This window comes from Candidatus Cloacimonadota bacterium, assembly GCA_021734245.1.
Taxonomy (GTDB): Bacteria; Cloacimonadota; Cloacimonadia; order Cloacimonadales; family TCS61; genus B137-G9.
The window spans coordinates 1-57,671 of sequence record JAIPJH010000004.1 but is presented as its reverse complement, the minus strand read 5'-3'; the positions used below and the strand labels follow the sequence as shown (position 1 = coordinate 57,671).

Here is a 57,671-nt window from a genome sequence, read left to right as displayed (position 1 = left end):
GATAAATGAAGGAATTTCTCAGAGTGCTTTCACACCTTGCAAAGTGGATGTCGTAGTTAGAATGATCGCAATAGCCATCAAAGGTTTAGAGTATCCACTTTTTGTGCAAAAGTCGCAAGATCTGGAGCGGGACAGCAAACAGATGATGGAAATAATTTTTAAAGGAATTGAAGTGAGAAACTGAATTTTTTTTAATTAATATTCGACTAAAAAACAAAAATAGTCGAATATTTTAGGAGGAAATATGATTAGAATACCAGAATTAAAAATAGGAAATTTAGTTGCAAAACTTCCCATAATCCAAGGTGGAATGGGAGTTGGAATATCAATGGCGGGTTTAGCTTCAGCAGTAGCTAATGCCGGTGGAATAGGTGTAATTTCATCTGTAGGGTTGGGTTTACTTAACCATTCTACCCGAAAAACATATCAGGAAGATAACCAGATAGCCTTACGGCAGGAAATTCGTAAAGCCAGAAAACTATCAGATGGAATCATTGGATTGAATATCATGGTGGCAATATCGGATTTTGATGACATGGTAAGAGTTGCATTAGAAGAGAAGATAGATATTCTCTTTCTGGGAGCAGGATTACCCATAAAATTACCACAAGGAATTTCATTAGATACACTAAGAAATTCTGAGACCAAAGTTGCGCCGATCGTTTCATCTGCAAGAGCTGCAAAACTTATCTTTAAAAGCTGGGATAAACATTTTGGTTTTGTACCAGATGCAGTAGTTGTGGAAGGACCGCTGGCTGGTGGACATCTTGGTTTCAAACCGGAGCAATTAGATGATCCAGACTTTTCATTGGAAAAAATTACACCAGCTGTTTGTGATGAACTTAAAGTTTATGAAAGCAAATATCGAAAAACTATTCCCGTAATTGCAGGTGGAGGAATTTATGATGGAAATGATATTTTCAAATTTTTGCATCTTGGTGCCAGCGGAGTACAACTGGGAACGCGATTTGTAGCTACCGAAGAATGTGATGCTGATATCGAATTTAAAAATCAATACATCAAATGCAAAAAGGAAGATATTGTCATTATTCAAAGCCCTGTCGGCTTGCCGGGAAGAGCCATTTTAAATGACTTTTTGAATGACGTGAAAGCAGGAATAAAAAAACCTTTTCGCTGTCCCTGGAAATGCCTGAAAACCTGTGATTTCAAAACATCACTTTATTGCATAGCCAATGCTTTGATGAAAGCCAAGATCGGTGAATTGAAAAACGGTTTCAGCTTTGCCGGAGCCAATGCCTGGCGTGTTGAAAAAATTATTTCTGTTAAGGAATTAATGGATTCACTGGTTTATGAGTTTGAACAGGCAATTATGAAGAATCAATTTGTATTTGGTTTGTGAAGGAAATATCACAATTTTTTTTAACAACATTGTAATATGTAAATAAAAAGGGCGATGTAAAAATCGCCCAATTGAATTTGTAGACTTTCATTCATCCTTCATAAATCTGATCTTATACATACTTCTGTCAGAATTATCCAGCAGGAGTTGAGGTGTTTGATCCTGCCAGGAAAAACCGCCATCCGAAGAGTGCATAATGATCGAAGTTTCTCCCCATCCTCCTGGGCTGCCGGTAATCCACAGGTTGGTCTTGTCTATTACAGCCAATCCCACAACCCAGGTATTTGTGTTAGCATGGTATTCTGTCCAATGCATTCCACCATCATTTGTACTGAAGATTCCCCCATAGTCAGCAACCATGTAGGCTTCGGTTTCACTCAGCACGAAAAGATCGTTTGCATCACAATTTGAATTTGATTGAAAAATATCTTCCCAGGTGTTGCCATTATCACCAGAACGTAATACAAATTTTCCAAAGCCGCCAATTGCCCACACGCTGTTTCCAAAAGTCTTGATACCCAGAAAATGGCCGTTTTCTGTTCCCTGAACCTGAAGATCTTCCAATACATTTAAAACTTCCCAGTTTGCTCCGCCATCGGTTGTATGCAGCAGGCGCGGATAATTTAGATTACCGTCAATATGTTTATCCGTACCGATCCACAATTCATCGGTGCTAACAGCAGCAATACGCAGCAGAAGATCCTGTTGATAATCTGTTGGAACTTCGATTTTCGTCCACGTTTCTGCAATATCGCTGGAGTAATACAGACAACCCTGCTCACCTACGATCCAGATGTTGTTTTCATCAAGAGCAAAGATGCATTCGTACGAAACATTTTCCAGAGAATGATCACCCGATAATTCCCAGGTTTCTCCGGCATCTTCCGACTTTAGTACACTGTAAGTTCCATCAGATTTCAGACCACCAACAGCGATTAATGTATTTTGATCTATGATGCAGATATCCGAAAAATGCACTCCGTCAAAAAGCAGTGAATCCTGTTGCTGTTCCCAGGTGATACCGCCATCTTCTGTGTGAAGAATGATCCCGTCGCCTCCAATTTCACCTCCCACTGCCCAACCCAGCAGATCTGGAGTGACGTTATCCGGTGCGGTACAATCTTCACAACAACCTGCTAAAATCAGAAAAAAAACAATAGGAACAATCAAGATAAAAATGATTTTAATTTTTTGCATCTTTTCCCCCCTCTTTGATAATGATTCAACGTTTCTTGATTCTTAAAAAATACCATTTACTGTCAAATCAAAAAAAAACTACACGCATCCTGCGAAAAAGGATCTTTTTTAGTAATCAATCAAGGGAAATAATATTCTCATTTTTTCAGCCCATGGAATTCATGGGAGAAGCTATAGGAAGATAGTAGAGAGAAAAAAAGCGGACGGCTTGCAAACCGTCCGGCACAATTTATTCAAAAGTTCGTTTTTGTTAGTTTTGCCTGCCTTGGCGAAGCTTTTGCGAAGACAGGTTCGTTGCTAAACCTTACCACTCAAATTTCACATTTAATTGCCGCACTGCCAGCGTATCATCCACGCGTTTTACTGGTGTATTCTGCGGTGCATTTGTCAGCAGTTCAGGATTTTCCTCGCACTCTTTGGCGATCTCGATCATGGCAGCAACAAATTCATCCAGGGTTTCCTTGCTTTCGGTTTCGGTCGGTTCGATCATCATAGCTTCGTGCACGATAAGCGGAAAGTAGATGGTTGGTGCATGGAAACCTTTATCCAGAATGCGTTTGGCAATATCTAAAGTTTTGATTCCATATTTCTGTTTCTGCCATTCTCCGCTGGCTACAAATTCATGCATACAGTAAATATCTTTGTGTGGTATATTGTAAAAATTTTCCAGGTTTTTCATAAGATAGTTCGCATTGATGACCGCATTTTCAGCAATATCACGCAATCCTTTATTTCCTACCATTTTGATGTAGATATAAGCTCGCACGTTCACCAGAAAGTTACCAAAGAAGGAATGAACTTTACCAAAGGTAGATTCTTCATGACCAAAATCCAGAAAATATTTATCATCTATTCTCCCGATTAGCGGAGCTGGAAGAAATTTAGCTAAATCTTCACGAACACCAATAGGACCAGAACCAGGACCGCCTCCACCATGAGGAGTTGCGAAAGTTTTGTGCAGATTGTAATGCATGATATCAAAACCGATCTGACCTGGTTTTACAATTCCTAAAATAGCGTTGAAATTAGCGCCATCCATGTAAATCAGACCATCTACAGCATGAATGATCTCAGCGATTTCCTCTACCTGTTTTTCGAAAAGTCCCAGAGTGTTGGGATTGGTCAGCATAAATCCGGCTGTGTTTTCGTCCACGTGTGCTATTAGATCTTCAATATCAACCATGCCATCTGCATTGGATTTTATTTCTACAACTTCATAACCTGTCAAAGTTACACTGGCGGGATTTGTTCCGTGAGCTGAATCCGGCAGGATGATCTTATTCTTATGAGAATTTCCTTTAGATTCATGATAGGCTTTCATCACTTTAAGTCCGGTAAATTCACCATGAGCTCCAGCAACCGGCTGCAAAGTAACTTGGTTGAAACCAGAAATTTCTGCCAGCATTTCCTGCAGATCAAAAAGAATTTCCAATGCACCCTGAACTGTATCTTCATCCTGCAAAGGATGCAGATTATTCAAGCCTGTATTTCGAGCTAAAGTTTCATTTATTTTGGGATTGTATTTCATGGTACAGGAACCCAGCGGATAGAATCCTTTTTCGATGCAGTGATTCATGTGGGCCAGTTCCAAGAAGTGACGCATCACATCAAGTTCGCTAACTTCAGGTAATTTTACTTCGCTTTTTCTCTGATATTTTTCAGGAATACAGCTCTCAGGTTTTATATTTACATCATTAGCTGGAAGTGTGTAACCTTTACGTCCGGGGCTGGTTCGTTCAAAAATCGTTTTAGCCATCATTCACCTCCTGCAGAGATTTCACAAGTTCATCTAAATCGCATTTCCTCTTCTTTTCAGTAACTGCTATTAACAGTAAGTTTTCATGTCCGAAAGTTTCAAGATCGATTCCTGGGAAAATATTTTTAGATTTTAATTTGGAAATAATTTCAGCAGCCGGAAGCGGTGTTTTTACAGCAAATTCTTTGAAAAATGGTGCATCAAAAGCCATTTCAAAACCATCAATTTCAGCAATTGCTTCAGCTAAATAATGAGCTTTAGTAGTACTTTGAATTGCCACTTCTTTCAATCCTTCTTTTCCCATCAAAGTCATGTAAGCTGTAGCTGCCAGATTGCACAGAGCTTGATTGGAACAGATATTGGAAGTTGCTTTTGCTCGACGGATATGCTGTTCACGGGCTTGCAAAGTAAGAGCATAACTTCGTTTGCCATCAGCATCCAGGGTAGCACCAACAATTCTGCCTGGCATAACACGGCTCAGTTTCAAATTAGTTGCCAGAAATCCAAATAATGGACCACCATAATTCTGAGCATTTCCCAAAGCCTGTCCTTCTCCAACCACGATGTCTGCTCTGTATTCTGCAGGAGCATTCATTACAGCCAATGAAATTGGATCTACTGCTGTGATGAAAAGTGCTTTCTTAGCAGAATGAGTTATCTCTTCCACCGCAAAAGCATTTTCGATATTTCCGAAGAAATTCGGAGTTTGCAGAAGTACACAACCTGTTTTATCATCAACAGCTTTCTTTAATTCTTCAAGATCGACAAGTCCATTTTTAGTTGAAATAAAAATTAATTCCACACCGATACCTTCGGTATAAGTTTTAATAACTTCTTTGTACCAGGGATGGATCGTTCCAGCAATAACAGCTTTGAAAAGTCTTGTTTTACGAGCTGCCATAAGTATCGCTTCCGCAGCTGCAGAAGCTCCGTCGTACATACCGGCGTTGGAAATTTCCATTCCGGTAAGATCGCATATCATGGTTTGATATTCATAAATATATTGCAATGTTCCCTGGCTTACTTCAGCCTGATAAGGTGTGTAAGCGCTATGAAATTCAGGTTTTAAAATAACATGATCGACAGCAGCAGGAATGAAATGATCGTAAACTCCACCACCCAGAAATGAATTAGCCTGAAAGGTAGAAACATTTTTTGCTGCTAGTTTTGCTATCTTCGAAGTAATCTCCATTTCGGAGTAGGCAGGTTCCAGACAGCACTCTTTGTCTTGCAGGAATTTGCGGGGAATATTCACCAGCAGATCATCGAATTTTTCCACTCCGATGGTTGCCAGCATTTCCTTGCGTTCCTTGTCTGTATTGGAAATAAAAGGCATCTTTTAACTCCTTAATTTATTATTTTTTAAATACAAATTTTGAATGTGAGTTTTTCTGTCAAATTAAAAGCTGTTAACAATATTTATGATGCTTTCTATACTAAAAAAAGCTCCTGAAAGTTAGCAGGAGCTTTATAAAAAAATCAATAATGAATTTATTGAACTGGAATATCCCTGAAAGTAATCGAGAAATAATTCTGAATATCAGGAATTTCCAAGAGCAGGTCCAGTCTTTTTACCATTTCGGGTTTAGTTTTCACACCAGAAAATTTAACTGTATATTGCGTTGCAACATCTTGCACCAGCATCACATCGCGAATTCCATTCCAACCTTTTGAGTGAGTTCCCAAAAATTGTTCTCGGCTTTTAAATTCTCTGCCTTGATCATCGATGATCCTGATATAATATTGATCTTTTCTATCTAGTAGAGATATGTTCTTATCCATATCCAAGTTTGTAACATCCAAGATTACAGATACAATTCCGTTTGTATAAAAGCATTCTTTCAAAACAAATTGAATACCATGTTCTACAACTGGAGGTTTTATGCCGGAAAGTTGAGGTTCAGATATACTATTATCGTTAGTTTCAAAAGTTTGTTGAATACTTTCTCCTAATAAGAGTTTGATGGTATCATCTTTCTGAACATTTACAGAAGCAACAGCAAAAACAGAACCGGATTCGGTAGAAATTAATCTGGCATTAATTTTTACGTTCTTACCCAGATCGCTGATAGATCCGCTGATGATTGCATCGACACCTAAAATCTGACCTAAACTTATTGCGGTTTCCTGATCGATGTAGCCTGTCATTCCAAGTTTCTGTTCTTCCAGAACTTTTTGCAGAAGGTTTCTTTCTACTACATCAAATCTGCCGGTTGTAAAAATCCGAGTTATCAATTCTTCGGCAATGAATCTGCCAAGTTGTGTTACATTCCCTTCCAAGTCAGCGAATTCGATAACAGCAATTTTACTGACATTTGACTGATTGAAACTGGCAATGATCTGTGACGTGAGATTGTTAAGTTGCTTATCGAGCGTGGGCACATTTTCCTTCCTTACTTCTTTGGGCTTATAATCGGGACCGCAGGAAACTATAAAAAGTACTAAACTTAATAACAAAATAAATTTAAAAATCTTCATCAATTCCTCCCAGAATTTTGAACTAATTTTTCATAAAACAAATAAGATAAAATCATTATTTCAGGCAAGTATTTTACACAAGAAAAATAAAATTATTGTAACAATTATCAATTATTCCGTTTTTGATTGTAAATAATATTGATGTCGTAAAAAGGAAAAATTATGATTAAAAATTATTTTAAAATTGCCTTTCGCAATATTTGGAAAAACAAAACTTATTCAGCCATAAACATCATTGGTTTTGCTATTGGATTGGCGAGTTGTTTACTAATTTTATTATTTGTGAATAATGAAATCAGCTTCGAAAAAATGCACAAGAATGGTGATAATATCTACCGGATAGCTGTAAATTTGTCTCACGGCGACAACAAAATCCCCTTTGCTTCTGTAATGCCGCCCCTGGCTCCAGCTCTGGAAGAAGAATTTCCCGAAGTAATTGATGCAGTACGAATTCGGCAGATGCAGCCGGATTACCAATTTGAATATGATAACAGAGAATTGGGTGAGATGGATGTTGTGTTTACAGAATCTTCTTTTTTCGATATTTTCAGTTTTGAACTTATTTCTGGTGATAAGCAGGATGTATTGACCGAACCATTTTCGATAGTAATATCACAACAAACAGCTGAAAAATATTTTGGAAATGAATTTATTGTGGGCAAAACACTTTCCGACGAAAATGGCAACATATTCACTATTACAGGAATTATGGAAAAACCGGCAACCAATACTCAAATGGATTTTGATGTTCTGGCTTCTTATTCCAGTTTGAAAGCAATGGGGATGTATAGTGAACAATGGGGACAGTTCGGAACAGATCATGTATATATTCTGGCAGATGAAAATCTTATTCCGGAAGAATTTGAAGCTAAACTTCCCGACCTGGTATTGAAAAAAACAAATTCAGCAATGGCTTCTATGATAATTCTGATGGTGCAGCCTTTCAAAGAAATTTATTTTTATTCTCATATCAATAATGAGTTCAGTCCCAGTGGAGATATCGATCAGGTGTACCTGTTTTCGGCAATTGCGTTTCTCATAATGCTGATTGCCTGCCTTAATTTCATGAATCTTTCTACTGCTCGTTCTGCCCATCGCTCCAAGGAAGTGGGAATGCGAAAAGTTTTCGGATCCAATAAATCTCAATTGATCCGTCAATTTTTGAGTGAATCAATTTTAATAACTCTGATTTCGGTAGTTTTGGGATTGATCATTTTTTCGTTCCTGTACCCGGAGTTAAATAATTTTATCGGACGGGAATTGAGCGTGAATTATCTGAAAAATCCTTTAACTATTTTGGTCATTTTGGTTTTGGCTGTCATTGTGGGAATTCTGGCTGGTTTGTATCCCGCATTTTTCCTTTCACGTTTCAAGCCGATCTCTGCAATCCAAGCCAGAAGCGGAAAAGCAAAAACTTTATTTCGTAAGATCATGGTGATCACTCAATTTACAATTGCGATCTCCTTGATAATTATTACAATAACGGTTTTTAAACAGATAAGTTATGTGAAGAACGTTGATCTGGGATTTGACAAAGAAAATAAATTGATCATTCCCACCCCAGATTCTGGACAAAATACAGAAATATTAAAAGAAGAAGTACTGAAAATTCCTGGAGTGGAAATGGCAACAAGCTGTTTTGCTCCTCCGGGCTCGGGTGGAGCTTTGGTGATGAACGCTGTAACAGATGATGGAGATGATGAAACACCACCGGAAGGAATGATGATAAATGCGCTAACTTGCGATTATGATTATATTCCGCTCTTCGATCTGGAATTGGTGGAAGGCAGAAATTTTGATCCTGATATTGCTTCCGATAAAAATATGGCTGTGATCATCAATGAAGCTGCTGTAAAAGAGTTTGGTTTGCAAAATCCGATTGGAGCAGAATTTGATCTGCCGATCGGTGGAGGATCTCAAACAATGAACGTGAATGAAGAACTTCCCAGACCCGAAGTTATCGGAGTTCTGAAAGATTTTCATTATCGCTCTCTAAGAGAAGAGATCAGTCCGGTAGCACTATTTATGGAAAACACATATTTTCAGAATGTAATTATTAAATATTCCGATAATACTGATCTTCCTGAACTAATTGGAAAAGTGAAAACCGAATATCAGAAGCTTTTTCCGAATGAAGAGTTTGATTACAGCTTTGTGGATGAAGAGTATAATCAATTATATAATGCTGAAGAAAAAATGGGAAAGCTGTTTTTCTTCTTTTCGATCTTGATAATTTTCGTTGCCTGTCTGGGAATATTCGGGCTGGCTTCTTTTTTGAGTGAACAGAGAAATCGTGAGATCGGTATAAGAAAAGTTCTGGGCTCCACAACTACCGGTGTTGTAAAACTGCTGACGACAGATTTCGTGAAATGGGTTTTAGTTGCGAATCTTATCGCAATTCCAATTGCCTGGTATGCCATGGATAAATGGCTGCAGAATTTTGCTTATCGAACTGTTATGAGTGTATGGATTTTTATCTTGTCAGGCGTTATCATATTACTTATTGCACTTTTCACGATAAGTACGCAAACCATAAAAGCAGCTAACCTGAATCCGGTAGAAACATTGAAATACGAATAATTTTGGAGAGAATTTTGGACTGCATCAATTTTTTGATGCAAAGCGACATTGTCGCTTCCAAAAAGCAGAGTCGTTCCGACTCTAAAAGGAAATAATTCCTTTACTCCAAAAAATAGCGAATGATCGCTGTACTCCAAAACACCCTTGGACTGCATCAATCCTTTGATGCAAAGCGACGCAGTCGCTTGAAAAGAACAGAGTCGTTCCGACTCTAAAAGGAAATAATTCTTTTACTCCAGAATCTTATCATACCACACGATAATATCTTTTAAAGCATATATTAGTGAATTTACGGTATCACTAGTAGCAAGTGTTTTTTCTTTTTTTTTGTAATTTTTATGATCACCATAATCACTTGCTATCTCCTGAATATCATATAGAAAATTCTTTATAATAGCATTAGAATTAAATTGAAAATTATTTATTCTCGTATCTTTATCGAAATTACATATCCAACTTATAACTCCTCTCATAACAATCTGATTCTTATTCTTGGGATTCCAGCAAAAATCAGGAGCATTTTTCAACCTGGCAATTTCCGGAAGAATATTATCGGAAAGGATATTTCTTATTGTAGTAAGATTTTTTCTTATGGTATTTTGATTTGAATCATCTTTATGAGTTAAAAGGTCAAGGAAGTTTTCCGAAACGTCAGAATCGATTTTTTCCAATATACGCACATATCTAATATTATCTTTCAAAACCTGAAGTTTTTCATCATTTTCAATTCGCATCTTTAGTTTATGCATTTCCAGATTATCAGATTTATCAATGATGTTACTTGCTTTAAATAATCCAAAATCAAAATGCTCTTTTAATCTATCTGCATTTCGCAGATCATCGCGGGAATTAGCTGTAAGAAAGTAAAAATTATTAATTACATCAAATTTAGCTGAGATAAGTAGTTCAAGAAAATAATCTCCCTCACGTTCAAAGAATTTATCATAAAACTCATTTTTGTAGCTTGTTCCGATTTTTTGTATATCTTCCAACTCATACTCTACTTCAGATAAGTTTCTATCAATTATGAAAATTGTATATTCATTTTGGAATTCTACTATTTTCTTTAAACTATCAGTAAAGCAATATTCAATATCTACAACTCCACACGATTCAACTATTCTCTTAATTTCCTGAGGTTCAGCACCGTAACCACTCTCATCATTTTCTAGTTTTTCTAACTGCTTTACTCTTTTAGGTCCAAGATATTTCTCGAATAACCTGATAATTTTGGGAACATTCTTTGTCAGTTCATCTTCCACATAAAGTATTTTCAACTTATACCTCCCACAAATTTTGGAACTTCACTTCTACCGAATATATTTCATTTTCAGTTCTAATATCAGGTTTTGTTTGCAGCAATTTAGAAAAATTGTTAATTATCTCATGTCCAAGACCACTAGATTTCACTTTAGTTTTAGGTTGGAATTTATTGCTTACTTGAATGGAAACATATTCATTATCAGCCGAAAACTCAATTTTGATAAAACGTTCATCCTGGGGAACGAAGGAAGAATATTTAACAGCATTGAAAACCATTTCCTGGATCATAATTAGGAATTTAAGAGAAGATCCCTTATCATTACCTATTACAAAATCCTGTGCCGAATCCAGATCAATTTCTGCTTTCAGCATATATGTGTTCATAAAATCCATTATTTTTTGAATTTCTGTTGTTTGAGAAACATCGTTCCATTTGGTTTTTGCTACCAGAAATTCAGCTTTGTTGGGAAAATAATTTCTCATAAATTTTTCAAAATATTTACCGTCGAACATCGAGCTAATGGAATATTTAAGGGACTCTATAAACATTTGTTTTAGAGAAGTAGAATTATTGTATTCTGCATTTTTTATGTCGTATTGGAAGTCTTCTATTGAACCTTTGAAACTAAGGTTCATTGCATTTACTAAACCGCGAACCAGATTGGCTCCTCTTATTGCATTATCTATTGCAACTGGTTGAAGTTTATTTTGGCTTTTCATATTTTCCAAAGGATCTATAATCGTACCGATCATGTTTTTGACCGTATGAGATAGATTTGCCAAAATACGATTGCGTTCTTCAACCCGTGCTTTAGTAATTTCATCTTTTTTTTCGACAGCTGAATTAATAAAAATCACATTTCTAGTATAGACAAATAATGAACTATACAATTTATGTATCAAATCAACATATTTTTTAAGTTCGTTATTGTTATCTGATATTTTATTCAATTTGAAGAATATTTTATGAAATATTTTAAAAGTAAAATAATCTTTTTTTATTGATGTATCATATTTTTCATACTTGAGATCATGAAAACTAGGACCAGATGTTATACCCGTTTTTGCAAATTCACTATATGATAAATCGATAGAATCAAAATAATTATACATAGAATAGTATCTTTGTGGGGTAAAATTAAATAAATAATTACATATTTTTGTAAATAATTTATGATTTTCAATATCAAAATTATTATCGTACAATCTAATTATAATAAGCAAAAGCGATTTTAGGTCATTTTTTATAGATTTTTCAACACTGTTTCTGTTTATTCCTTCTATCATAGCATGATATAATTTTCTAATATAATCTGATAAATTGAATATATCCTTTTGTAAAGTTAACGTGGTTTGGTTAGATATAAATGCTTCTAGTATTTTTAGTTCAAAATCGAAATCTAAATTTTGATCTAATAGAAAATCCACAATTTTTTTTCTATTCTTTAAATCTAATCTAATTAATCTGGGATTCAGATATTTCTTACAAATTAAATTGATTACTTCATTTTTAAGATTTTTAGTTTTTATTTTTTTAAAGATTTTAATTGGTTCATTTACATTTTGAATAATTGAAAAAAATAATAATAAAGACATTGATTCGCTACTCGGATATTTGGAAGCAAATTTATTAAGAGCTTCATATATATTTTTTCTTTTGGTATTTTCAATTGAAGTGTCAAAAAAATTCGAATATTCTAATAACATATCAATTATATTCATATCCTCAGTTTGATCATTAGTAATATGAAGAGATTGCTCTAAAATATCAGCAGTTAACTCAACATCATATTTAACAATAAGATCCAAGAAATTTCGCTCATAGAATATGTCTAATGGGGTTCCGTCAAAAACAAATTCATTGAACCAAATCACTAATTCTTTTTTAAACTGAGGATAGAATCTATTATCACGGTTTTCCATGAAGTATATGAATATCTTTTCAATTGGTTCATTATAATCAACATTAAAATTGTCGTTTAAATATTTAAAAATATCAAACAATAATTCAAGATCATCATTTGAAATGATGTAAGAAATTAGTTCTATAAAAATATTATCGTCATAGGTGAATAATAAATCTTTATAGTCTTCCTCATTTTTGTATAATACCCGAAAAAAATCATTGAATAAATCAACTTCATTTGTTTTGATAAGGGATATTAATTTTTCTGAAATCCTTGCTTCAACCTTTGTTTTGATTGGTTTAATGATTCTGTTTCTTTTGGCTTGTTCTTCGTCCAAAGGTATAAAATCAGAACCTGATGTATATAAAAATAAACTTCTGTTTAATACACTGCAAGGAACAAAATCATTATTTTTAAGTAAATCATCAGTTATTTCTACTAAAATGTCTTCATAACTTTCTTGAAATACTAACTCATTGCAATTCTTGTTGATTATAGCATTTAGAATTTGTTTTTTTCTATCCATGCAACCTCTCAAAACATAATAAAATACAAACAATTAATGTCATACAACCAGTTGTTGATTTCTTATCAGGAAATATTATTTTGTTAATTGGATCGTTTCTATCTATTTTCATATTTCACCCAATTTTTCCAAAATCGCAATAAATTTATCAATATTTCCCTCAACGAGGTTTATATCGATTCTTGCTTGTGATCTTTCCGGTAATGTATCAATATGATAACCAAACCTTTTTAGAAAATTACATAATTCGTTAATTGCAGGCTGTTTATACGAAGGTAAATATTTCTCTAATTTTTCTTTAGAAGGGAATATGATTCTTGGTCTACCACCGGATCGTGCCATAATGGATAAGCTATTCCTAATTTTTGATTCTCGTGAATAAATTCTAAGAGAGAATCCGAATTCTTTCTTTGTTTCAAGCAGAAATTCACCAGGTCTCATAGTTCTTCCCACATCTTCGTGAATCTCCAAATGATCCATCAGATTTTGAATAAGAAAAGAATTTCTCATTTCATCTGATATTGTAGTTGATTTATATCTCTCACGTCCATATGAAAGAACGTTTTCATAAATCAAGGTTTCATAAACAGCAAAATTCTTATTGAATTGTTTGGATTTAATTTTTTCTTTTACTTCGTTTAATTTATCATAAATTTCTAAAAGACTCAGATGTCCTTCATGTTCTTTTTTTCCACAAACTGAAAAGACCGGGACATTTAGCATACTTCTAAAATTTTGTAATTGACCAATATCTTCTCTTCCGATCTCAACTTCTATATAAGCTATTGGTTTATCTTCTTTGTTATTTACTGCAAAATCAGGTCTGATTCCACCTTTTAAATTAGTCGAAGGGAAAATAACAGAATCTTGTGGAAGATCAAACTGTTCTAAAAACCAGGATCTGAAATCATCAATTAGGAATAAACTGAAAAGTGATAAATTGATTCTATTTTCAGGTTTTGAAATATCTTCATTAGCAAAAACAGTAGTATCTAATATGATTTTTTGTTTGTAAATTTCTTGGGGAGAATTTTGACTGGAATTTTCATTGTTTTGGTTTTTATCAAAAGATCTATAATGAGGATTCAAAATGTTATTTTGGAAATCAAAAACAACTCCAAGTCTTGTTTGACTTTGTTTTAAATTTCCAGTTTGTTTTAGATTTGATTTGGGATTACAAAAATTATAATTTATATCTAAAAACCAATCTTCTGGTCCTTCTAGTTTATCTATATTACTTTGTTTCATTAATTGTATTAAACTTTCAACACTTTTAGAATTTAATAGATTTCTTTTTGTATTTAATACGCCAATATTTTTCAGTTCCGAATCATCAAATTGCTCTAAAAATTTTCTGATGTCCATATGACCTCCATAGATTTCAATTTACTTAACCTACCATAATTAAAAATCACATTCTGTCCAGTTGAAAAACAATGGTCAAAACTTAAAGTGTTATCATAAAAGAAATTAACACTATTTTCATGGTTTATCGATTTTAAATACATGCGTAACTTTTGTTACGTTTAACTTTTGGAGTGAATCAATATCACTCAGAAGTCTGAAAGACTTGTAGAGTGTTTGATGCAAAGCGTCGCAGTCGCTTGAAAGAGCATAGTCGTTCCGACTCTAAAAGGAAATAATTACCTTACTCCAAATTACTTTATTTCTAATTTTCTTAACCTCTTTCTGAAAGTATGTGGTTTCAGACCCAAAAGTTTTGCTGCCTTCGCTGCATTTCCACCAGCAAGCTTTAAAGCTCCTTTGTAATATGCTGGTAATATTTCATTTATTAGGTCTAAACCTTCTTCAGGTATATAAAAACCTTTTTTAAGAGCTGTCTCGAGATCTAATGAATTCTTAAGTTGCTCGTTTTCTCTAGCAAGTTGAGTAAGTTTTGCTTTGATCTCGGGAGTTTCTTCTATTTTTGGGAAATCATCTAGTTTAAATGTTATCTCCTGAATTCCAGCCTCACGAGAAACTTGAATAAGTTTTGCGTTAATAACTCCACCTTGAACTAAAAAAAGCCAGCAAGCATGCATGGTCGGTGTACCAGAAGTAACCGAAATGGTAAATTTCGCTTTTGGATTATCTTTTTTCAATTTCTGAATCACCTGATACATAGCAGGATAAACAAAATTGTAATCAATTGGACTCAAAGTTTCTGCTAGACGATACTCTACTTTCATTTGTGGATAGTTCTGATTACAGAATTGCTGTGTTCGATTTAGTGAATCCCAGTATTTCTCATTATTAAATAATAGAAAAAGTTTATCGAATTTATGTTTTTTTAATATAGAAAGAATTGGTCCGAGTTCTTCTTTATCATCTGCAAAAGGATCATGATTCCCGATAAAAGATATTAAGATTTTCATGTGTTTAGATATGAAAATATAGTGATTTTTGGCAATAAATTTTTTGGAGTTTGTTTGATGCAAAACTTTGGACTGCATCAATTTTTTGATGCAAAGCGACATTGTCGCTTTAAAAGAGCAGACTTCGTTCCTATACATTCAGAACTTCGGCTTGGCAGGTAGAATGACAGAATTAAAGAGTTATCGGTGTTTATCTGCGTTTATCCGTGGTCGAAAAATTATCTTAAACCCGAAATTACTGCCAGCACTCCCATTATCAGAAGCAAAACTAAAGTAAATTTTCTGAAATGCTGTTCCTGAACTTTATGAGAAAACAAGTTTCCCAGAATTACACCAACCAGAAGCCCGGGTAAAAATCGTAAAGAATAATGCATTACATCTTCTGTAAAAAGTCCATTTAACCAGAATACTGGAATTGTGAAAATATTCAATAGAAAAAAATAGATCGCAAGATTTCCTCGAAATGAATGTTTTCCAAGATCTTGATTTGCCAGGAATATAATAATCGGTGGCCCGCTGATAGAAATACTTCCACTCAAAAGTCCACTGAATATGCCTATCGGAATCATCGTGATTTTCTCATGCTTCAGTGTTTTTCGATAACCCATCAAAAGCAGCAATCCAAACACGATGATAACTCCACCAATAAAGATCTTTAGAATACTGCTATCCAATATAACCAGTAAATGAGCTCCAAATGGCAATCCAACAATTCCGGCAGCCAGCAGAATCCAGATCTTTTTCAGATCAACAGATTTACGCGTGGAATATAAAACGACCAGATTGATGATAATAGAATAAAGCATCAGAATAGGAACAGCAGTTCTGGGAGGAATTATCAAAGTTATCAGAGGAACGGCTAAAATTGAAAAACCGAATCCGGAAAGCCCCTGCAGCATCCCGGAAATCAGAAAAACAATAATTCCAAATATCAGCACATTCAATTCCATCTTTCCTCCAATATCTTGGAACGAGGAATATTTTGTCGTTTGAGTTGTCAAATAAATCGGATATCTACAGCTATTGCAGCCGAAGACCTTTTCTTGACACAAAAGAGAGAACCAAAAAAATGCGCATAATGAAAAGGTCGATATTGAGAAGAAGAATAACGCTATTGCTGGTTATCATCAGCTTATTCTGGAGTGTGGTTGTTTACACTCAGGAAAGTGCTGAATCACTTATCGATCAGAAACCTGATTCTTTATCAGCAATTTCCGATTCACTTGTAAAAAAAGATTCGATGGAAGTCGATTCTGTTTTCTATGCTGCCGACAGCGTGTTTTATTCTGTGGATGATGAATTGATATTGTTGGCTGGAGAGGCAAACGTTAAATACCACACCTCCGATATTCAATCGGATACGATCTCGATCGATATGAAAAAAGAGCAGGCTTTTGCCAAAGGTGAATCTTTTATGGAAGATGGCAGTCAGCTTATTCTGGGAGAAAATGTGTACTATGATCTGGATACGCAATGGGGACTTCTAAAGCAAGGTGCCAGCAAATTCGATAAAGGTTTTTATTACGGAGATGAGATTCGCAAAATAGATAAGAAAACATTCGATGTAGATAATGGCATTTTTACCACTTGTGATGCGCTTCATCCGCATTTTTATATTGGAAGCAAAAAACTGCGATTGTATCAGAATGACAAAGTTGTGGGCAAACCTATCATTTTTTATGTTAATCATTTTCCTGTAATGGCTCTACCTTTTGGAACCTTTACCATAAAACGCGGTAGGCAATCAGGAATTCTGGTTCCATCTCCCGGTTGGAGCGAAACTGAAGGTAAATACTTGGAAAATATCGCTTATTATTATGCTTACAAAGATTATGCCGATGCAACTCTGGCTTTGGATTATTACGAGAAAACCGGATGGCAGTTTGGCTTGACTTCTGAATATATAAAACGCTATATTTTTAATGGCAATTTCTCAGCAATCTTGCAGAAACGAATAAATGGACCCGATCAGGCAACTTATGAGTGGAATGTTCACAGTCGTCATCATCATGAATTTGGTAATCATACAACTTTTGATGCCAATTTGAATTTTGTAAGCAGTTCCAAAGTTTGGCAGGGCAGCGAAGATGTGAACGAACGTCTGGCGGAAGAGATCAAATCATCAATGTCTTTCAAAAAACCGTTCCTGGGAAGTTATCTGAACGTGAGTGCAAATTATACACACGACCTTCTGGGAGAAGATAAAACTTATGTGATTGATGGTGATACATTAACCTGGAACGGTGAAAGAAAAGATATTGTGCTGCCTTCCATTTCATATTCCCTTCCATCCAAACCTTTTTACGAGATTTTCCTGGCAGAAGATGAAGAAATTCCAGAAGATTCCTGGTGGAAAGGTTTTTCCTATTCATACAGATTCAAAGCCGTTCAATCCGGTTTTACATCCGATAGAAATTCTTCTTTCGATGAGATCATCTGGAGTAACAAAAAAGATGATGAAGGAACTGATATAAACGAACATCATGCCGGAGCCAAACATTCCGGAGGTATCAGTTTCAGTTACAAATTTAAAGGCTGGCTGAACATCACACCATCCATTTCGGGAAACGAAGTCTGGTTTGACAGAGATAAAAATGATAATGAATTTGTGAGAGCTTCAGATTACAGCGCAAATACAACTGCCTCATTCAACCTTTATGGAATACGAGATTTTGGAGATATTTATGTAAGAGCAGTTCGTCATGTTATCACTCCCAGCGCTACTTTTTATTACCAACCCGATTTTACGGAAAACGATAAATATTACAGCTTCAGTGGTATCAACGTTAAAAATGGTGAAAAATCCCGTAGTATCACTTTGTCTTTGGATAATAAATGGTCACTGAAACTGCTTGGAACAGAAAAAATTGATGAAAGAAAGATCAACGATTTTTTTAAGATAAAATCGAGTATTTCCTACGATTTTGAAAAAGAAGGAAATGGATACTCAGATATTTCTCACTCGATTAATTTCAATTTCAATAATTTCAAATGGAAATTCCTGAGCTTGAGTTTTGATCCTGATGGATCTGTTTCGCAGGGAACTTATGATCTCAAATTTAAAAACTGGAACCATAAAGATTGGAATTATGGCGTAAAGAACTGGAGCTTTGGAACAACTACAAAATTAACTCTTTCCGGTGATGCTAATTATATCGATTATTTCCCGATCGCAGAAAATAAATTTGAAACCAGCGATTTTTTTGCTTCCGACACCTTGAGTACAGAAGAAGATAACGTTATAAATACAATAAAAGAAATGGATGAGCTGCAGAAAAGCAAGAAAAATTGGTCACTCACTTTTACTCATAATTATGACACAAACAAAGCGTCACACGAGGCTAACGATTATTCCAGTAATCTTCGCATGGCACTAAGTGCTAAAATATCAAAGAATTGGATCATTGCCTATGACAATTATATCGATCTGCAAAAAGATGAATTGGTTTCTCACAGTTTTACGATTACCAGAGAATTGCATTGCTGGAAAGTTTTTTTCCGCTATACACAACAAGGTGATTACTGGAATTACAGATTCCAGCTTTTTAACATAAAATTACCTGATGCTCTTAAATTCAGAACATCGGATCATAAAAAGTAGTGTAACGTGCAGAAAAAGTATTGTAACACGTTCACTCCTGAACGTGAACAAAAGCAACTCAAAGCTCCGTCTTTGAGAATCGCAAACAAGATGTTTTCGGTACAAAGTAACTCAAAGCTTCGTCTTTGAGGATCGCAAACAAGATGTTTTCGGTACAAAGTAACTCAAAGCTCCGTCTTTGAGAAATAGTTTCCCCTTAACAGGGGGAGAAAAAGGAGTTTTATTAGTTAAATGAAAAAAGCAGTTTTTTTAGATCGTGATGGTACAATAAATTCCGACGAAAATGGATATATAAATAAACCGGAAGATTTTGAACTTTACGAATTCACAGCCGAAGCTATCAGAAAATTGAATGAGATGGATTTTCTGGTTTTTGTGATTACAAATCAATCTGGGATTGCGAGAGGATTTTATACTGAAAATGAGATGAATAAAATCCATCAAAAAATGCTGAAAGAACTACAAAAACATAATGCAGAGATCACTGAGATCTTCCATTCTCCATATCACAAAGATGGTAAAATTGCACCTTTCACCATCGATCATGAAGATAGAAAACCGGGTTTGGGAATGTTCAAAAAAGCCTGTGAAAAATACAATTTCTCAATAAAAGAGTCTTATATGATTGGCGATAAATATGCCGATATTGAATTTGGTAAAAAAGCCGGTTTAACGACGATTTTAGTACGAACGGGCTATGGAGAGAAGGAATTCCTGGAGAATAGAAAGAACTGGAAATACAAGCCGGATTTTATTGCGGAACATCTTTTGCATGCTGTTTTATTAATAGAAAAATTGGAGAAGAAAAAGTGAAAAATATAATTTTGTTATTTGTGATGATTTTACTCATTTCCTGCGGTATATCTACCGAACCTTCAGGCAAAAGAGATAAACCAACCAATCTGAAAGCGGTAAATACTTTGAATGATGAAATTCATCTGAATTGGGATGACAACAGCAATCAGGAGATCGGTTTTTTGATTTCACGTCAGACAGGCAGATCAGAATTTGTAATCATCGATACCACCGAAATCAATCAAAGCGAATATCTGGATGACGATGTGGAAGAAAATGAATATTACATCTACCGAGTAGCTGCGGTTTTCGATGATGAAATATCGGACTGGAGCAATGAAATTGAAATCCTGCATCAGTTCTATTTTGGCGGTCTGGAATTCGGCACTGACGAAACTTTCGATGTGGTTACCTGGAATATCGAGCATTTTCCAAAACAGAACCAGACAACGGTAGATTACGTAACTTATGCTATTTTGGGAATGAATGCAGAAATTTTCGGATTGCAGGAAATTGAAAATCAAGATTTTTTTTATACTTTAGTCGATCAATTAAATTCCATAGATGTAAATCACAATTGGGAAGGACATCGAGCCTATTCAGCATCGTATGATATAAATCTGGCGTTTATCTATAAATCCGATTTAGTTCAAGTTATTGATATTTACGAGATTTTTGAAAATGACAATAGACCATTTCCCAGAAATCCACTGGTAATGAATTGTATTTATGACACAGAAGAATACTTCATTATCAACAATCATTTCAAAGCTTCGGGAGATGGGATTATGAATTTGAATGATCCCTGGGATGAAGAAACCCGCAGATATGATGCCAGCAATCTTCTGGATGATTTTATCTCTGAAAATCTGCCAGACGCAAACGTTTTTGTGATCGGAGATTTGAATGATGAATTGGATGATAATTCAGCAAATAATGTTTTTCAGAATTTGATCGATAATTCCAGTGAATATCTTTTTGTAGATATGGATATTGCTTGGGGACCCAATAATTACTGGTCTTATCCCGGCTGGCCCAGCCATCTCGATCACATTATGATTACAAATGAATTGTTCGATGAATTTGCTTTTTCAGATTCGAGTGTCGAGACAATTTTATTAGACGAGTATCTGGATGGAAACTGGGGTGAATACGATAATTATGTTTCAGATCATCGTCCGGTAGGATTGAATCTTGACCTGGAAGAATAATGAATGAATGATCTATAACCACGGAGGAAAAATGAGAAAATCAATTATTATTTTAATGATTTTTATATTTAGTACACTTTTTGCATCTGAAACTCTCTATAAATCCGGAGAAATAATGGTGCAGCTGAATCCTTCCTTTCCCAGCCAGGAGCAGATACGAAAATTGGAGAATGAATTCAGTGAGATTGATCTGAAATTTGAACGACTTCTAACCAGAAGAATGAATATCTGGTTGTGCTCTTTTGTTCCCGATCGATGGAAAGATGAAGATGTGAAAATTTCTTTGAATGAAAGTAAATATGTTATGATTTCACAATTCAATCATTACATCGAACAACGTGAATTTCCTGATGATGAAAGTTTTGATCTGCAATGGAACATGCACAATACCGGGCAGATGAACGGCATTGAAGATAGTGATATCGACGCACCTGAAGCCTGGAATATTACAAACGGTGGAGTAACAGCTTTTGGAGATACTTTAGTAATTGCCATTGTGGATGGTGGTGCCGATCTGAACCATGATGATATAAACTATTTCAAAAATATCAATGAAATTCCCAATAATAATATTGATGATGACTGTAATGGTTATGTAGATGATTACGACGGTTGGAATGGTTATACACATTGCGGTATTATTCCTACAGACAGCCACGGAACTCACGTGGCAGGAATTGCCGCAGCGATCGGAAACAACAATTTAGGTGTAACCGGAGTTTGCTGGAATGGCAAAATCATGCCGATAGCGGCTGATTCCAGTGTAGAATCGGTTGTGGTGGAAGGTTATGGATATGTATTGGAAATGAGAAAGTTATGGAACGAAACAGCAGGAGCTTTGGGAGCTTTTGTAATTTCTACGAATGCTTCTTTTGGAATAGATTACGGCAATCCCAACCAGTACCCACTGTGGAGCGCAATTTACGATTCTCTAGGTGTAGCTGGTGTTCTCAGTTCAGCTGCGACTATGAATGCTGGCGTAAATATTGATAATTGCGGCGACATGCCAACAGCTTGCGAAAGTGATTATCTTTTAACAGTAACCAATACGATGAATGACGATACAAAACACAACAGTGCGGCTTATGGCTTGGAATGCATTGATCTGGGAGCTCCAGGCAGCAGTATTTACTCTACAAATTGGAATAACGATTATACGTGGAAAACTGGAACTTCAATGGCGGCACCGCATTTGGCAGGAGCGGTTGCTCTTATGTTTTCTGCAGCACCTCAGGATTGGCTGCTGGAATATGAAGCAGACCCTACAAAATGTCTGGAAATCAAACAGTTTTTATTGGATGGTGTTGATATTATTCCCGATCTGGAAAATGTGACTGTTTCCGGAGGAAGGTTAAATGTATTCAATTCTTTGGATTTGATGTTGAATCCGGTTTCTGCTCAAAATAATATTCCTGAATCTCAAATTCATATTACAAATTATCCCAATCCTTTCAATCCCAGCACGACAATCAGCTTCAGCGTAACGCAAAGCTCTGTCTTTGCGACAATTGAAATTTTTAATCTGAAAGGCCAGAAAGTGAAAACATTTACGTTCCCAAGCGGGAGTTTAGCAAAGAGAGAGGGAAAAAGTCATCCTGAGCCTGTCGAAGGATATGGCACGTCACCGAGTTATTCTGTTGTCTGGAACGGTACCGATAACAACAACAAACCTGTTTCTTCGGGCATTTATTTTGCCAGATTGCAAGCTGGAAACCAGATTTTTACAAGGAAAATGGTATTGATGAAATAATCTTCGAATTGTTTTCGAATTTTTTCGAATTGTTTTCGAATTTTTTCGAGATCATTCGAATGTTTATGAGTTAAAATTTACTAAATTCAACATTCGGAAGAACTTCGTACATTCCGAAGTTGGAAAAAATTGGAGATATTATGAGAAAAATTATTTTTGCTTTCTGCTTTCTGCTTTTTGCAATTTTAGAGAGCGAAGAACTTCCCGAAATTGAATATGATAAACTGGAAGTGGGTGAAGAGCAAACTTTGGAAGTGATGACCTGGAATATTCAAAACTTTCCCAAAAGTGATTTTACAATAGATTATGCAGCTGACATAATCAATGCTGTCGATCCTGATATTATCGGTTTCCAGGAGATCGAAAGTGATTCAGCTTTCTTTTGTTTGATCGATCAACTTAATGCACTGGATAAACATAACTGGAGCGGCTATCGAGCCAATCGCAATTACTGGAAGCTGGAACTGGCTTTTATCTACAAAACCGATCTGATCGGAGTGAGTGGAATTTATGAGATTTTTTTTGGAGAATGGCAGCCATTCCCACGCAGTCCGCTGGTATTGGAATGTACTTTTGCCGACCAGGAGATCATCATTGTAAATAATCATTTTAAAGCCAGAACGGGAGCCGAAAATGAAGCACGCCGTCGGGCTGCTGTAGAAAAACTGGATGCCTGGATTTTGGCAAACCATCCCGACGACAATGTGATCGTTCTGGGTGATTTGAATGATCAATTGATAGATGAAGGCGCTGCCAATGTTTTTACCAGCCTTTTGCAAAAACCTGCTGAATACAGATTTGTCGATTATGAAATTGCCCAGAACGACAGTGCCGACTGGAGTTATCCTTACTGGAAATATCGTGGTCATATCGATCACATTCTCATCTCCAACGAACTTTATGATGAATTTGAAAGCTCACAAGAATTTGTAAAAGTGGTTACCATCGATAAATTCATGGAAGGCGGAGATGATGCGCGCTATAAATACATCACCGATCATCGTCCGGTAGTTGTAAAACTGAAATTCGAAATGCCGGAGGAAGAGAAGGAATAAATACCGAATAGCATCGATTAACACAGAAACAAAATTAAATTTATATTCACGCTTCCCCCCGAAAAATTTGGAAGGTATAAACCTAATTTATTGTAATAAATGAAATTGTTGCTTTATTAACTGTCCAAAACCTTATCCAGTAAAGCCCACGAATTCATTCGTGGGAATCTTGATACGAGAAATATTTCTGACAACGGTTTCAACCGTTTACACAAATAAAAAACCATTGAAATGGTTACTATAAAAGGCTTTGTTTGCTTTTCCCATGAATAACCCAGTGAAATTGAATTGATTTCACAGATTAAAAATTCATGAGCTTGAAAAAAATGAAATTATTGTGTTTTTGTTGATTACTGAAAAATAAATATTATTCGGGGGATACGTTTTGAATTTATGTTGGTTTGACCATCTCGATAAAAAAAAGTAAAAATCGACTTATCACATAACCTTTTGGCATGTGACAAGTCTTGAAGCTTGTTCTATGTAACAGCAGAATTAAATAAGTTGAATTAGTGAAAAGGCTTCTTTCACAAAGTCTTACGAAAAGCACATTCAGAGTTAGAAAGTTTTGTTAAGATTCTTCGTCGATTGCCTTTGCAAGAATTCCTCAGAAAGACAATTGTAGATTCTTTGTGGCTTCGTGTCTTAGTGGCAAATCTTATACCAAACTTGACACAAAAACCACTCTCATAAATTAGGAAACGTGACTGCGGCATAACTAACCGTAGAATCACAAATTAGATAAATGGAGAAAAAAAATGGAAAACATTAATCAGTTGCTGAAAGTACGACGAGAAAAACTGCAGAAAGTGAGGGATTTGGGAATCAATCCGTTTCCCAATCGCTGTAAACGAACTCATAAGATCGGTGAACTGATTGAGCAAAAAGATAAATTTTTGGAAAGTGGTGAAAAGGTTACAATCACTGGACGTTTGAATGCGATGCGGCGCCAGGGAAAAGTAGGATTTGGCAATATTTCTGATGATTCCGGCAGAATTCAGATCTTCGTGAGAAAAGATAACGTTGGCGAAGAAAATTACGAAGTTTACAAGTTATTTGATCTGGGAGATTTCGTGCAGATCGAAGGTGAGTGTTTTATAACCAAAATAGGAGAATATTCCATTCGAGCCAGCCAGGTGACGATGCTGGCAAAAAGTTTGAAACCACTTCCCACTGTAAAAGAAAAAGTTGTAGACGGTAAGCTGCAGCGTTATGATGAATTTCATGACATTGAACTGCGTTATCGTAAACGCTATCTCGATCTGCTTTTGAATCCGGAAGTGAAAGATACATTTGTTATTCGCTCTCGAATGATAAAAGCGATGCGGGATTTCCTGGATTCTAAAGGTTTCGTGGAAGTGGAAACCCCAATCTTGCAGCCACTTTATGGCGGGGCAAATGCCCGACCTTTCATTTCTCATCATAATACTTTGGACATCGATCTGTACTTGCGAATTGCTCTGGAACTTTATCTGAAAAGATTGATCGTGGGCGGAATTGAACGTGTTTATGAAATCGGTAAAAATTTCCGAAATGAAGGAATGGACAGAACTCACAATCCCGAATTTACCATGATGGAATTGTATCAATCTTATACCGATATAAACGGAATGATGGATATCACGGAAGATATGATCCTTCATATTGCCAAGGAAGTTTTTGGAATTGAAACCATCGATTTTATGGGAACGGAAATTCATCTAAAAAAGCCCTGGCGAAGAGCCGGAATGATCGAATTGATAAAAGAAGAAAGTGGTTTTGATGCTTCCGATTTTGATTATAAAAAGATCAAAACATTTTGCGAAAAACATGAGATCGAAATCGAACCAACTGCCGGAGCAGGAAAATTGATCGAAGCTTTATTTGAACATTTCGTGGAACCAAAGTTGGTTCAACCGACATTTGTTACCGATTTTCCGAAAGAGATTTCTCCTCTGGCAAAAGAAAAACCTGGAAATCCACTTCTTACGGAAAGATTCGAATTGTTCATAAATGGAAACGAGTATGGAAATGCTTTCACAGAATTAAATGATCCTATCGAGCAAAGAGAAAGGCTGGAAGCGCAGTCCAAACTGCGAGAAATGGGAGACGTTGAAGCAAACGTGGTAGATGAAGATTTCCTGGAAGCATTGGAATATGGAATGCCGCCGACTGGTGGATTGGGAATCGGCATCGACCGTCTGGTAATGCTATTCACGGGTAATACTTCTATCAAGGAAGTAATCCTCTTTCCCCAAATGAAACCAGAAGAATAAATTATTGAATGGGCAGCTATTGCTGCCCTTTTTTTTATAAAAATTAATTTCATATAAAAAAAGTATTTACAAATCAAGCTATATAATTTATAAATTACAAACGTAAAATTAATTGATGATTATTAATTTTTTCATAAGGGGTTGGATATGAGCATAGACGATGTAAAACCAAAGAAAAAGATCAATATTGAAGTAGAACCAAAAGAACTCGAAAATCGCATCGATGAAATTTTCTATTCCAGTGTAAAAGCTCTTTCTTTTGCTGTTACATTTCTTTTCTTGATATTTGCTATTGCTCATCTTACAATGTTCAACGCAAACATGATGACAGTGCTGCAGACTGTGATGTCATTCTTGCTGCTTTTTGCCGTTATGAACCTGGTGATGAGCATAAAAATGAAGCCAAAATATAGTCATTTATTAGGCACGATAATTTTAGGTATTTTACTTTTCAACAGCATCCAATATATAAAATTTACAGGTGATATCATTTACATAATTTACATAATTTTACTTATTATTGGATGTGGCATATTTTATCTTTCTTTTAAATGGTATTTTATTTCAATTATTATCATCCTGTTAACTGTGGTCCATCAACTTATCCTCAATAATTTCACTGAATATTGGAAGGATATTTCGGTAATTCTTCTGCTTTCATTTTATGTTTCTTTCCTGGCAAATTATCTACGTATAAAATCTACCAGAAATTTTCAAACCTTGTTTATGCTTTCCCATAAACATGAGAAAGAATTGGAGAAAGCAATGGTCAAAATTGAAAGCATAAATACTGAATTAAAAGATTTTGCCTATATTGTTTCTCACGATTTGAAGGCACCACTTCGAGGAATAAATTCATTGGCGACCTGGCTTGTAAGTGATTATGAAGATAAATTTGATGAAGATGGAAAAGAACAGTTGAACTTACTGAAATCACGCGTGAAACGCATGGATAGATTGATAAATGGAGTTCTGGAATATTCCAGAATTGGACGGTTGCATGAAGAGCATGTAGAATTAGATCTTAGTAAAACAGTTCCGGATATTATCGATCTTCTGGCTCCACCGAAGAACATGAATATCGAGATAGTTAATGTACTTCCTACTGTGAAATTGGAAAAAACCAGAATAAAACAAATTTTCCAAAATCTGCTCAGCAATGCGCTAAAATATATCGATAAACCAAAGGGTGAGATCAAGATAGGATGTGAAGATAATGCAGAATTCTGGAAATTTTCTGTTTCGGATAACGGACCTGGAATTGCGGAAAAGGATTATGATAAGATCTTCAAGATCTTTCATATGTTACAACCCAGAGATCAAAATAACAGCACGGGTGTGGGCCTTACGGTTATCAAAAAAATTGTAGAAATGTATGGCGGAAAAGTATGGTTGAATTCCAAATTGGGAGAAGGAACAACTTTTTATTTTACACTTCCAAAAATGAAAACAGAAGAATAGATTTTGGGGTTTATTTATGAAAAGTAACAGACCAATTTTAGTTGTTGAAGACGATCTGGTAGATGCTATGACGGTGAAACGAGCTTTAAAAGAGATCGAAGTTTCGAATGAAGTTATTGTGAAACAAAATGGGGAAGATGCTTTGGAATACCTGCAAAGTGAAATCATGGAGCTTCCGGCAATTATTCTATTGGATTTGAATATGCCCCGTATGAATGGAATTGAATTCTTGCGTACTATAAAACAAGATGAGAAATTACTTAGCATTCCTGTTGTTGTACTCACTACATCTCGTTCGGAACAAGATAAGTTGGATTCCTATAAACTTGGGGTTGCCGGATATATTATCAAATCGGTAAATTACCAGGAATTTGTGGAAATGATAAAAAAGATAGAAAATTATTGGGATATCTGTGAGTTCCCTATTTAGGAATTTATTAATCTCGAAAACAGGAGATTTATGAGAAAAAAATCACTAATTCTTTTATTACTCACTATAATTTGCTTTAGCTTATTTTCTCAGGACAATTTTATTCGAACCCAGGAAAATTCTACAAAAAAAGATTCCATCGTTCTTGGCAATTCCTCAGGACAATTCAATAGAACATCCAATTCAAATCCTAATATAAGATCATCAAAATCATCTTGGGGAACTCTGTCATATGTCATTCTGATACTTCTTATAATTGCCTTTATTTTCATCATTGTTTTAATGATGATTCAGTTTAAACTGCGAAATGAATTGAGGCAAGTTGAAGAAAAGGAAGAAAAGAAATATCGCTATAAATCTAGAACATTGCTAAAATCTCTGGAAGAACAGACCAGCGAATTGAATCGACTTCGTAAAATATCTTCTACATATAAGAAAATGCAGATATCTTTTGAAGAAATGCAGAAAAATACTTCGAGACTCGATCTTCTTAAGAAAGCAATTATTTCCATCAAACATCCTGTTTCCATTACCAATTTGCAGGGAAAGATCATTTTCTGCAATCCGGAAATGGCCAACCTTTTTGGTATAAAAACAAGCAATTTACTGGAGAAAAATATAAAGATTTTTTTTAAAGCAGATGATAATCCAATACCATCTTTTGATAATCTGGATCAGTGGCGAAGTACAGATTTTTATTTAAGAACCAAAGGAGATGAAGAAAATTCCAAGTATCTTTTAGCAAAACCGGAATTACTTCGCGATGCTGAAAAAAATCCTCTTGCGATCGTTATTTCCTTCATGCAGATAGACGACATAACTACTTCAAAATTTAAAGGCGTAGAAGAACCTGAAGACACCAAAAATGAATATCAGAGTATTTTCGATAATATGAAAGATGTTTATTTTGAGCTTGATGAAGAGGGTTGGATCAAAGATATAAGTCCATCTATCAGAAACCTGATTCATCTCGATCGAGATCAGATTATTGGCAAGAAACTTGGGTTCATTTGTACCGATCTGGAATGTGAAGATGTTTTCTTGAAAGTGATCAGACAGCAAAAAGAGATCGATAATTTTGATATTTCTTTCTCTGATCCTGATGGAAATTTTATTCCGTGCTCAATTAGTGCCAGAGTTTTAAAAGATGATTCGAGTGATGGGATAAAGATAATCGGTTCGATCCGAAACGTAACCGAAAGAAAAATTGATGAAGAAAAAATGCTGAAAGCCTTGAGAGAATTGAAGAAGACCAACAAAGATCTCATGGATTTTGCTAACATAACTTCCCACGATCTGAAATCTCCTCTCAGAGCAATAAACACTTTGGCAAATTGGGTTCTGATGGATGAAGAGAATAATCTGACAGAGGAAGGCAAAAAGAACATGAATCTTCTTGTGGGAAGAACTGAAAGAATGCATCAGCTAATTGAAGCAATTTTTGAGTATGTGAATGTCGTGAATTTTGATGCAGAAAAGATCAAAGTAAACATGAACAAACTCATTAAAAATGTTACCCACAAACTATCAATTCCGCAAAAAATTCAAATTAAAGTTCAGGAAAATCTTCCTGAAATTGTATTTGAAAGGACCAGGGTAGAACAGATATTTGAAAATCTTATTGAAAACTCGATAAAATATAATGATAAAGATACAGGGCTGATCCAGATAAAATCTGAAGATAAGGGATCGGAATGGCAATTCTCTGTGGAAGATAACGGACCCGGAATTGATGCAAAATACTTCAGTAAAGTATTCCAGATATTCCAGACTCTGGAAAGCAAAGATGATATCGACGGAACCGGAATAGGTTTGGCAATTGTAAAAAAGATCATCGATAAATACGACGGCAAAATCTGGTTGGAATCAGAACCGGGAGAAGGCCTAAAAGTGATATTTACAATTCCAAAATTGAAGCAAAAAAAAGAATAACAGAAATTATTTTTTAAAGGTGATAAAATGGTGGATATTGAAGACAAAAAAATAAAAGTATTGCTGGTAGAAGATGATGTGATAGATCAAATGGCTTTTAAACGTCTTGTAAAAAATCAGGACCTTCCCTATGATTTTATGATAGCAGATTCGGTGGAAAATGCTAAGAAAATCTTAAATGAAAATGATTTTGATATCATCATTGCCGATTTTAATCTTGGTGATGGAAATGCCTTTGATATACTTGATAAATCTACTAAAATTCCTTTCATTTTTGTTACCGGAAGCGGTGATGAAGAAGTGGCAGTAAAAGCAATGAAAGAAGGTGCGCATGATTATCTGATCAAAGATAACGAACGCCATTATCTGCAGCTCTTGCCGGTAACGGTGGAACAAGCTGTAAGGCACAACGAGTTGTTGCGAACCCAAACAGAAGCAGAAAATAAGATCAAGATGCTTTTTCATGCTGTGGAACAAAGTTCTGCTTCGGTGGTGATCACCGATCCGAATGGAAATATAGAATATGTAAATCCGAAATTTGTGAAAGTCACCGGTTACAAATCGGAAGAAGTGATCGGCAAAAATCCGCGAATTCTTAAAACAGAATATCATGAACAAGAATTTTATGAAGAACTCTGGGATACTGTGCTTTCCGGTAAAACCTGGACCGGTGAATTTTTGAATCAGAAGAAAAACGGTTTGCGTTATTGGGAATTAGCCTCCATTTCTCCTGTGTTCGATGATGAAGGCAATATTATTCATTTGATTGCCGTAAAAGAGGATGTGACCGAAGAAAGAAAAGTGAAGCAGGCTTTGGAATTCAGGGTAAAGTTCGAAAAACTAATCAATCAAATTTCTACAAATTTTATAAATTTGACTACAAACAAAATAGAAGCTGCTGTAGATGAAAGTTTAATGAAAATCGGCAATTTCATAAATATCGATCGTGCCTTTGTGTATCGATTGGACGAAAAGAAAACGAATTTTGTAAGATCGAACAACTGGTATTCCACAGAAATTGATGTTGCTCAAGATTTTAAAAATGAATTGATGGTTGATGAAATTCCCTGGCTTCATGATCAATTGCAAAATCAGGATATGGTTTTTATTCCTACAATTTTTACCATGCCACCCCAGGCCGAGAAAGAAAAGGAGCTTCTAACATCTATCAAAGCTCGTTCTATCATTTTCCTGCCAATGGTTTATGAGCATAACCTTCTGGGATTTGTAGGACTTTGCAGCATCCAATATGAAAAACATTGGGACAACGACACGATAAAACTTCTCAAAATACTGGTCGAAATAATCGTGAATGCTCTGCAACGTAAGAGAGCAGCAGAAGAAATTGAAAACCTCTATAATTCATTGAAACAGGAAATAGATCTGGCATCTTCCGTGCAAACTTATCTGGTTCCACAATGGTTACGCCTGGAAAATGATATCGTTTTTTCATCGATTTATAAACCTTCCAGTTCTATTGGAGGAGACCTTTTTGATATCCTCAAAATATCAAACAGCAAATATGTTTATTATGTAGGAGATATTTCTGGGCATGGTGTAAAAGCTGCGCTTATGATGACAGCTGTAAAATCGATAATCAGCATGGTTATCGAAAGTGAAAAGAAGAATATAAAACCACATTTTATCATCAAACGGCTAAATAAAATTCTTTGTCGCCGCCTGTTCGATAATGATTATATGACTATAACTTTAGGTTTAATTGATCTTAAGAAGAACGAGATCCGCTACATAAATGCTGGTCATCCTTCTATCATCGAATACGATCTTAAAACGGGTGAAACAAAAGTTATGGGAGATAGCGGTTCCATTCCTGTGGGTTGGGATGAAGATTTTGACTATACTTCCGATCATGAAGATGTTATCCAATTTAAAAATAATAAATCCTATATTTTGTATACAGATGGTATTTTCGAATGTGAAAATCCTGATGGTCATCAATTGGGACTTGCTGGTTTTACTCAGTTTTTGGAAGAACAGTCAAATATCGATACAGGAATAATTCTTCCTCATCTTTTCAAACAGAGATTGATGGATCTGAAATATGATATAAATGCAGATGATTTTACCATGCTAACATTCCAGAAAATGAAGAAAAAGAAAAAAGGTAAATTCAATAAATTATTTATGGTGAATTCTCTTTCTCAGAATACTACCGAAATTGCTAATGAATGCTTCCGAGCAATTATGGAATATGTGGGAAATGAAAAAATGGCAACTGAGATCGAACTTGTAATCAATGAGTTTTTGAACAATATTATTGAACATGGATTACAAACAAAGAAAGATACGATAATTGCATTTTACTTCGATATTGATGACAAAATCTCTATGAAATTCATAGATAATGGAATGGATTGGGAACTGCCGGAAGCAGAAGACAAAAATATTGCCGAACCTGATAAATTCAGAGGAATGGGAATGCAGATAATTTATCAGCTGGTATCCCGAATTGAAAAGAACAGATACGATATCATTAACGAAACTATTATCGAGGTTGATTTATCAAATGAATAAATATCAGATAAATTGCTATCATATTACACGGCGTTTTGTGCCGGAAAATGCTTCTGAAACCGAGAAAAAAATTCATGAACTTATGGATTTTTTACAGAAAAAGGAGCATCAAAATACAGTGATCTCTACACTGGCTGGTGCAAGCATAACCGAAGAAATGTATGAAAATTATTCGGTTAAAAGATTTCACCATAACTATCCGTATTTAAATCTAAATAAGCAAGATAGAGAATTCTTGGACGAAACAATTGGAAATCCTCATTGCAAAGGAATTAGTAAGTTTTTGAAAAAAAGCAGTGATGTAGATATCTATCATATTCATACAAGTGGTCGCATTGCAGTTAGTGTTACCAATATTGCAAAGAAATATAAAATTCCCTATATTGTTTCTGTGTTCACCGATGCCGATAAACTGCATTTTGAAAAATTGGAAAAAATAAAAAAACGAATAATTGATTATGGTAAATTTATCGATGCTTTCTCAAAAGATATCGACATTTTTTCTGAAGCAGCTGGAATAATTTGCTACGATCACAAAAAGTTTATACTTTTAAAAGAAAAATATCCTGATAAAAACATAATTCCAGCTTTCTGTGCGATTGATCTTGAAGAATTTCAGATCGTAGGTTCTCATGATTTCAGGAAAAAATACAAAATATCTCCAACTTCGGAATTGGTCCTGTTTGAATCTGATATTGATCTTGGAGCAAATCAAATTAGGTTGCTGGAGCTGGCAGAACATTTAAGATCGCAAAAAGAAAATTTTCATTTCTTATTCATTGGCAAAATAAAATCAAAGAATTATCTACAAAAAATGCAGCAGAAGATAGATGAAGCCAAACTTCATAATATGATAACCATTATTTCCGATTTAAGCTCCGATCTGAATTTCTTGAAGCAGGCTTATGAAGCTGCAGATTATTTTATCAATCCAGCTACCAAATGGTCGCAAAACGAACAGATCTTAAAAGCCTGGGCCAGCCGAGTTCCAGTTATCTCTTTTCAAAGTGAAGGAAGTGGATTTCTGTTTGATAATAAAAAAAATTGTTACCTTTATAAAAAAGATGACCTTCGATCTTTGGCCGATTCTTTGAATTTTGTAAGAACAAATTCCGGTTTCAGAGTTCGACTGATACAGAATTCTTTTAATCAGCTGAAGAATAATTTTACTCGGAAACAAATTCATAAGAATATTTTAGAGCTTTATCGAAAGATTTCTCAAAATTCATCGGAGTAAAAGGTGTTTCATTATCTTATCGCTCTTCGCTATTTGAAGGGCAGAAATAAAATATTTTTCAGTTTAACAAACCTGCTTTCAGTTTGTGGAATTATTATTGGAGTGTTTGCACTGCTGGTTGTGTCTTCCGTGATGAACGGATTTGATACTGATATGCGCAAAAGAGTGATCGGCTCAAAGGCAGAGATCAAGATTCATCAAAATGATTATTCACCAATTAAGGATTATCGGGAAATCGGGGAAAAAATATCTTCTTTTTCTTTTATCAAAGCTTCCGCTCCTGTCTGTGAAACAGAATTGATGATTCAGAAAGATCAGAATCTGGCATCTACACTTTGTTTTGGAATTGATTATGAAAAACATCACAAAATAACAGAGATTATTAACAAGATTGTAGTTGGCGTTCCCGAAAAAAAAGATCTGGAAGAAGACGGCATTATTATCGGCCTGGATTTGTCGCTTACCATCAATGCAACTGTTGGAGAATATGTTCAACTTATTTCACCAGTCGGAACGGAGCCTTCTCCATTTGGACTTTTACCCAAAAGCAAGAAATTGAAAGTTGTGGGAATTTTCTCATCAGGAATGCCGGAATATGATCAGCTACACGTATACATTTCGCTGAATAATGCACAATATTATCTAGGATTTTCCGATGAAGTTAATTCTGTAGAAGTAAAAACGATCGATGCAAATAGATCGCGTTCTTATGCTGTTAAAATTCAAAAACTTCTTGGCAGCGAATATGTTGTAGAAGATTGGAGCGTTTTCGATGCTAATCTGTTCAATGCCATGAAGATGGAAAAGATCATCATGTATCTGGTTCTGGCACTCATGATAATCATCGCTTCCTTCAATATGACTGGTAATTTCGTTAAACTGGTAACAGAGAAAAAAGTGGAGATCGGCGTTTTGAAAGCAATGGGAGCCAGTGAAAAAGATATTATCAAGATCTTCATTTTTGCTGGAACTCTGATTGGTATTATCGGAGTTCTGTTTGCTTTAGTTTTAGCATTGGGTCTGCTTTGGGCTCAGTTGAAATGGCAAATCGTGCAAATTCCTGTTCCTGGTTTTCCTCTGCAATGGCTTCCTGTCGAAATGCGAACTATCGATTTCATACTTGTTCCACTTATTGCGATCATAATTAGTTTTGTGTCTACTATTTTACCTGCCAAAAAAACCGTCAAAATCGATCCAATAAAGATCATTAGAAACTAACGAAATTTAAAAATATCAGTATAAAATAATATGATAAAATGATTTAAATTATCTTTTATAAATTAGGGCAAAATTAAGACCAGATTGAATAAAATTTCAGCAAATAAATTTTCTGAAAAAAAATAATCATTGTTAATTCCCACCAAATAAGGATTAGGAAATTTTAAGTTTTTTTCATTTTTTTTCTGTCTTGACACCACAGCTAATTGCTTGAATTTGAACTAATAAATAATGATGAGTTGGAATTGAGAAATTAAATGATTTTGTCTGTAAAGTCTTAAATTTCAACAACTTATTGTTTATCGGGGAGAGGAAGAATTATGATTTTAACAGAAAATGCACTTACTGTGCTCAAAAAACGTTATTTTAAACATGATAAAAATGATGAACCAATTGAAAACTGGGATCAAATGATAAACCGCGTTGCGACTGATATCAGCGGTGGCAACGAAGATAAAAGAAAAAAATATTATGCATTACTCGATTCTGGTTGCTTCCTGCCAAATTCACCAACATTGATGAATGCCGGAAACGATCTTCAACAGCTTTCTGCCTGTTTTGTTTTACCTTTGGAAGACAGCATGGATAGTATTTTTGAAACAGTAAAAAATGCAGCTCTCATTCATAAAAGCGGTGGCGGAACAGGTTTCAGTTTCAGTAAATTGCGGCAGGCAAATGCCAGGGTCCGCAGTACCAACGGTGTTTCCAGCGGTCCGATCTCTTTTTTGAATGTTTTTAACGCAGCTACAGATGCTGTGAAACAAGGTGGTACTCGTCGTGGAGCCAACATGGCAATTCTCAGTGTGGATCATCCCGAAATCCTGGAATTTATAACCTGCAAGGAAGATATTACAAAACTTACTAATTTTAATATTTCTGTAGGAATTACAGACAAGTTCATGAAGGCAGTTTATGAAGACGAAAAATACGAACTCATTGCTCCTCATACCGGCAAAATTGTCAAAGAACTTGCTGCGCGTGATGTTTTCAAGCTCATCATAAAAATGGCGCATCAAAATGGTGAACCGGGAATAGTTTTCATTGATAGAATTAATAAATACAATCCAACTCCGCATATCGGAAAGATTGAATCTACAAATCCGTGCGGTGAACAACCGCTTCTACCAAATGAAGCCTGCAATCTGGGATCGATAAATCTTTCTGTAATGGTAGAAAAGCAAAAATTTGATTGGGAACTTCTTAAGCAGGTTGTTTATGAAAGTGTTGAGTTTTTGGATGATGTGATTAATCGTTCCAAATTCCCACTTCCCGAAATTGATGAGATGGTAAAAGCCAATCGCAAAATTGGTCTTGGCATCATGGGTTGGGCAGATCTTCTCTTCCGATTAAAAATTCCTTACAATAGTCAGCAAGCTTTGCATTTGGCAGCCGAAATCATGGAATTCATCGATTATCATTCCAAACTTAAATCTATGAAACTGGCAAAGATCGATGGAGCATTCCCCAATTTTACGAGTAGCGTCTATGATGAAGGAAATCTGCCGAGAGAATCGGAAAAAATGGATTGGGAAAATCTGAAAAAAGACATAAAAAAGAATGGTATCAGGAATGCAACCACAACCACAATTGCACCAACCGGAACCATCAGTATGATCCTGAATACTTCCGGTGGAATCGAACCACAGTTTTCGCTGGTTTATGTAAAAAATGTGATGGATGGAGAGAAATTGTTATACATCAATCCACATTTTGAAAAAGCAGTAAAGGAGGCAGGAATTTATTCCAAAGAGTTGATGGAAAAAGTTTCTGAAACAGGCAGTATCTCTCATATCGATGAAATTCCGGAAGAACTGAAAAAGATTTTTGTTACAAGTCATGATATAACTCCAAAATGGCATATCCAGATGCAGGCAGCTTTTCAGAAATATACCGATAATGCAGTTTCCAAAACGATTAATTTCAACCAAAATGCCAGCAAGGAAGATATTCAGATGGCTTATGAACTTTCTTATGAACTTGGCTGCAAAGGTGTTACTGTTTATCGTGACGGTAGTCGTCAAAATCAGGTTTTGAACAAAGGTAAGGAAATAAAAGAACAAAAAACTTCTAACGGTCATCGTATTGCTCCCAGAGAAAGACCGGATATCACCATTGGAACGACACAAAAGATCGAAACCGGTTGCGGACATATGTACGTAACTATCAATTCCGATGAAAAGGGTGCATGTGAGATCTTTACTCAAATGGGAAAAGTTGGTGGATGTGCCTCGGCTCAATTGGAAGCGATTGCCCGTCTTACTTCTCTTTGTCTTCGATCTAATGTGAAAGTGAGTTCCATTTCCAGGCAGTTAAAAGGAATTCGCTGTCCATCTCCCATGTGGAGCAATGGCAGTATGGTAACTTCCTGTGCAGACAGCGTAGCAAAGTCGTTGGATAAGTTTTTGCAACTGGATCAAGACAGCTTGAGAAACATCGAGGAGTTAAATAAAAAAGCCAAAGATGAATCTTCAAAAAAAATCTCATCAAGTTCTATGGCAACCTGTCCAGATTGTGGTAGTTCAATCGAACATTCGGAAGGATGTTTGAAGTGTAATTCCTGTGGTTGGTCGAAATGCTAAAAAATAGACCAGCTTTGTTTGACGAAGAATCTAGGGATTTTACTGTATAGTTAAGCAGAATAATTTTTTATTCGCTGCTTAAACACCTTTATAAAGCTTGATTCGAGCAGTTTAATAAAATATGAATTTATAATGCTCTTGACAAGAACATTAAGTCCTTATCTTTAAGTCAAGTAGATATAGTGAGTCCAAAAATGCGTTTTCTGGGTTCATTTTTGTAAGTTTATGAAAAATAAAGAGTTGTCGATTTAAAACAGAGTTGGAGAGTTGGGATATGTTTAAGTTTATAAAAAAACGCGACAATCAGATAGTAAAATTTGAGTTTGATAAAATCACTCATGCCATCCTGAAAGCTGGTGAAGCTACGGACGAATTTGATGAATCGATAGCCAAGAAACTTTCACTGCAAGTTATCAATCTTGCTCAGCAAATGATTGAGAAGCAAGTTCCCTGCGTGGAAGAAATTCAGGATATTGTAGAAGAAGTTCTGCTTTCCTCTCCTTTCAAAAAATCCGCAAAAGCTTACATTATCTATCGAGATCAACATGCCAAAATTCGCGAAATCGTTTCCAATGCCGAAATTTCTCTGATCGACAAATACCTGGAGAGATTGGATTGGCAGGTAAAAGAAAATAGTAATATGGCTTATTCTCTACAGGGTTTAAATAATTATATTGCTTCGGAAATCAGCAAAATTTACTGGTTGAATAAAATTTATCCACCAGAAGTTAAAGAACTTCACATCAATGGTGAACTTCATATTCACGATTTGGGATTGATCTCGGTTTATTGTGTCGGCTGGGATCTCAAAGATCTTCTGATGATCGGTTTTAAAGGAGCTTCCGGCAAAATTGAAAGTGGTCCTGCTAAACATTTCCGCAGCGCTTTGGGCCAGATCGTAAATTTCTTCTACACACTGCAGGGTGAAGCTGCCGGTGCGCAGGCATTTTCAAATTTCGATACTCTGCTGGCTCCTTTTATTCGTTTCGATAAACTTTCCTACAAAGAAGTAAAGCAGGCTTTGCAGGAATTTATTTTTAATGTGAACGTTCCCACTCGGGTCGGTTTCCAAACACCTTTTACAAACATTACAATGGATCTGGTTATTCCATCTACTTATGCTGATCATCCTGTAATTCTGGGCGGCGAACATCTGGAATTAACTTATTCTGATTTTCAGGAGGAAATGAATGTTATCAACAAAGCTTTCCTGGAAGTGATGAGTGAAGGTGATGCGAAAGGACGAGTTTTTACATTTCCAATTCCTACTTATAATATTACTACCGATTTTGATTGGGATAATCCTACTTTGGATTACCTGTGGCAAGCTACTGCCAAATATGGAATTCCGTATTTTTCTAATTTTGTGAATTCAGATATGAGTCCTGATGATGCACGTAGTATGTGTTGTCGTCTTCGTTTGGATACAAGAAAATTGGAAGCTCGCGGTGGAGGATTGTTTGGTGCAAATCCACTTACAGGTTCTATCGGAGTTGTTACCATAAATCTTCCCAGGATTGCTTATCTTTCCAAAAATAAATATGATTTTTTGCAGCGGCTTGATGAATTGATGGAAAAAGCCAAAAATAGTTTGGAAATCAAGCGTAAAGTACTGGAAAAACTAACCGATAATTCGCTTTATCCATATACAAAATATTATCTTAGAGATATCAAAGGCAGGTTCGGTCAATATTGGAAAAATCACTTTTCCACGATTGGGCTTATTGGCATGAATGAAGCCAGCCTGAATTTGATTGGAGCCAATATTGGCATGGAAGAAGGTCATGGTTTTGCAATTGAGATCATGGATTTCATGCGAGATAAATTGATAGATTATCAGGAAGAAACCGGAAATAATTATAATCTGGAAGCAACTCCAGCAGAAGGTACAACTTATCGTCTGGCAAAAATAGATAAAATGAGATTTCCAGATATCGTGGTTGCCAACGAAAAAGATTATAACAGTCATCAGGCAGAACCATTTTACACAAATTCAACTCAACTCCCGGTAAATTATACCGATGATATTTTTGAAACTCTGGATCTTCAAGATGAGATTCAAACAAAATATACCGGCGGAACAGTATTGCATCTTTTTGCCGGAGAAAGAATTGGAAACATTGATAGTTTAAAAAATCTGGTGAATAAAATCTGTAGTAATTACAAATTGCCTTATTTCACATTTTCACCAACTTTCAGCGTTTGCAAAACTCATGGCTACATCGATGGTGAACATTACAAATGTCCGCATTGCAATACGGCTTGTGAAGTATATTCTCGTGTTGTCGGTTATTTGCGACCGGTGCAGCAATGGAACGATGGTAAAAAAGCGGAGTTCGATATCAGGAAGACATTCAAGATGGTAGAATAATGAAAATCGGTGGTTTTCAGAAGTTTTCGCTGATTGATTATCCCGGAAAAATCTGCGCAATTGTTTTTACTCAGGGCTGCAATTTCCGGTGTCCATATTGTCACAATCCCGAACTTGTTGAAGCTGATAAATTTTGCAACCCAATACCGGAAGAAGAAATTATTAACTTCCTGGAAAATAGGAAAGGCAAACTGGATGCTGTGAGTATAACTGGCGGTGAACCGACCTTGCATTCAGATTTGATAAACTTCTTGTTAGAATGCCGATCTATGGGATTTAGCATTAAGCTTGACACCAACGGTACAAATCCTGATATCTTAGAAAAAATCATCAGGTTGAAATTAGTGGATTATCTGGCGATGGATATAAAAGCACCACTGCCAAAATATGCGGAAGTTACTTGTTCAAATGTAGATTCAAAATCGATAAAAAGAAGCATTAAACTTATTGAAAATTCCAATATCGATTATGAATTTCGCAGTACACTGGTGCAAAATTTACTAACAACAGATGATGTTTTGATCATGGGGCAAATGCTGGGAAAAGCAAAACGATATCTGCTTCAGAAGTTTGTACCATCCAAAACCCTGAATGAAGATTATGTAAAATTTTCTTCTTTCTCACAGGAAAATCTTAACTTTCTGGCGCGTGAACTTCAAACTAATTTTGCCGATTTCGCGATAAGATAATTTACTTTTTTTTTTACCCAATTTCCAAAACCAGGATCGACCATTAATCCTTTTTCTCGATCAAAAACAGTTTCTCCACGGACAATTGTTTTTGCTATTGAACAGGAAAAAGTTTGTCCATGAAACGGTGAATATTTTCCTTTCGATTTCAATTTTGTTTCATTAACCAAGAATGATCTATTTTGATCTATCACCGTAAAATCTGCGTCAGAACCAATTTGTAAACTTCCTTTTTGAGGAAATAAACCGTATCTTCTGGCAGCATTTTCCGAGGTTAACTTTATCAAAGTGGATAGTGGCACTTTTTCCTTCACATAAAATTCCGATAATAAATATGGAATCATTAATTGTGTTCCTGGAATTCCATTATAAACTTTGGAAAAATCTTCCAAATCTTTTTCTGTTTTCCAATCACATCCGGCGTGATCTGTTGTAATAAAATCCACTTTTCCTGTTTTTAAGGCAGCTCTTAGAAATTTTTTATCATCTTCGCATTTAACTGGTGGAGCAGTTTTTAATCTGCCTTTCAGCTGAGGAAAATCAGCAGCAGTAAATTGCAGATAATGCGGACATGTTTCCCAGCTTACATCCAATTTGGATTTTGCTTTCAAGATAGATTCAGCAGCTTTTTTGGTACTGATATGAACGAAATGGAGATGATTTTTTTCGGCAAGTTCCAAAATATTTCCAACTGCTTTTACTTCTGCTTCTGCAGGTCGTGATTTTAAATAATTTTCCGGCTTCATCTTTTCAAGTTCAGAAAGTTTATCGGCAGCTTTCTTGATAATTTCTGCATCCTCGGCATGGAAGGCAAAAAGCATTTCAGGGAATCTCTCAAAAATTTGTTTTATATCTTCATAAGAAAGTGCTGCAAAAGTGTCCATTCCGGAAATTGTGTAAATTTTAAATCCGACAATTCCCGCTTTCCATAATTGATGAATTTTTTCTATTTCAATTGGAAAATCATTCCTGCGAATACCACCCCAGAGCGCAAAATCTATGACGGCTTTATTCCTGATTACAGATAGTTTTGATTCAAGATTTTCAGTATTCGTAACCGGTGGAATGGAAGTGCAAGGCATATCGATGATCGTGGTGATACCGCCAAAAGCTGCAGCAGTTGTGCCGGTTATAAAATCTTCATGCTCGTTGTAGCCGGGATCGTTGAAATGAACATGAGCATCGATGCAGCCTGGAATCAGGATCTTTCCTTCCAGATCGATAATTTCTTCAAATTCGAATTGAGAAATATTTTTTCCGATTTGAATTATTTTATCTTCATATAGAATATCAACAAGTTCCTTATCATTCGAAATTACAGCATTTTTTATCAGTTTCATTTCCTACCTCACAAAGAAAATTCAATTCAACAAAAGATTTGTCAAATAAATTATCAAATCTAAAAGTTGTTTGACAATAAATGAGTAAAAGTATTTTTTCGCATTATAAACGAAGAGGGTAAATCAGAAAATAATTTCCGAAATTTAGGAGGAATTATGTTTTATGCCGATCTATTGGATAGATTAATTCCGGAAGAAGAAAATCCGGTTAACAAAATGTATCTGACCGAGCTGAAACTAAAATGGAAAGGATTTGAGAAAATCCTGGATGAGAAGAAACTGACCAATGAATTAATAGTTCAAGAATTCAATAAGTTTTTGAAGAACTTAAATAGCAGAAAATTCAAATATCTGGAAGGGACAAAGAAAGGATTTAAACCTGATTCTGAAATTTTCAGTTCACTATATCTGGATGATTTTATTTCAATTTTCCTATCAAAGAAAAGCATTTTAAAAAATCTGGGTATCGAATGGGGAAGACAATCATTTACCACGGGAATGAATTTCAATCCTTTAAGCTTTGGAGAGATGGAAAAAAATCCTAATTTTGAGATCGATGATTCGCCTATGTTTTTATCTCTTATTCAAAATATAGATTTTCAGTTTCGTATTACCGGGAAAAGAAGATTCAATAAATATCAGCTGAAATTTCCGCTTCTTGTTTTTCACACTTTTACAAATCTCGACCTGAATGATCTGATTCGTTCAGAATACTATGCAAATATGGCAAAAGCTACTTTCAGAAAAGTAAAAACGATAATTGTGACTGAAACCTTGGATAAAGAACTCACTCCAGATGTTCGCTCACTTCCTATTGAAGCAGTTTTTGTTTTAAGAAAGCAGTATAGCAACGAAAATTTGATGCCAATTTCATTTGACGTTGTAGAGAGATTGTCAGAAATGATTGATAGCCTGTTGGCCGGTCATGATGATGTTCCCGGCAATTTTGTGGAGACAGGTATTATAAGATAATTGGGAGTTTTTTAAATGAATAATCTTGATATTTCAAATGCTATGACAATAAAACTTGATTCTAATTTACCAAAATATCCGAAATTTGTGGAAGGAATCCGTCGAGCTCCTCGACGTCAAATGCCCTTGAATAAAAAGGAAATTGCTTTAGCACTTAAGAATGCCCTTCGTTATATTCCAGAAGAGCTGCATGAAACTTTAGCACCGGAATTTCTGGATGAATTGATGGAACATGGTCATATCTATGGCTATCGTTATCGACCGGAAGGATGTTTGAAAGGAAAGCCTGTAGAAGAATATAAAGGCAAATGTTTAGAAGGAAAAGCTTTTCAGGTGATGATCGACAATAATTTAGATTTTGCTACAGCTCTTTATCCATACGAATTGGTAACTTACGGTGAAACCGGTTCGGTCTGCCAGAACTGGATGCAATATCGGCTTATCAAAAAATATCTGGAAAATCTCACTCATGAACATACACTTGTTCTGGAAAGTGGCCACCCATTAGGATTATTCAAATCACATCCCAAAGCACCAAGAGTTATTTTAACAAACGGATTAATGATCGGCATGTTCGATAATCAGCAGGATTTTAATCGTGCCAATGCCCTGGGCGTGGCAAATTACGGACAGATGACAGCCGGCGGCTGGATGTATATCGGACCGCAGGGAATTGTGCATGGAACTTATAACACAATTTTAATTGCCGGGCGCCTGAAACTTGGCGTGCCTGAAGATGGCGATTTGAAAGGGAAATTATTTGTGTCCTCCGGTTTGGGAGGTATGAGCGGTGCTCAACCCAAAGCTGTGGAAATTGCAGGTGGCGTAGGAATTTTTGCTGAAGTTGATGAATCTCGCATCCAGACGCGACACGATCAGGGTTGGGTAAGTTTAGTAACTCAAAGTGCTGAAGAAGCTTTCCAACAAGCAGAAGAATATCTGCAGAAAGAGGAATCAATTTCAATCGCTTATAATGGAAATATCGTTGATCTGCTGGAATTCGCTGCAGAAAATCAGAAACACATCGATCTGCTCAGCGATCAGACTTCCTGTCATGCAGCTTATGAAGGTGGATATTGTCCGGTTGATTTAAGTTTTGCAGAACGAACTGAAATGCTTTCCAAAGATAGAAAAAAGTTCTGCCAACTGGTCGATAAATCTTTGCGCCGTCATTTCGAAGCGATCAAAAAGCTGGTAGAAAATGGAACTTATTTCTTCGATTACGGCAACAGCTTTATGAAAGCGGTTTATGATGCCGGAGTGAAAGAAATTTCCAAAAATCCTGATAATACCTATGATGGATTTATCTATCCCAGTTATGTGGAAGATATTCTGGGACCGGAACTTTTCGATTACGGTTACGGACCTTTCCGCTGGGTTTGTTTGAGTGGAAAAGAAGAAGATCTTATCAAAACCGATGCTGCGGCAGCTGAAGTTATTCAAAATTGCCGGGAAGAATTACGTTATCAAGATCGTGATAATTACATCTGGGTTCGTGATGCGATCAAAAATAAACTGGTGGTTGGAACGCAGGCTCGAATTTTGTATCAGGATGCTATGGGACGCATGAACATTGCTCTCAAGTTCAATGAAATGGTGAAAAATGGAGAAGTTGGACCGATCATGCTGGGACGTGATCATCATGATACCGGCGGCACGGACAGTCCTTTCCGTGAAACTTCCAATATCAAGGACGGCAGTAACGTGATGGCAGATATGGCCACGCAGTGTTTTGCCGGAAATGCGGCTCGCGGCATGAGTTTGATTGCACTACACAACGGCGGTGGAGTGGGAATCGGCAAAGTTATTAATGGTGGTTTCGGTATGGTTCTGGATGGCAGCGAAAGAGTCGATTACATTTTGGAACGTTCATTCCGGTGGGACGTGATGGGCGGCGTGGCGCGCCGAGCATGGGCAAGAAATGAAAATTCTATCGCAACCTGCATGGAACATAACGAAAGATGTAAAGACACCGATCATATTACATTGCCATTTATTCCTGATGAAAAGTTGATCGAAAAATTGGTAGAAAAGAAGGTAAAATAAAGTATACCCACAATATATTATAAAGGGTTGCAGTATTTACTGTGACCCTTTTTTAGTAGTTGTATCTTATACTAATCGATCCACCGGGAACGGGTTTATGTTCTACGTAGCTCATTCCGGGATTGAAAAAAAGTGTGGTGTCAAGAATCCAGTTTTTAATTTGATAGCCTAAACCAACAGCAGCATTGAATTTGGGATTTGGAATTGTATCAAGAATATTGCCCAGCGATGAAGTTTCAGCCATTACCGGATAGGTAATTCCTGATCGAACGATGAGGGATTTAGTAAGAAATTTCTCTGCGCCAGCTCTGATAAACCAGAATTTCATGTATTTCTTATTTGAACCATAATATCCACTTAAAAGTTCACTATCCAAATATAAATTATAAGATTTGTATTTATAGGAAACTCCAAGAGTTAGGAAATTTGGCGAACTGAAATCCGCAGCCTTTTCGTAGTTGGAATCTTCGTCTTCATGTATTCGTCTGCCCCAGAAATCTACTATATTTCGATAAACCAGACTGGCAGAAGTTTTGGGATTGATTTTGTAAATCAACCCTAAATCGAAGGTTGTAAAATCTACACCAAATTCATATTTTTCAGCAGAATCTCCGATTCTGTTCACTTTGGTTCGTCATACATAGCGAATAAGAGCGAAACCAAAATCAAATCGTTTGGAAATATCATAAGCCATAGCAAATCGATAATCATTTGTATCTGTATCGATTCCTCCCCGAAAATTAGAGATTGAATTAAATGAAAGATTTAGAATATGTTCGGAATATCCATCCCAGACATCTTCACTATAACCTTTAAATTTTAAACGGTTAATTCTGGCTAAGCCAATTGTGATCTGTCTTCCATTTAGTTTAAGAAAATCTGGTTTGAAGATAAATATGGCATTTTTTGCATCCCAGGGAATTTCAAGATCAATTTCCAATTGGTTTCCACGAATACTATTCAAGCCAGCAGGGTTCCAGTAAATGGACGCAGCAGAATTTTCTATTAAAGATCCGGTTCCACCCATTCCGATCTGCTTAGCACCAACTCCAATAAAAAGGTCAGAGCCAGTTAGGTAATCAAAATCTACTGCAGACAAAAGTGTGTTTAAAATTAATAAAATGATAATTGATATTTTTTTCAATTTTATATCCTTTTAAATTGATAATTGATACGATATTGAAATAGATAAGTCTGGAACGGGTTTTCTTTCTGCATAGCTAAGGCCAGGATTAAAGAATAAAGCTGAATCAAATGTAAATCTTTTCCATTTGTAGCCGATTCCGCATGATAGATTTAGTTTTGGATCTGGAATTTTATCTAACAAATTTCCCAGTGTAGTGGTTTCTGCCATTATGGGAGCAGTGATTCCAGCTCTCAAATCAAGTTTCTTTAAATAAGTTTTTTCCACACCTATTTTTAAAAACCAGATTTTCATATCTTTCAAAGTTTTTCCACCATATTTTCCTATCATGAATTCATTATCCATATAAATATTAATATTTTTTTTCCATGCTATTCCAAAAGTAAAATAATCGGGAAAAGAAAATTCTACATCAGTTTCTTGAGTGGAATTTTCTTTATTACTATAGCGGTTTTCACCAAAATGAAGCAGATTTCTATTAACCAGGCTGACAGATAGATTTTTATTGAATTGATAAGTAATGCCAAGATCAAAGGTATTATATTCTATTCCTACTTCATAATGCGGGTCAGAACCACCGGTTCTTTCAATTTCGGTCCGTCAGACCAGTCTAACAAAAGTAATACCGGCATTTAATTTGGATGACAGGTTTAGGGCTAAGTTAAAACGATAATCGTAAGTATTGGAATTGATTTTACCTGTGAAATCAGTTAGATCAATCATAGTTAAGTCCAAAAGATGGGCAGCATAACCGCTCCAAACCTGATCGCTGCTGCCTATAAATCTCAGACGATTTATCGCACTTATTCCAATCGTAACTTGTTTAGAGTATACTTTGAAAAAATCCGGTTTCCAAATTAAAATTGCATTTTTAAAATCTGTAAATGATTGAAAATCAATTTGAATCTGAGAATGTGAAATTCGAGAGATTCCAGCCGCATTCCAGAAAATAGAACCGGGAGCATCTTCCACAAGTGTTCCGGCACCACCCAAAGCAATTTGTTGTGAGCCGATACCCAAAGCCAGATCAGACCCGCTGAGATTGGTAAAATTTACACTTCCAATCAGCTGATGTGAAAAGGCAATTAATATCAGGAAGGAAAGAAAAATTCTCATTAGGCTTTTTTCAGACTCAGAATAAAAGTAACTCCGGAAGGCGGAGTATTTTCCACATAAATCGAACCGCCGTAACGTTGTACATTTTGTTTTACCAGATACAAACCCAGACCGGTATTGCCATTTTTGCCATGAGAGAATTTCTCTTCAAATATTTTATCTATGACTTCTTCATCTATCTGCCTGCCGTCATTGAAAACTCTAATCTCACAAATATTATTCACTTCCAGGATCGAAATCTCGATCTGCTTTGCCTGGCCGTGATTGACAGCATTTTCGATCAGATTGCGGAAAACAGATTCGATGCTGTCATCTGCCAACACTACAGCCGATCCTTTGTAGGAAATGTTGATCTCAGAATTATCGTTAATTATCTTATCTAATATTTTTTCCAGATTAATGGGGTGCCGATGTTCGAAATCTATATTTTTTCTTTCCATACTGTGCAGATTTTTGATCAGTTCGATGCCGATATTGCACTTCTTTGCTGCCTCATCCAGATAGCTTTTATCTTGTTCTTTTTGGTAGAGCCGGATAGCGGAAACAACCACCGCCAGATTATTGGTGATGTCATGCCGCAGCATTTTATTGATCAGCAAAATCTGCTTTTCGTTTCTTTCAGCTTCCTGTTTGGCAATCGTGAGAGCTATGTTCAAATGTTTTAATTTTTTATTCATTCGTCGGCTCGAAATCAAAAATATGATAACCAGAGTTATGATGATCAGGGCGGCAATCAGAACATATAACAAATGCTTCTTCTGCATATTTATAATCTCAAGATCTTTTTTCAGAAGATCATTTTCCACTTCCTTGGTTTCCAGATCGTATTTGATTTTCAGTTCATTGGTTTTTTCCAGATTGCGGTGGGAAGAAATTGTATCACTCACCGTAATATAATTCATAAGATGATTATAAGCTTTTTGATATTGATTTTTCATGGAATATAGTTCGGCCAGATTCAGCAGATTACCGATATAATCATCATGAATATCCTGATCCTGAAACTTCTGATTGGCAGCCAGCAAATGCTTTTCCGCCTGCTCGAGGTTTTTCATTCTCAGATATACCCGGCCAAGACGGCTATGATCCAAAGCGATATTCCATTGCTGATCTCTTTCTTTATTTATCTGCATACTCTCCTGATAATGGCGGATGGCAGCAGGATAATCTTGTTTATCCTCGTAGATAGAGCCGATATTGTTGAGAGAATTAGTGATGCCCAATAAATCTTCGGATTCCTTACTCATCTGAAGAGCTTTGGAAAGATATTCCAGAGCATTCTCATAATCATTCTTATACTGATAAGCCAGTCCCAGATTGTTGTAGGTGTTGGCAATATTGGGTTTATCACCCATTTCCAGAAAGATTTCCAACGCCTGCAGATGATGTGGGATCGCCTCATCATAAAGCTTCATTTTGGCATAAACGATGCCAATATTATTAAGACAGGAAGCAACGATGTGACTGTTGCCAATTTCTTCGGCAGCTTTGATCGCTTTTAAAAAATACTCTAGAGCTTTATCATAATGATTCAGATTCAAATAAGCGATGGCAATATTGTTTTTGGTGTTGGCGATCACTCCATTATCGCCAATAGTTTTCTGGATTTCCAATGATTGTTCCAGATAATCGATGGCGGTACCGTAATCCTGGATTTTCCAGTAGATCAAACCAAGATTGGTAAGGCTGGAAGAGATGCCGTTCCAGTCATCCAGCTGCTTTTTTATTTCTATCGAAGCCAGTTGATAATCTCTGGCTTCCTCAAATTTACCCAGATTGATGGAAATCAGCCCCAGGTTATTGTAGATTTTACTCATTCCCTTTTTGTGATCGAGAGACTCAAATATCTTCAGGGACTTTGTATAATTTTCCAGAGCTGCTTCATAATCACCTTTTCGATAAGCAATTTGTCCCCGGATATTCCAGGTTTCAGCAAGGCCGATCTGATAATCTAATTCCCGGGAAAGCTGTTCGGCTTCAGCAATGTATTTTTTCGCTTCTTCTATATCAGAGGAAGACAATGTTTGTGCTATAAGATGCAATATATCAACGCGTTCTCTGCCCTCGGCTGTTTTTAATACAGATTTCAGGCTGTCGATTGCGGCAGGTGTACAAATCAATAATCCGCTCAGCAATAACAGAATCAAGATGAATTTCTGTTTCAGCATTTTCCCCCCATTCCCTACTCTCTGCGTTAATATTAAAATCAAATATTAATTGTAAATAAAAAATCCAAAAAATACTACTTCTGAAACTTCCAGATCAGGTTGATGCCGGAAGAATTACCGCTGCCGCTCACAGCCTGCAATGACAGGTATTTTTTTAATTCATATTCCATGGAAAGTTGTTCCGGTCCCAGCAGACTGTAGCGTCCCAGCGAAAAATCCTTTTGATAGCTGACGAACAGCCGGTTGGTAATGTATTTGCCCATCAATAGTGAAGCGTTCTGCCAGCTATCACCTTCTCGAAATTCCATGATGTCCAGGCGTAATTCATTTTGCAGAGAAGTGGTAACTTTTGAGATAAGCTGACGTGCCAGCAATCTGGCTGCCAAGCCGCTGCCGGATGTTTCATCGATCTGCTTTTTCTCGCCGTAAGAGAGCTCATTGAGGCTTTTGCCGAAAATCAGGTAGGATACTCCGTCTGCTTCCGAGATCGCCTGATCATTGTAGGTGAATTGAATGACAGGATTCTGCAGTGTACCACTGACAGTGAGGATCAGGGCATTCTTGATCTTGTCTGCCCCGATCAGCATATAGCGTGCCTGCAGATAAACCTGCGGATTAAGCTGAGGTTGACCATTCAGGACAATATTGCCGTCGATGATCTCGAATCTTTTGCCATAGAGATTATAGGTTCCTTTCAGGATTTGCACACTGCCGAATAACTGGAAGTCTGCGCCTTTTTTTACTGCTCGTATCTCGCCGCTCAGCTCCAGATACATATCGCGGGAACGCAGCCAGATATTGCGGGGGAAGCTTACGTTCACTTCACCGCGCAGGTTTTTTATGATTTCTGGCATTTGCTTTTCCTGGGATTTGTCGCTTGTTTCCAGCCGCGGGGTTCGAGCCTTTACCAACAGCGGCTGGTCGATTTTGGACTGCGTAGGCTGACCGTTTGCAGGCAGGAAATAGAAAGCTCGATTCAAATGCAGCCAGCCGTTCAGTTCATGATCTTGTCCATTGCTGTTGAAATCGAGTTTGGCATCCAGATTCAGAGTCAAGTCCTTGCTATTCAGAGCTATAAATTTACTGGCAGTCAGACTGCCGGTGATATTTTCAATCCTTTTCTCGATGGCATCGAGGGAGAGATTTCCTGTCAGTTTCAGATTACCGGATTTTTTCTTAGATCCGGATTTCAGAGAGAAATCCTGCAGGATAATTTCATTTTCTTCAGCTTCCAGTTGAAGATTGATCTTGCGATAGTCGATGCCCATTGTAGGAATATCCAATCTGCCTTTTTGCAGGGAAATCGCAGCCTTAAAATACGGTTGAGCAATTGTGTTTGTGGCTGATGCCTGCATGAGTAAAATGCCTTTGATCTGCTTAACTTCTGGATACAACGGCTGTAGCCAGTTCAAGCTAAAAGGGCTGGAAGATAGATTCAAATCAAAGGGTTTGTTTTGGTTCAGTTCAAAAACAGAAGCTTCCGGTTCGAGGTGCAGAGGTAAATAACCACTCAGCAGAATACTGTCTTCTTTCGATCTCTGCAATTCCAGAGAAATGTCCATCACCTCATCGTGTAATTGAAAGTTTCCTGTCAGAGATTCGAAATTGAGTTTATCATACTTTCCGTTTTGCAGTTTCAGATCGGAATGCACAATGGGAGAACTGAGATTTCCAGTTAGAGCAAGATTCAGGTCGAATTTGCCGGAAAGCGGCAATTTCTGATCATAGTAGGCAAGTAGCGATTCCAATTTTATATTCTGCAGAGAGATGTCCAGATCATTTTCCTGCTGCAAATCGATGTGGCCATTTATCGAGATCGACTGACTATCATTACGTAGATCGAGATGACGAATGCTGTAATATTTGTCACTGAACTCGATCAGCAGAGAATCGGTGGAATTCTGCCAGCTATCTTCAGGTAAATTGATCGTCAATTGAGGGATCAGGATTCGCTGCAATTCTACCGGAAAATATTGAATTTCCGTGTGCAAGCCGATCGCATCCGACTGCTGCAGCTGAATTTCTGCCTGGATTTTTTCCGGAGAATAACTGGCTGTCATTTGCAGAGATTGTAGATTAAATCCAGCTAGGTCGATAGCAGAAATGTCGCTGTCAAGTTCGGCAAATATCTCTCCTTTTTTCATCTCTGCGGCGATTTCAGCTTCCAACCTGGCGGCAGAGTATTCTTCATAATGTAAATCCTGCAGAAGCAGTTTAGCTCTGGTTTGCCAATCTTGTAGATCACCGCTGAAGGTTCCATCAACAGCAGCAGTTAGTGCAATTTCCGGCATTTTAGGAAGCAAGACAGAAGGAAGAGAATCAACCTGAACGCTGTAGATAAGCTGGTGTTCGCCGTTCCATTCGCCATTTCCACTGGCAGAGAATTGCGCCAGAGAACTATTAAATTTGAATGTGTCCAATTTATATTTTCCGGCATCTATCGCCGCTATCAGGCGCAGATCATCCAGAGAAATATTTTCGATAACCGAATCAAAAACACTCAAATTCAATTCAGCTTTCAGGGATTGCGGCTTTGTGCCTACTCCTGCTAAACTAAATTCGGCGTTGAGCACAGTCGGCTGCTGCAATTGCGTTATAAATGGCTGAACATCAAGTTTGTGAATTTTTCCTGCCATCTCGTAACTGGGATGGGAAACAAGATTTTTCAAATTGCCAGTCAATTCCAGATCGCCCTGTTCGGTTTGCAAGAGAAGTTGTGCCCGGAATTGAGCGGCATTTCCTTTACCTTTCAATTCCAGAAGATCGATAGATTGATCATTCCAAGCCGATTCTGAAAGTTTCAGATTTGCATCGATGGTGATGTCTTTCAGATCGCTGCCGGTGGTTTGCAAATCCAGATTTCCGTTCAGAAGTGTGGCAGACTGCTGAGGCAGCCAGCTTTGCAGATTTATGTTCTGCCAGCTCGCTGAGAGCTGTGATTCCAGCGGTTTTTCATAATCCGGCAGTGAAAGATCCAGGGTCAGATTCTGTTGCCGGGAATTCAGATCGGCTGCGATCTGCAGTTCTTTGCCGGCCAGATTTGCCTTGATCTCAAACTCAATTTTGCCTTGCAAAGCAAGATCTGCAGACCATTTATTAAGTTCTTCCAGAGCCAGCGGCTGTGCCTGGAGGAAGATTTGTGCTTCTTGATTCTGCAGAGAAGCTAATTTGACCTCGCCCAGAATGCGGCTGCCGGCAGTTGTGATTTCCAGACGCGTCAATGAGATCGTATCGGAATTTTTACTGTTGAGATCATTAATATGCAAACTCACCTGATGCGGGGAGATATCAAATTCTGCCTGTTGCACCTGCCAGGAAAGCTCTTCTGAGATCTGGGCAGATGCTGAAATTTGCGGGATGTGAAGCTGAATCGGCAGGAATTGATTTTCCATTTCCGATCTTACATCTATCAAACCGGAAAGCAGCCGGAAATTTTTCACTTCGATCTTGCCGGCAAAAGGTTTCTTTTCGGTTTTGGCGGGAGCGGGTGGAAAGAGATGCTGTAGATTCCAGCTGGCATCTTCCAGTTGATGAAGCTTTAGATTAAGTTGATCGATGATCAGTGAATCGATGCGGATCTGTTTTTTCAGGAGATTTGAAAGATTATAATTTAGTTGAAGCGAACTGATTGTAAGAATTTCCTGTTCGCCCCGACTTAGACTGATCCCTGATAAACGTAGATTATGCCAGAAATTCCCTTCCAGTTTTGCAATCTTTAACTCAGCATCTAATGCAGCATTTGCCTGCCTAATAACAATCTTTCTCACTTGATTTCGGAACCAGCCAGTCTGCATGATAACAAGAAAAGCCAGGATCAGGATCAGCAGACAGGCAAAGATGACGGCAACGATTTTAGTGCGTTTTTTCATCATCTTAAAATGCCTCTCCGATACTGAAATAAAAGCGAACAGGCAATTTTTCTTCCCACACCGCCATGGCAGCATCAAGACGCAATGAGCCGATCGGCGTCTTTATTCTGATGCCGCCGCCGACAGCATATTGCAGTTCTTTCAGATCATGTTCATAAGGCTCTTTCCAGATATTGGCTGCATCCAGAAAAACCACTCCAGAAAGTATTTTATAGATCGGATAACGCAGTTCCAAGCTTGCTTCCAGCAGACTGTTGCCGCCGCTGGCAACGCCGTCTTCATTCAAGGGACCCAGATCGGAGCGAGACCAGCCGCGCACATTGGCTTTGCCGCCGGCATAAAATCTCTCTGCCAGCGGTGTCGAAACGTCCGGCTCGATGGCCTGCATCACCTGATATTTCAGTCTGTTTGCCAAAGTGAAAGAATCTGTCAAACGAGTGTATTTACGAACTTCCGAAAATAGCTGATAGTAGTTGTAATCACTGTAAAAAGCCAGCCCGGAGAGCACTGCGGAAGCAGAAAAAAACCAGCCTTGATCGGGTGCTGTAAGCGGCTGAGAATTTTCAAAAGTATAACCCAATCCAAAACTGGACAGTTGATAATCAAGCTTGCCTTCTTCCAGAAGCTCATCTTCGATGAAATCGGATTTGGCTACCAGATTATTCCATTTGAGATCATAATCCAGATAGAGACGGGAATAACGCGCGAAACGGAATTGATAGACCGAATAGATGCCGCTGCTCTGCTTGTCATAACCCGTTTCGTTCAATTTGAGCAGATACGGCTGCAGCGTGTAGGTAGCATTGGGATGAAAGACTGCCGGTTGATCAAATTGGATTGAAACATTGTACGGTTCCAGATAGGAATGACGAAACCGCAGCGCAGCTCTCCTGATGCCGCCCAGAAATCCCAGTTTGGTGATTTTGGCTTCGGTGCGAAAACGTTCTTCCCAGCCATAACCAACTGCCAGTTGAGCTGTTAATCGCGGTGCTTCCTGCACGTTTATAGTAATATCCACCAGATCATCATTCTTTTCTTTTTCTGCCAGTTGCACCGTTACATAACGAAACATATTGAGTTGCTGGATCTGCTTCTGAGTTTTTTGAAAATCTCTGGGATGAAAATATTCTCCGCTGGCAAAACTGATCTGCTGGCGAATCAGTGTTTCAGAGATTTTATCATTTCCAGAAATTTCGATTTTTCCGTAACGCATTTTGGTGCCGGTAGTTATCTGCAGTTTCACCATGACATTGCTTTCGGTTTCGTTCAATTTGAGTTGATAGCCTACTTCGGAAAAGGGATAGCTGTTTTTCTGCAGGAAAGCCATGATCTCTTTTTCTGCTTTTTCCAGGTTTTTATCGCGAAAACGCTGCCCGGATTGCAGGGAATTCCTGTCTAAAAATTTTGGTAGGCGCGAATTTAAAAGTGCTTTGCCTTCCTCATCGGAATCGAAATCAAAAACTATTTCTTCTATCAGGACGGGATCGTTTTCCTGAATTTTCAGGATCACCTCAACGCTTTCCTTCTCCTCATTGATCACAAATTCCGGTTGGATCTGCACGTGTAGAAATCCTGCTTTCTGATAGGCAGCGGTCATCTGCTGAAGATCGAGTGCCAGATCTGCCTGATGAAATCTGTGTTTGGCTTTCCAGAACAGCAGATTGCGCCAGAAGGTATTTGGTGTGAGATACAGTTTATCTTTTAGCGTCAGCGTCGAAACATGCTTATTGCCTGTGATCTTGAGACTTTTGAGATAATAACCTTCCTGTGCAGTAAGACTGGCAAAGCAGATCAGCAGGAAAAAGCAGAGAAGAATTTTTCGGCAGCAGCTCATTGCAGACCCAGCTTGAAATTGAATTGCGTTCCGGGTTGTTCTGCTTCGGAAGTGTGAAATTTCTTAAGAATGCGGTTGAAACTGTTTTGGGAAGGTTTCTCATTAGACAGATCGATCAGGAAACGGCGAAAGCCTTGTTTGAAAAGTTTATTCTTGTATTGGAGTAATGATACTGGTAATTCGGGAATAATGCAGGTAATTCCATCTCGAATAAATTTGTAATATTTTTGATCTCGATCTGAAAATTCTGCCGGCAGATCGTTTACCGGCATGCGGGAATAAAAAAGTTCCGGACGAAAATAAATCGGCACAATTCCTTTTCTATCTTTTCCAGCAGTTAAATTCGTAAATTCATTTTCGAATGGATAGATGTAATAATTTACTCTTTCTTCTTTCAGCATCTGGATGGCTGCATCATTTAAAACATATACATTTTCTGAAGTACTTATCGTTGCTTGTTTTATATTTTTAAAAAGATTGATTTGAGAAATATGACCCAGCACAAAATGTTGAATTCTGTTTTGGAGTAAATATTTAATCAGAGAGTGGTAGAAATCAAGATCATTTTCCGAAATAAATTTGGGAAATTGAATAATGATCTTTCGAATATTTTTTCTGATAAAGTTACTTTTAAGTTGGAATTTTTTCCACTCATTTTTAGGTAATTTCAGAATTAGATGATCAAATTTATCGAAATAAATTTTTCTTAGCCAGTCAACTGAATCGATGCGGAAAAAAAGCTCCTGGCGTGAAAGTGTTTTACTCGATCCGATGCGGCTGAGAATGTGTTTTTTTTTTGATGTTGGCATTTGCAGTTGTAGCTTTTTTCCATCCAAAGAAAACTTACTTTGAAATTTATTTTCACCCAAACCAAGCAAAAATACTTTATCTCCGATTGCAATGTTCTGAATGTTATGATGTATTTTATATTTGCTGTTCTCCATTTTCTCGATTTCTTTAATTTTGAGAGCTTTGGAATCAGTTCCATCTTGCGGAAGAATCCTAAGACGGTTTCTTTTTCTGAGATTAAATTTTGTTTTAATTTCAAAGTATTCTGCCGATATTTTTGCGATCTCTCCAATTTGGTAACCGGTATAAGGTTCTTGAGTGATCGCATTTTTTACATTTCCTCCCAAAAAGTAAGAAGTTTTTTGACGGCCAAGATCAAATTTCAAAATTTCTTTTGCCTGTTCAATTTTGTTTGGATCATCGATGACCATACGATAAGCTCGAGTAACTTGGTGAACGTATTCAGCCGATTTCATGCGACCCTCGATCTTTATCGATCTGATCTTCATTTTCATCAGTTCCAGGATGATCTCAATCTGCTGATTATCCTTTAAACTAAAGAAATATTCAGAACCTTTTTCTGAATTGAAGATGCGGCGGCAGGGTTGTCGGCAAAGTCCGCGATTTGCACTCATTCCTCCCAGAAAACTGCTGAACAAGCACATTCCCGAAAATGAATAACAAAGAGCTCCATGAGCAAATATTTCCAGTTGAATTTTTGATCTATTACTGATATTTTTCAATTCTGGCAAGGTCAATTCTCTGGCTAAAATAATTCTCTCGAAACCTTTTTCATAAGCGAATTCTGCTCCTAATGAATTATGAAATCCCATCTGGGTACTGCCGTGGATTTTGATTTTTTCGAAGAATTTCTGCAAAAGATAATAAACACCCAAATCCTGGATGATCAGAGCGGAAATGGAAGTCTGAGAAAGCATAAACAGTGTATCCAGAAGCTGCGGAAGCTCTGAATTTTTGATAAGAGTGTTTAATGTGAGATAAACTTTGATGTTTTCTTTTTCGCTCTCTTTTAAAATGGATTGCAGTTGATTGGGAGCGAAATTCCTGGCTCTGCCCCTGGCATTGAAATTTTTCAGTCCCAGATAAACAGCATCGGCACCGCCGGCAATTGCGGCATAAAAAGCTTCCGGATTTCCCACCGGAACCAGAAGTTCGGGTTTCATTTATGGTTTTATTCTTGTAATCGCTTTATCAAACAAACAGCTTTGGCAGAAATCCCCTGTTCTTTTCCAGTAAATCCCATACCTTCTTCGGTGGTAGCTTTTACCGAAATCAAGTGAATATCACAATTCAAATCGAAAGCAATATTTTCTCTCATCTGCATAATATATGGTTTCATTTTAGGAGCTTCAGCACAAATAGTCGAATCGACATTACCAATTTTATAACCTTCCAAATGCAGAATTCCCGCAACTTTTCGCAGTAAAATTCGGCTGTCTATATCTTTGTACTGATCTTCGTTATCGGGGAATAGAGTGCCAATATCGCCTTGTGCCAATGCACCTAAAATCGCATCGATGGTGGCATGAATCAATACATCGGCATCGGAATGCCCGCGTAATCCTTTGTGGAAGGGAACTTCCACACCGCCTAAAATGAGTTTTCTATCCAATACCAGAGAATGAACATCATAACCAAAACCAATTCGCATAATTACTCCTCTTTTAAAGTTAGGTTCTGTAACACAAAACCTTCTTTTTTTTACGTTAACTAATTATTTTCTATACAAATATACCATAGTGGGAAAATCTCCCCCAAAAAATTAGAGTCCAGGCCAATTCCTGAGAGAGATAATCCCATGAAAATTATTG

General features: G+C 36.7%; 40 protein-coding genes (1 of these 40 running past the window's edge). 20 read left to right on the top strand and 20 right to left on the bottom strand.

What is annotated here, in order from left to right; genetic code table 11:
* Together K9N40_01410 and K9N40_01405 are read left to right on the top strand one after the other, a co-directional pair.
* Nucleotides 1–184 carry the 3' end of a TetR/AcrR family transcriptional regulator gene (locus K9N40_01410; GenBank protein MCF7813119.1) on the top strand. Its footprint begins 389 nt before the window's first position, so the window shows 184 of its 573 coding nt (coding positions 390–573); its start codon lies beyond the left edge, outside the window; it ends in the stop codon at nucleotides 182–184.
* A 60-nt stretch (nucleotides 185–244) separates the two neighbouring features.
* On the top strand, nucleotides 245–1,360 hold the full coding sequence (locus K9N40_01405) for a nitronate monooxygenase (GenBank protein ID MCF7813118.1): 1,116 nt from the start codon (nucleotides 245–247) through the stop codon (nucleotides 1,358–1,360).
* Nucleotides 1,361–1,447: 87 nt separating this feature from the next.
* Here K9N40_01405 and K9N40_01400 read toward each other — a convergent pair whose 3' ends face one another.
* The 4 genes from K9N40_01400 to K9N40_01385 all read right to left on the bottom strand — a co-directional run bounded on the left by K9N40_01400 (nucleotide 1,448) and on the right by K9N40_01385 (nucleotide 6,791).
* Nucleotides 1,448–2,557: a hypothetical protein gene (locus K9N40_01400; GenBank protein MCF7813117.1), complete on the bottom strand. Its 1,110-nt coding sequence runs from the start codon at nucleotides 2,555–2,557 to the stop codon at nucleotides 1,448–1,450.
* Nucleotides 2,558–2,861: 304 nt separating this feature from the next.
* The gene (gene gcvPB, locus K9N40_01395) at nucleotides 2,862–4,313 is read right to left on the bottom strand and encodes an aminomethyl-transferring glycine dehydrogenase subunit GcvPB (protein MCF7813116.1); all 1,452 of its coding nucleotides are present in this window, start codon (nucleotides 4,311–4,313) and stop codon (nucleotides 2,862–2,864) included.
* Complete coding sequence (gene gcvPA, locus K9N40_01390) at nucleotides 4,306–5,649, bottom strand: aminomethyl-transferring glycine dehydrogenase subunit GcvPA (GenBank protein MCF7813115.1); 1,344 nt, start codon at nucleotides 5,647–5,649, stop codon at nucleotides 4,306–4,308. The genes gcvPB and gcvPA overlap by 8 nt, the downstream gene beginning before the upstream one ends.
* Nucleotides 5,650–5,804: 155 nt before the next feature.
* Nucleotides 5,805–6,791: a CsgG/HfaB family protein gene (locus K9N40_01385; GenBank protein MCF7813114.1), complete on the bottom strand. Its 987-nt coding sequence runs from the start codon at nucleotides 6,789–6,791 to the stop codon at nucleotides 5,805–5,807.
* 162 nt (nucleotides 6,792–6,953) lie between these two features.
* On the opposite strand from K9N40_01385, the gene K9N40_01380 reads away from it, so the two are divergent.
* Nucleotides 6,954–9,371: an ABC transporter permease gene (locus tag K9N40_01380; GenBank protein ID MCF7813113.1), complete on the top strand. Its 2,418-nt coding sequence runs from the start codon at nucleotides 6,954–6,956 to the stop codon at nucleotides 9,369–9,371.
* 230 nt (nucleotides 9,372–9,601) lie between these two features.
* Here the strand turns inward: K9N40_01380 and K9N40_01375 are convergent, their stop codons facing one another.
* The 5 genes from K9N40_01375 to K9N40_01355 all read right to left on the bottom strand — a co-directional run bounded on the left by K9N40_01375 (nucleotide 9,602) and on the right by K9N40_01355 (nucleotide 16,392).
* A complete protein-coding gene (locus tag K9N40_01375) occupies nucleotides 9,602–10,648 on the bottom strand; it encodes a hypothetical protein (GenBank protein ID MCF7813112.1) in 1,047 nt (348 codons plus the stop codon).
* A gap of 1 nt (nucleotide 10,649) precedes the next feature.
* Nucleotides 10,650–13,067, bottom strand: coding sequence for a hypothetical protein (locus K9N40_01370; GenBank protein MCF7813111.1), 2,418 nt, complete (start codon nucleotides 13,065–13,067; stop codon nucleotides 10,650–10,652).
* A gap of 108 nt (nucleotides 13,068–13,175) precedes the next feature.
* The gene (locus K9N40_01365) at nucleotides 13,176–14,432 is read right to left on the bottom strand and encodes a hypothetical protein (GenBank protein ID MCF7813110.1); all 1,257 of its coding nucleotides are present in this window, start codon (nucleotides 14,430–14,432) and stop codon (nucleotides 13,176–13,178) included.
* Nucleotides 14,433–14,725: 293 nt separating this feature from the next.
* Entirely contained in the window at nucleotides 14,726–15,442 is a 717-nt protein-coding gene (locus K9N40_01360; protein MCF7813109.1) for a hypothetical protein, read from the bottom strand.
* 218 nt (nucleotides 15,443–15,660) lie between these two features.
* On the bottom strand, nucleotides 15,661–16,392 hold the full coding sequence (locus K9N40_01355) for a sulfite exporter TauE/SafE family protein (protein ID MCF7813108.1): 732 nt from the start codon (nucleotides 16,390–16,392) through the stop codon (nucleotides 15,661–15,663).
* Between the two features lie 128 nt (nucleotides 16,393–16,520).
* Here K9N40_01355 and K9N40_01350 point away from each other — a divergent pair, with 128 nt between their 5' ends.
* The 8 genes from K9N40_01350 to K9N40_01315 all read left to right on the top strand — a co-directional run bounded on the left by K9N40_01350 (nucleotide 16,521) and on the right by K9N40_01315 (nucleotide 28,000).
* Nucleotides 16,521–19,043, top strand: coding sequence for a hypothetical protein (locus K9N40_01350; protein ID MCF7813107.1), 2,523 nt, complete (start codon nucleotides 16,521–16,523; stop codon nucleotides 19,041–19,043).
* A 231-nt stretch (nucleotides 19,044–19,274) separates the two neighbouring features.
* A complete protein-coding gene (locus K9N40_01345) occupies nucleotides 19,275–19,856 on the top strand; it encodes an HAD family hydrolase (protein MCF7813106.1) in 582 nt (193 codons plus the stop codon).
* Nucleotides 19,853–21,049, top strand: a complete 1,197-nt coding sequence (locus K9N40_01340) for an endonuclease/exonuclease/phosphatase family protein (GenBank protein ID MCF7813105.1) — start codon at nucleotides 19,853–19,855, stop codon at nucleotides 21,047–21,049. The genes K9N40_01345 and K9N40_01340 overlap by 4 nt, the downstream gene beginning before the upstream one ends.
* A 31-nt stretch (nucleotides 21,050–21,080) precedes the next feature.
* Nucleotides 21,081–22,799 (top strand): S8 family serine peptidase, encoded by a 1,719-nt coding sequence (locus K9N40_01335; GenBank protein ID MCF7813104.1) that lies wholly within the window; start codon nucleotides 21,081–21,083, stop codon nucleotides 22,797–22,799.
* Nucleotides 22,800–22,939: 140 nt separating this feature from the next.
* Entirely contained in the window at nucleotides 22,940–23,854 is a 915-nt protein-coding gene (locus K9N40_01330) for an endonuclease/exonuclease/phosphatase family protein (GenBank protein MCF7813103.1), read from the top strand.
* Nucleotides 23,855–24,612: 758 nt separating this feature from the next.
* A complete protein-coding gene (gene lysS / locus K9N40_01325) occupies nucleotides 24,613–26,109 on the top strand; it encodes a lysine--tRNA ligase (GenBank protein ID MCF7813102.1) in 1,497 nt (498 codons plus the stop codon).
* Nucleotides 26,110–26,256: 147 nt separating this feature from the next.
* The gene (locus K9N40_01320) at nucleotides 26,257–27,570 is read left to right on the top strand and encodes a GHKL domain-containing protein (GenBank protein ID MCF7813101.1); all 1,314 of its coding nucleotides are present in this window, start codon (nucleotides 26,257–26,259) and stop codon (nucleotides 27,568–27,570) included.
* Nucleotides 27,571–27,586: 16 nt separating this feature from the next.
* Nucleotides 27,587–28,000 carry a response regulator gene (locus K9N40_01315; GenBank protein MCF7813100.1) on the top strand — a complete coding sequence of 138 codons (414 nt, stop codon included), beginning with the start codon at nucleotides 27,587–27,589 and terminating at the stop codon, nucleotides 27,998–28,000.
* Nucleotides 28,001–28,089: 89 nt separating this feature from the next.
* Here the strand turns inward: K9N40_01315 and K9N40_01310 are convergent, their stop codons facing one another.
* Complete coding sequence (locus K9N40_01310) at nucleotides 28,090–28,272, bottom strand: hypothetical protein (protein ID MCF7813099.1); 183 nt, start codon at nucleotides 28,270–28,272, stop codon at nucleotides 28,090–28,092.
* A gap of 13 nt (nucleotides 28,273–28,285) precedes the next feature.
* On the opposite strand from K9N40_01310, the gene K9N40_01305 reads away from it, so the two are divergent.
* From K9N40_01305 to K9N40_01275, 7 genes are all read left to right on the top strand, one after another.
* Nucleotides 28,286–29,932 carry a PAS domain-containing protein gene (locus K9N40_01305; GenBank protein ID MCF7813098.1) on the top strand — a complete coding sequence of 549 codons (1,647 nt, stop codon included), beginning with the start codon at nucleotides 28,286–28,288 and terminating at the stop codon, nucleotides 29,930–29,932.
* A 27-nt stretch (nucleotides 29,933–29,959) separates the two neighbouring features.
* Nucleotides 29,960–32,467: a SpoIIE family protein phosphatase gene (locus K9N40_01300; GenBank protein MCF7813097.1), complete on the top strand. Its 2,508-nt coding sequence runs from the start codon at nucleotides 29,960–29,962 to the stop codon at nucleotides 32,465–32,467.
* Complete coding sequence (locus K9N40_01295; GenBank protein MCF7813096.1) at nucleotides 32,460–33,704, top strand: glycosyltransferase family 4 protein; 1,245 nt, start codon at nucleotides 32,460–32,462, stop codon at nucleotides 33,702–33,704. Before K9N40_01300 ends, K9N40_01295 begins: the two co-directional genes overlap by 8 nt.
* 3 nt (nucleotides 33,705–33,707) lie before the next feature.
* Entirely contained in the window at nucleotides 33,708–34,922 is a 1,215-nt protein-coding gene (locus tag K9N40_01290) for an ABC transporter permease (protein ID MCF7813095.1), read from the top strand.
* A 320-nt stretch (nucleotides 34,923–35,242) separates the two neighbouring features.
* Entirely contained in the window at nucleotides 35,243–37,501 is a 2,259-nt protein-coding gene (locus K9N40_01285) for a vitamin B12-dependent ribonucleotide reductase (GenBank protein ID MCF7813094.1), read from the top strand.
* Nucleotides 37,502–37,775: 274 nt separating this feature from the next.
* The gene (locus K9N40_01280; protein ID MCF7813093.1) at nucleotides 37,776–39,872 is read left to right on the top strand and encodes a ribonucleoside triphosphate reductase; all 2,097 of its coding nucleotides are present in this window, start codon (nucleotides 37,776–37,778) and stop codon (nucleotides 39,870–39,872) included.
* Entirely contained in the window at nucleotides 39,872–40,561 is a 690-nt protein-coding gene (locus K9N40_01275) for an anaerobic ribonucleoside-triphosphate reductase activating protein (protein MCF7813092.1), read from the top strand. The genes K9N40_01280 and K9N40_01275 overlap by 1 nt, the downstream gene beginning before the upstream one ends.
* Here the strand turns inward: K9N40_01275 and allB are convergent.
* Entirely contained in the window at nucleotides 40,528–41,901 is a 1,374-nt protein-coding gene (gene allB / locus K9N40_01270; GenBank protein ID MCF7813091.1) for an allantoinase AllB, read from the bottom strand. The two genes, K9N40_01275 and allB, sit on opposite strands and share 34 nt — an antisense overlap.
* Before the next feature lie 156 nt (nucleotides 41,902–42,057).
* On the opposite strand from allB, the gene K9N40_01265 reads away from it, so the two are divergent.
* Together K9N40_01265 and K9N40_01260 are read left to right on the top strand one after the other, a co-directional pair.
* The gene (locus K9N40_01265) at nucleotides 42,058–42,873 is read left to right on the top strand and encodes a hypothetical protein (protein ID MCF7813090.1); all 816 of its coding nucleotides are present in this window, start codon (nucleotides 42,058–42,060) and stop codon (nucleotides 42,871–42,873) included.
* Between the two features lie 15 nt (nucleotides 42,874–42,888).
* Entirely contained in the window at nucleotides 42,889–44,919 is a 2,031-nt protein-coding gene (locus K9N40_01260) for a urocanate hydratase (protein MCF7813089.1), read from the top strand.
* Nucleotides 44,920–44,971: 52 nt separating this feature from the next.
* Here K9N40_01260 and K9N40_01255 read toward each other — a convergent pair whose 3' ends face one another.
* From K9N40_01255 to ispF, 9 genes are all read right to left on the bottom strand, one after another.
* Nucleotides 44,972–45,544 carry a hypothetical protein gene (locus K9N40_01255; protein ID MCF7813088.1) on the bottom strand — a complete coding sequence of 191 codons (573 nt, stop codon included), beginning with the start codon at nucleotides 45,542–45,544 and terminating at the stop codon, nucleotides 44,972–44,974.
* A gap of 9 nt (nucleotides 45,545–45,553) precedes the next feature.
* Entirely contained in the window at nucleotides 45,554–46,063 is a 510-nt protein-coding gene (locus K9N40_01250) for a hypothetical protein (protein MCF7813087.1), read from the bottom strand.
* A 12-nt stretch (nucleotides 46,064–46,075) separates the two neighbouring features.
* Complete coding sequence (locus K9N40_01245) at nucleotides 46,076–46,408, bottom strand: hypothetical protein (protein ID MCF7813086.1); 333 nt, start codon at nucleotides 46,406–46,408, stop codon at nucleotides 46,076–46,078.
* A gap of 255 nt (nucleotides 46,409–46,663) precedes the next feature.
* A complete protein-coding gene (locus K9N40_01240) occupies nucleotides 46,664–47,179 on the bottom strand; it encodes a hypothetical protein (protein MCF7813085.1) in 516 nt (171 codons plus the stop codon).
* Complete coding sequence (locus tag K9N40_01235) at nucleotides 47,179–49,347, bottom strand: tetratricopeptide repeat protein (protein ID MCF7813084.1); 2,169 nt, start codon at nucleotides 49,345–49,347, stop codon at nucleotides 47,179–47,181. Before K9N40_01235 ends, K9N40_01240 begins: the two co-directional genes overlap by 1 nt.
* Before the next feature lie 74 nt (nucleotides 49,348–49,421).
* The gene (locus K9N40_01230; GenBank protein ID MCF7813083.1) at nucleotides 49,422–53,216 is read right to left on the bottom strand and encodes a translocation/assembly module TamB domain-containing protein; all 3,795 of its coding nucleotides are present in this window, start codon (nucleotides 53,214–53,216) and stop codon (nucleotides 49,422–49,424) included.
* Nucleotides 53,217–53,220: 4 nt separating this feature from the next.
* On the bottom strand, nucleotides 53,221–55,050 hold the full coding sequence (locus K9N40_01225) for a BamA/TamA family outer membrane protein (GenBank protein MCF7813082.1): 1,830 nt from the start codon (nucleotides 55,048–55,050) through the stop codon (nucleotides 53,221–53,223).
* Complete coding sequence (locus tag K9N40_01220) at nucleotides 55,047–57,023, bottom strand: U32 family peptidase (protein ID MCF7813081.1); 1,977 nt, start codon at nucleotides 57,021–57,023, stop codon at nucleotides 55,047–55,049. Before K9N40_01220 ends, K9N40_01225 begins: the two co-directional genes overlap by 4 nt.
* A gap of 8 nt (nucleotides 57,024–57,031) precedes the next feature.
* Nucleotides 57,032–57,514, bottom strand: coding sequence for a 2-C-methyl-D-erythritol 2,4-cyclodiphosphate synthase (gene ispF, locus K9N40_01215; protein ID MCF7813080.1), 483 nt, complete (start codon nucleotides 57,512–57,514; stop codon nucleotides 57,032–57,034).
* Nucleotides 57,515–57,671: the final 157 nt, after the last annotated feature.

Coding starts and splice junctions, on each gene's coding strand:
- K9N40_01405 (MCF7813118.1), top strand. CDS start 245: ATGATTAGAATACCAGAATTAAAAATAGGAAATTTAGTTGCAAAACTT.
- K9N40_01400 (MCF7813117.1), bottom strand. CDS start 2,557: ATGCAAAAAATTAAAATCATTTTTATCTTGATTGTTCCTATTGTTTTT.
- gcvPB (MCF7813116.1), bottom strand. CDS start 4,313: ATGGCTAAAACGATTTTTGAACGAACCAGCCCCGGACGTAAAGGTTAC.
- gcvPA (MCF7813115.1), bottom strand. CDS start 5,649: ATGCCTTTTATTTCCAATACAGACAAGGAACGCAAGGAAATGCTGGCA.
- K9N40_01385 (MCF7813114.1), bottom strand. CDS start 6,791: ATGAAGATTTTTAAATTTATTTTGTTATTAAGTTTAGTACTTTTTATA.
- K9N40_01380 (MCF7813113.1), top strand. CDS start 6,954: ATGATTAAAAATTATTTTAAAATTGCCTTTCGCAATATTTGGAAAAAC.
- K9N40_01370 (MCF7813111.1), bottom strand. CDS start 13,067: ATGGATAGAAAAAAACAAATTCTAAATGCTATAATCAACAAGAATTGC.
- K9N40_01365 (MCF7813110.1), bottom strand. CDS start 14,432: ATGGACATCAGAAAATTTTTAGAGCAATTTGATGATTCGGAACTGAAA.
- K9N40_01360 (MCF7813109.1), bottom strand. CDS start 15,442: ATGAAAATCTTAATATCTTTTATCGGGAATCATGATCCTTTTGCAGAT.
- K9N40_01355 (MCF7813108.1), bottom strand. CDS start 16,392: ATGGAATTGAATGTGCTGATATTTGGAATTATTGTTTTTCTGATTTCC.
- K9N40_01350 (MCF7813107.1), top strand. CDS start 16,521: ATGAAAAGGTCGATATTGAGAAGAAGAATAACGCTATTGCTGGTTATC.
- K9N40_01345 (MCF7813106.1), top strand. CDS start 19,275: ATGAAAAAAGCAGTTTTTTTAGATCGTGATGGTACAATAAATTCCGAC.
- K9N40_01335 (MCF7813104.1), top strand. CDS start 21,081: ATGAGAAAATCAATTATTATTTTAATGATTTTTATATTTAGTACACTT.
- K9N40_01330 (MCF7813103.1), top strand. CDS start 22,940: ATGAGAAAAATTATTTTTGCTTTCTGCTTTCTGCTTTTTGCAATTTTA.
- lysS (MCF7813102.1), top strand. CDS start 24,613: ATGGAAAACATTAATCAGTTGCTGAAAGTACGACGAGAAAAACTGCAG.
- K9N40_01320 (MCF7813101.1), top strand. CDS start 26,257: ATGAGCATAGACGATGTAAAACCAAAGAAAAAGATCAATATTGAAGTA.
- K9N40_01315 (MCF7813100.1), top strand. CDS start 27,587: ATGAAAAGTAACAGACCAATTTTAGTTGTTGAAGACGATCTGGTAGAT.
- K9N40_01310 (MCF7813099.1), bottom strand. CDS start 28,272: ATGAAAATAAAGGCAATTATAAGAAGTATCAGAATGACATATGACAGA.
- K9N40_01305 (MCF7813098.1), top strand. CDS start 28,286: ATGATTCAGTTTAAACTGCGAAATGAATTGAGGCAAGTTGAAGAAAAG.
- K9N40_01300 (MCF7813097.1), top strand. CDS start 29,960: ATGGTGGATATTGAAGACAAAAAAATAAAAGTATTGCTGGTAGAAGAT.
- K9N40_01295 (MCF7813096.1), top strand. CDS start 32,460: ATGAATAAATATCAGATAAATTGCTATCATATTACACGGCGTTTTGTG.
- K9N40_01285 (MCF7813094.1), top strand. CDS start 35,243: ATGATTTTAACAGAAAATGCACTTACTGTGCTCAAAAAACGTTATTTT.
- K9N40_01280 (MCF7813093.1), top strand. CDS start 37,776: ATGTTTAAGTTTATAAAAAAACGCGACAATCAGATAGTAAAATTTGAG.
- K9N40_01275 (MCF7813092.1), top strand. CDS start 39,872: ATGAAAATCGGTGGTTTTCAGAAGTTTTCGCTGATTGATTATCCCGGA.
- allB (MCF7813091.1), bottom strand. CDS start 41,901: ATGAAACTGATAAAAAATGCTGTAATTTCGAATGATAAGGAACTTGTT.
- K9N40_01265 (MCF7813090.1), top strand. CDS start 42,058: ATGTTTTATGCCGATCTATTGGATAGATTAATTCCGGAAGAAGAAAAT.
- K9N40_01260 (MCF7813089.1), top strand. CDS start 42,889: ATGAATAATCTTGATATTTCAAATGCTATGACAATAAAACTTGATTCT.
- K9N40_01245 (MCF7813086.1), bottom strand. CDS start 46,408: ATGGATAATGAATTCATGATAGGAAAATATGGTGGAAAAACTTTGAAA.
- K9N40_01240 (MCF7813085.1), bottom strand. CDS start 47,179: ATGAGAATTTTTCTTTCCTTCCTGATATTAATTGCCTTTTCACATCAG.
- K9N40_01235 (MCF7813084.1), bottom strand. CDS start 49,347: ATGCTGAAACAGAAATTCATCTTGATTCTGTTATTGCTGAGCGGATTA.
- K9N40_01230 (MCF7813083.1), bottom strand. CDS start 53,216: ATGAAAAAACGCACTAAAATCGTTGCCGTCATCTTTGCCTGTCTGCTG.
- K9N40_01225 (MCF7813082.1), bottom strand. CDS start 55,050: ATGAGCTGCTGCCGAAAAATTCTTCTCTGCTTTTTCCTGCTGATCTGC.
- K9N40_01220 (MCF7813081.1), bottom strand. CDS start 57,023: ATGAAACCCGAACTTCTGGTTCCGGTGGGAAATCCGGAAGCTTTTTAT.